Here is a 57,671-nt window from a genome sequence, read left to right on the forward strand (position 1 = left end):
GGTGGCCGCCCCGCTGGCAATGATGTGCTACGCGCTGCCGGGTACCGAGGCCATCGCTCGCTGGTGGTGGCGCAGCTTCACCGCCTGCCTGGCGATCCAGGTGGTGCAGTCTCTGGTGTTGATCACCGGGCTTCGGGTGTTCCTGTCCCCAGGCGGCTGGAGGTTCTTCGGCCCCTCCGAGTCCGGCCTGGTCAGCATGATCGTCGCCCTCGCGATGGCGCTGATCCTGGTCAAGATCCCGTTCTGGCTGCTGTCGGTGCTCAAGATCGGCCACGGCCGCGGGCTCGTGTCCTCGGTAATACGCGGGTTCGTTGCCTACAAGAGCTTCGGATTGCTCAAGGCCGCCGGTGCAGGATTGTCCTCGGCCGCGCGCGGAGGACCTGTCGGGCCGCCCGCAGGCCGACCGGCTCCGACGCCCGACCCATATGCGAAGGTCCGTGCCACCGCCAGCGGGCAGCTGATGTTGCCGCTGTCGGGTGTACGCCGGGTCAAACGTCCGGCCTCGCCGCCGAGCACGCCCACGCCCGCACCCCAGCTCGCGAGTCGCCAGACAGCGGACGAGCAGTTGATGTTGCCGTGGCCACCGTTCCACGGCGGAGTCGACCTCGGGCCCAAGCCCCGGTTGGGGCGTGACGGGCAGTACCGGCTGCCGATCACCGTGCCCCGAATCCCGCGCCCCGCTCCCACCCCACCCTCGCCGGTGGCCAAGCCGAAACCGGCGACCGGTGCCTCCAGTCGGCAACTGACGTTCGACTTCACCCCGACCGCCGCAACCGACCCGTATGCCGGGCTGCGTCCGCTGCGCGGTGGCCAGTACCCGCTACCGCTGGAGGTGCGCCGCGTCCCGGCACCGCCCCGCGCCCCGGTCACACCGCCGCCGCAACCACCGCCCTCACCGACGGTCGGCCGCCAATTGCACCTGCCGATGCCCGATCTGCCCGTCCGCCGCCGCCGCCGTCGTCGCCCCAGCTCTGGAGGTTCCCAATGAACGCCACTCGCATTCCCGCCGATGTCGATCGCCCCGATCGGTTGATCGGTGTGTTCACCGCCCGCCAGGTCGCGATCCTGGCCATCACCGGCCTCGCCGTCTACCTGGGATGGATGCTGACCCGGGCCTGGGTGTCCGCGCCGCTGTTCGTGGCGTGTGCGGTACCGATCGGCACCGCCGTGGCCGCCGGAGCACTCACCACCCGCGACGGCCTCTCCGGCGACCGATTGCTCTTCGCCGCGATCAGCCACCGGCTCCGTCCCAGCCGACTCGTGAATGCCGATGCCCTGAACCCTGCGCCGCGGTGGCTCACAGCCCGCGCCGCGAGCCACCGCGATTGTGGTGGCGCACAACCGTTGTCGGCGGCCGATCTTCGGTTGCCCGAGGCGGTCACCGGCAACGGTGAGGTCGGGGTGATCGACCTCGGCGCCGATGGCCTCGCGGTGATCGCGCTCGCCGGGACAGTCAACCTGAGCCTGCGCACCCCGGCCGAGCAGGACGCTTTGGTCGCGCAGCTCGGCGGCTGGCTGCACACGCTGCGCCAGCCAGTGCAGATCCTGATCCGCGCGACCCGCCTGGATCTGACCGGCCGCATCACCGCACTACGCAGCGGGGCCGCGCAGATGTCGCCCGAGCTCGCCGAAGCCGCCTACAGCCACGCTGCCCATCTGGCCGAGCTCGCCGCGACCGAGGATCTGCTGCACCGTCAGGTGCTGCTGGTGTGGCGCGAACCCCTCGACACGGCCACCGCCGCGACCGGCGGCCTCGCCGGACCGTCAGCGCGAGCGATCCTGGGTGGGTTGATCGCGGGTCGCCGCCGCAGCGCCCGTGCCGCCTCGGCTGCCGCGCGCCGCGCCGCCGAGGCTCGGCTTGTACGCCGACTCACCGAGGCCGGCGAGCTCCTCGCCCCGATGGGGGTCACAGTCACCGCACTCGATGACACCCAAGCCACCACGGTCCTGGCCAGCGCCACCAATCCCGGCAGCCTCGTGCCGTACTCGGCCGACATCGCCACCCCGGACGGAATCATCACCACCGCCACCAGCGCCGACCTCGGTGACGACGACACCGACAGCCAGCCCGCCGCCGACACCGCCCCGGCCCGGTCTCGGCAGGTCCGACGCGCCCTGCGGGGACCGGGGGCGGCGTTCGCGCCACAATCGTTGACCATCGGGGCCCGTCACCTCGAGGTCGGCACGGACTGGGTGGCCACACTCGCGGTGACCGGCTACCCCCGCGAGGTCACGCCCGGCTGGCTCGCGCCACTGCTGGCCCACCCCGGCCGCGTCGATGTCGCAGTGCACATTGACCCGATCGACCCGGCCACCGCCGCCACCCGGCTGCGTCGCCAGCTCGCCCGCCTGGAATCCTCGCGCTGGCACGCCGCCAGCCACGGCCGCCTGCCCGACCCGCAGATCGACGTCGCGGCCGAGGACGCCGCCGAGCTCTCAGCGCGGGTGGCCCGCGGTGAGGGCCGCTTGTTCCGGGTTGGGCTCTACCTGAGCGTGCACGCGGCCAGCGAAACCGAACTCGCCGAGGAAGTCGCCGCAGTGCGCACCCTGGCCGCGAGCCTGCTGGTCGACACCTGCCATCTCACCTACCGGGCGGTGCAGGGGTGGGCGGCGACGCTACCGCTAGGACTGGATCTCGTTCGGGCGCACCGTACCTTCGACACCGCCGCGTTGGGGGCGGCGTTCCCGTTCACCTCGCCACAGCTCCCGGTCGCCGATCCGGTGCAGGCGCATCGCCCCGACGGGGTTCTCTACGGCCGTGACGCTGCCGGTGGGCTGCTGTTTTTCGACCGTTTCAGCCAAGACATGCACAACCACAACGCGGTGATCCTCGGCCGCTCCGGTTCGGGCAAGTCCTATTTCGTGAAATCGGAGCTGTTGCGGTCGTTGCATCGCGGCATCGAGGCCACCGTGATCGACCCCGAGGACGAATACCGGGCACTTGCCGACGCGGTCGGTGGCACCTATCTGGCGCTGGGCGCATCCGGGGTACGACTCAATCCCTTCGATATCGAGGTCCACGTGCGGCCCGACGGCCGCCGGTGCGCGCCCGCCGACGCGCTCACCCGCCGGAAACTGTTCGGCCACACCGTGATCCGGGTGCTACTCGGGGAGCAGTCGCCAGCCCAGCGGGCGGTGCTCGACACCGCGATGACCGCCGCATACGCCGCCGCGGCGATCACCGAGGACCCGGCGAGCTGGACTCGTCCTGCCCCGACGATGAGCACCCTGGTCGAGCAGTTGCGGGCGTGCGGCTCCAGCGTAGGTACCGAACTCGCGGCGGCGTTGGGACCGTTCGTCGGCCATGGTGCCTTCGCCGGGCTGATCGATGGCCCCACCACGACCGCCCCCGAAGGTGGGCTCATCGTGTTCTCGCTGCGCGGGTTGCCAGATGAGCTGAAAACCCTGGGTACTCTGCTCGCTCTCGATGCCACCTGGCGTCGGGTGGCCAACCCCGCGACCCGGCGGCCCCGCCTGGTCGTGGTCGATGAGGCGTGGCTGGTGATGCGCCAAACCGCCGGGGCGGAGTTCCTGTTCAAGGCAGCGAAATCGTTCCGCAAGCACTGGACCGGACTCACCGTGGCAACTCAAGACGTCGGTGATGTGCTCTCGACCGAGCTGGGCAAGGCCATCGTTGCCAACGCCGCCACCCAGATCCTGTTGCGCCAGGCCACCCAAGCCATCGACGAGGTCAGCGCCGCGTTCGCGCTTTCGGACGGCGAGCGGGCATTCCTGCTCACCGCCGCGCGGGGGCAGGGCCTGCTCGCCACCGGCCAGCACCATGCGGTCTTCGCTTCGCTGGCCTCGGCGGCCGAAGACGCTCTGATCACCACCAGCCCGCAATTCGGAACGACCCTCACCGAGGGCTCTGAGGCCGATATCGAGCTCGGCGAAGCCACGTCACCGCTGACCGAGCGACCCGACCTCGGCGACGACGTCGATGACAACGTCGACGAGATCGTCCTCGACGATCGGAAAGCCGCATGAGATCGGCCCTGACGGATACGCCTCAGGATCGGCTGGGCCGTCTGCTACTCGATCCGGGCGCGGTGCTGGAGCGGATCGCCGAGCTCGCCGGATGGCCGCTCACCCCTGCCCGTGGGATCGCGGCCGGGGTGGTAGTGGCAGGTGTGCTCGCCGCGGGCGCCATGGTACGACGAGTACGCCGCGCCAGGCTGGCCACTGGTGCCCGCCACGTCACGATCCTGTGCCCGCCGACGGTCGACCCGGGCGCGGCCCAGGCGCTGTGGGCGCACCTGATCGGGCTGTTGTGCCCAGCATGGAAACGCCTGGTGTGCGGGCAGCCGCACCTGGCGTTCGAATACCGCGTCGTCGGCGGCCACGGGGTCACCCTCGGCCTGTGGGTGCCGCAGGTGATCCCGCCCGGCCTGATCGAACGCGCGGTCGCCTCGGCCTGGCCCGGAGCCCGCACCCGAACCCTCGACCTCGCCGACCCGCCGTTACCGAGCCCCACCGCCGGATGCCGCCGGATACTGACCGGCGGGGAGCTGCGGTTGGGCCGAGCCGAAGGCTTTCCCATTCGCATCGACTACGGCGACGGCGATATCGCCCGAGACCTGCTCACCGCCGCCGCCGATCTCGACCTCGCCCAGGCCGCGTGCGTGCAGGTTCTCGCCCGCCCGGTCACCGGCCGTCGCGTGCACCAGAGGACACCCAGCGGCCTGCGCGGCACGCTGGGCGGCGCGTTGAACGGTGCACTCGCGGCCGTGCAAGCTCTGCTGGTCGAACTGGCCAGCGTCCTGATACCCCGACCGGTGTCACGGTCACAGGCACGCGGTATGCCCGCCGACCGGTTCGCGCGCCTGGAAGACTCCACCGCGACCCGGGCAGCAGTCACCAAAGCACGCGGCCCGCGCTACGAGACAATCATCCGCTACGCCGTCACCGTCGCGGTCCCCGCCAACGCCGACCGAGAGACGATCGCGGTCGCACGCGCGGTCGCCCGAGGCCGCGCCAACGCCCTGGCCACGGTGTTCGGGTCGTGCGCCGACCTCAACTACTACCGTCACCACCGCCGGTTGCGGCTCGCCACCGCACTGACAGCGCGGCGACTCGGGCGTGGGGATCTGCTGTCGACTCCCGAGCTCGCCGGTATCGCGCACCTGCCCTATGACTCCTCGGTACCCGGGCTGACGCGCGCGGGATCGCGAGCGGTGGCCCCGGCGAGCCTGATCCCGCTCGGCGGCGCGCACACCAAACCCCTCGGGCTCGCCGACGCCGGAACCGGGCAGCGGCCGGTGGCGATGCCGGTCGCCGACACCCGCCACCACACGCACGTGATCGGCGCGACCGGTGTCGGCAAATCCACCCTGCTCGCCAACCTGATCCTCGATGACGCCGACGCCGGGCGCGGCGTCGTGGTGATCGACCCCAAAGGCGACCTCATCAGCGACGTCCTGTCCCGGCTGCCGCGCCGCGTCGCGGACAAGGTCGTGCTCTTCGATGCCGATGCCACCCACCGCCCGCCGTGTCTGAATCCACTCGACACCACCTCGGCGGGGCTGGACCTGGCGGTGGAGAACCTCGTCAACATCTTCTCCCGCATCTACGCGCGCTGGTGGGGACCGCGCACCGACGACGTGCTGCGCGCGAGTCTGCGTACCCTGTGCGCCCGCCCCGGCACCCCCACCCTGATCGACCTGGTCAAACTGCTGACCGGGCAAGCCAATCTTGAACGGATCACCCGCGAGATCACCGACCCGGTACTGCGCGGATTCTGGGCCTCATATACCGAGCTGTCCGACGCCGCTCGCGCCCAGGTCGTCGCCCCGCTGCTGAACAAGACGAGGCAGTTCCTGCTGCGCCCATTCGTACGCGACGCGCTAGCGGCCGGGCCCTGCACCGTCGACCTGGGCGAGATCCTCGACCACGGCGGCATCTGCCTGGCCCGGCTACCCAAGGGCACGCTCACCGAGGACACCACCCGTCTATTCGGTTCGCTGCTGGTGGCACGCACTTGGCAAGCCATCACCGCACGCGCCGCCACCGAGCCCGCCCGCCGAGCCGACGCCAGCCTGGTCCTCGATGAGGCACACAACTTCTTGAACCTGGCCACCCCGGTCGAGGACATGCTCGCCGAAGCCCGCAGCTTACGTCTCGGGCTGGTCCTGGCCCATCAAAACCTCAGCCAACTGCCTCGCGAACTACGCGACGGTATCTCCGCCAACGCCCGAAACAAGATCATCTTCTCCGCGAGTCCCGAAGACGCCCGCGACCTGGCCCGCCACACCGCCCCCGCACTCAGCGAACACGACCTCACCCACCTCGACGCCCATCACGCCGCCGCACGCCTGCTCATCGGCGGACAGCAGAGCGACCCGTTCACCTTCACCACCCGGGCTTTGCCTCACCCCATCCCCGGGCGCGCCCGCGAGATCATCTGCGCCGCCGCCCGCGCCGCCGGGCACCGTGTCCCCACGCCACCGGCACCCGCTGACGCCGGGGCCCAGACCGAGCCCGGCCGGGCAGACCCGCGACTGTCGTGACGCGCGTGCCGCGTGTCGGTATCCACCCCCGGGAAGGAAACCACCGATGATCACTCGCCCGACCCGACAAGCCGGACTGCGTGCCCCGGCCCGGGTGAACACTGCCCGGCTGGCGCTGTGCCTGACCGAGCGTGACCGCTGGATCCTGCGCATGTGCCACGAGCATCGGGTACTGACCACCGGCCAACTCGCTACGCTCGCGTTTCCGAGTGAGAACGTCGCGCGCCGCAGGCTGGCACTGTTGTACCGCTACGGCGTGCTCGATCGGTTCCGGCCACTGCGCGCCACTGGCAGCTCCCCCGCCCATTGGGTCCTCGCTCCCGCTGGGGCCACCGTGCTCGCGGCCGAGGCCGGCATCGAGGTCCGCGAGCTCGGTTACCGCCCCGACCGTGCCCTCGGTATCGCACACAGCCTGCACCTGGCCCACACCCTCGGCGTCAACGAATGGTTCACCGCCCTCACCGCCTCCAGTGCCCCGGCCGACACGCTGCTGGCGTGGTGGTCGGAGTCTCGTTGCCGTGCCCTGTGGGGCGATCTGGCTCGCCCCGACGGCTACGGCCGCTACAGCCACGACCACGCGAGCCTGGATTTCTTCCTGGAGTTCGACCTGGGCTCGATGACGCTGGGCACGGTCGCGGCGAAACTGAGCGGTTACGCCGAGCTCGCCCGCACCACCACCGTGATCACCCCGGTCCTGTTGTGGCTGCCCACCACAGCACGCGAGGCCGCCGCACGAAAAGTGTTGCACGACAACTGGGCCGGACTCGAGGACCCCGCTACGGTACCGGTCGCCACCGCCGCCGCCGAGCTACTCGACCCCAGCGCGGCCACGCCCTCCGCACGGGTGTGGCTGCCCCTGGAGTCCACCGGCGCGAGCCGGGTCACCCTGCGCGAGTTGCCCGCCGCCTGGCCGCAGGTTCCTGCCCCGCCCGCGACCACCCCTATCCCGCCCGCCAGCCGCCACGCGATCCTCACCCCACCGCCACCGCGTCCGCCCGAGACCAGGGCACAGTGATGTTGGGTCGTGTGCTCGCCGCGGGCGGGGTTACGGCGGTGTTCTGTTCGGTCGTGATCGCGGCCGTGGTCACCACCGTCGCGGTTTTCGACCAGCCCGGGCCCAGTACCTCCTCGGCAGGCGGTGGGAGCGCGCCGAGCCCGGAGGCGGTCTCCGACGTTCCGGCGAACATGCTGGTGCTCTATCAAGGAGCGGCTCGGGTGTGCCCGGGGCTGGACTGGTCGGTGCTCGCGGCCATCGGCAAGGTCGAAACCGACCACGCCCGTTCGACTTTGCCGGGGGTCCACGCGGGAGAGAACTCGGCTGGGGCCGCCGGGCCGATGCAATTCCTGCGCGACACCTTCGACGCCGTAGTCGCGCGGCACCAGCTGCCCGGCGGCGGGGCAAGCCCGCCGTCACGCTACGACCCGTACGACGCCGTCTACGCCGCCAGCTACTACCTGTGCGACTCCGGCGCGCCCGCCGACCTGCACGCCGCGATCTACGCCTACAACCATGCCGAGTGGTACGTCGAAGGTGTCCTCGACCAGGCCCGGCGCTACCGCACGCTGGCCCCTGACGGGACCGGCAACTGCGCCAACCCTCGAGGCACCGGCCGCGCGGCGCTCGTGCTCGCGTTCGCCTGCGGGCAGTTGGGGCAACCGTATGTGTGGGGCGGCGACGGGCCCGAGGCCAGCGGCGGCTGGGACTGCTCCGGACTCACCCGCGCCGCCTACCTCGCCGCCGGAATCACCCTGCCCCGCGTCGCTCAAGACCAGTACTACGCGAGCCCGCCGGTGCCCGAGAACGAGCTTCAGCCCGGCGACCTCGTCTTCTACGGCACCGCCGACAACATTCACCACGTCGGGATCTATCTCGGCGCGGGAAAAATGATCAACGCACCGACATTCGACCAACCTGTCCAAATCGCGGACTATCGGCTCGGCGATTATTTCGGGGCCACCCGGCCGACAATTCAGGATTCGCCATCGGAAAATCGTCACAGCGCCGAGTGAGGCTTCCGACTCTTTCGGAGTGTTTTCTCTTCATCGAAGCAAACGGTAAAGCCTCGAAAGGCGGAAATGGCATGAGAAAAAAGGATCGGACTGTGAGCGCGCTCGCGCAGTTCCCCTATCAGCCCTCGGACACCAGCCAGACAGTCCATTACATCGATGAGGTTCAGATACGGATCGCCACCGCCGCCGCCTGCGATCACGAGGCCACCATCTGCCCCGAGTGCGCCCGCTCCTGGCAGCGTGAGCACCTGTTCACCGAGCGACTGCCCTGGGATCATCCCGACACGGACACCTGAAACCAACCCGTCGGAAATTATCGCGCGGGGTCCCGCGCGATAAATTCACGCACACATGTGCACCCCGATTACCTGCCTACTCGTTGGGGTGGTAATCGGAAATCCGCTGACGACCACCGGATGTAAAAGTTTTTTGACGAGCTGCTTGACATCATCGGAATTAGGAGCGTTCATGGTATTGGGAATCCCCGCACACGCCGGTAACGCACCGGCCGGGGACCACCGTCCCGGCCGGGACATGACAAACCAACACATTTCGAAATCCCGAACCATTCCACGAGGAGAATCGTCATGTCCACCACAACATCGCAATCCGCCACCAACAACAGCGCCGCCGCCGAAGCCCTCTGGTCGGCACTGACCGCCCAACCCGACAGCACCACCGCCGAACTGGCGACCAACGCCGCCGTCAACCCATCCACCGCCCGCAAGATCCTCAACACCTGGGCGACCGAAGGCACCGTCACCCGCACGCCCGACCCCGACAACCCACGCGCCGCCGACCGCTGGGAAATCATCACACCCGATACCCCCCAGAACCCCGAGCCGACCGTCGAACCTGCGGCACTGGTAGCGACCCCCACACCGGCCCCGACGGCAGCGACCGCGCCAGCACCGGCCGCACCCCCAGCAGCAATCGCACCGGCACCGGCCGCGTCTCCGGCGACGCCTGTCGCGGTCGCACCAGTGGCGGGCATTGACCCGGCTGCGGTGTGCCCGACCTGTGGGCGCAGCGGCAATATGACCCTGCCTCCCGGAAGTCTGCGCGGACTCGTCGAGGACTACCTGCGTGAGCACCCCGGCCAGGAGTTCACCCCCGTCCAGATCGCTAAGGAGCTCAACCGTTCGAGCGGAGCTGTCAGCAACGCCCTGTACGCGTTGGTGGGCCGATTCGTCGCCCAAATTACCTGCGAACGTCCCCTGCGATTCATGCTTCACCCCAACCAGCAGCAGTAGACCTCACCCCTACAGCGCCGCCCGGTGGCCGAGATCGCCATCCGGGCGGCGCTGTGCTGTGTCCTCCCCGAGGTTGCGATCCCTGTTGTGAAAGTGCCTTTCGGATTTTTTGGGGCTCGATGTCGAAAAACACACCCGGAACAAGCAACTGCCAGTTGCGGACCCAGACCGCCCGCACCGGCCATGTAGCTCGACATCTTCCGGGAGGATCCCCATGCACACCCACCGCTCATGCTCACCACGGCCCGGCATGCCGGGCCGCCGCGACGGGCGCGCACCGGTCCGACTGACCGTCTGCGCTGCCGTCACGTCCCTGCTGGCTGTCACTACGGCGGCCACCATCGCCGCTGCTGATCCGCCCGCCCCCGGCTGTGCGCCGTTCACGGCGGTTCTGGTGCCCGGCACCACCGAAACCAGTCCTGCCGCCAGCCCGGGTGCACCGGTGGGGCTGCTACGCCCGATCGGGGACGGCCTGACCGCCCGCTACGGCCCCGGCATCGACGTACGGTATCTGCCCTACACCGCTGCGGCAGCCCCCTACGCGGCCTCGGAAAGCAATGGCACGCAAGCACTGTCGACGCTGCTGAGCCAGCTGTGCCCGACCACGCGGGTCGTCCTGGCCGGGTATTCCCAAGGCGCGGACGTCGCCGGTGACACCGCCACCGCGATCGGACACGGCTCGGGCGCGATCGACGCCTCGCGAGTCAGCGCTGTCGCGTTGATCTCCGACCCCCACCGAGCTCCTACCACCCCGCAACTGGGGCCCGCCGTCGGCGGGCAAGGCATCGCCGGGCCACGAAGCCAGGATTTCGGCGCGCTCACCAACCGCGTACGCACCACGTGCGTTTCCGGCGATCTCTACTGCTCGACCTCCCCGGACACCTCACCGGCCTGGTCGGCGCTCGGCCACGTGTTCACAGGCAGCCCTGACACCGTCGCCGACTCCAGTGAGCTGACTGCGAGCACGCCGGCCGAGGCAACCTCAGGGTTGGACGCGCCCGCAGTGACTCGGCAGGTAGTGCTCGTCGCAGGCGGGCTCGCCCAGTTCGCGGCAGGCATACCCCGATTGCTCGATGACCTCGGCCGTCTGCCCGGTGCGGTGCTCGCCGCGGACATCCCCGGCGCGCACCAACTCTGCGGCGAGATCAACACACTGGTCTCGCCGCTGGTCCAGCTCGCTGACAAGGTCGACCTGCACCTGGTCGCCCAAGCACTCGAACTGGCCGCGCCCCTCGACTCCTCTGGCGCCACAGCCATCGCGGCGCAGATCGTCACTATCCTGGCGCGCGCCGACATCGCCCGGATCGCCGCCGACATCGGCCGCGCGCAGGAGATCGCCTGGCGCGCGGGCGAGAAGCTGAGCCTCGGTGACCCGCTCGGGGCAGGCATAGAACTGGTCGGCGGGATCTCCGTCGCCACCGACCTCGCCGCAGCAGCCGGAGCGGCTCTGCTCGGAACCACCTCATCAGGCACCTCGCTTACCTCGGCATTGACCAGTGACCCCGACACCAGCGACATGCTCGGTGATCTGGCGAGCCAAGGCCGCGACGCCGCAGCGTTCTACACCTCCGGCGTCCACCAAACCGGCTACGACACCACCCTGCCCATCGTGCTCGACTGGATTACCGCCGAGATCGACCAGGCCCGATAACCCCGGCAGGGCATTGCCGCGTCGTCCATGCCCGGTAACCGGCCCGGTGGATCAGCGAACAAACAACGAACGCCCCCAACCGGGGGCGTTCGTTGTCGATCCGGCCCCTGCCACGTTGTTGCAGAGCTCACCGGTAGGGCGGACAGTGAACCTCCACCCGCCAACGTCCCGGTGTTGATTCGGCGATAGCAGTAGCAGCCCAACCAGCAAGATCGTCCTCGAAGTCGTGGGCGAGCCAGGTCAAGATGCGCCGCTCGGCCTCGTCGACAGTGGCAGCGTCGACGCCACAGGCAAGGACCGTTGTCATATATCCGAGGTCGGCCATCTCCGGATCGGATACCACCTGATTGTCGCTACTGATCAGCGTGGCGGCCCAACGATCCCGGGGCACAACCGGATACAGATCATCTGTCGGGTAGGTGGTAGTCATCGGTTTCCGACCTCACTGGTTGCGAAGTGTCTTCGGACATTTCTTGTTACCTTGCATGCGTTTTCGGGTGAACCTGATTGGCCCGCCCTGGTTCGAGTCGGTTTCACTGTCATAGGCCCGCAGCAGCGCTGCCAGATCCCCGCCGTTTGCGGCGGGCCATCAAATAGCAAGCCTCGCTGCGATATTCGGGCTATGCGCACTCGGCGGAAGGAATTTCGGATGAAAGGCGCGCGCTTACTCAACAGGCACGGCGGTGTGGTCGGCTGTCTCGGCGAGCAGTCCGACGCTGCTGATCAGGTTGCGGAATTCACCGAGGTCGGCCAGCGAATGCTCGAGGCAGTTGGCCAGCGAGTCGTCAGGCACGACGGAAGGTGATCTCCCGCCCACGAGGTCGTCGATCACCGTCGCGACTTGTCCGGCGAGCTCGCGAGCATGAGACAGCGCCTCCTGCTGCTTGCGGTCGAGTACCCATGCGGCGGTGGCCTTCTGGGCGGAGACCAAGTCCGCCATCTGTTCGGCGAAGACGAACTCGTCACCACCGACCCGCCGCAGAAACCACGGCGGGACAGCCACAGCATGCGGATTGCCCGGCTCCTCAACCAGGCACATGGCGACACCGTCTTCGGAGTACAGGAACACCACGCGCCCACCGACGGACTCGTCCTGGAAGTGAGTTACCTCGTCGCCGACCGCGATCGGGCACGGGGCACCGAACCGCTCCGGTGGATCGTCGGCCGTCGAAGGGGGCAAGGGGGCGCAGTCGCTGCCGGTCGCGGCTGCCGGTGCTGCGCGGGGGGTGTGCTCGGTCATAGCGTTACCTCCGTGGGGTTGAGCCACTGACGGGGTTCTTCACTTCGTAGATCGGCCATTTCGGTTGTCTCCCATCTATTCCGGGGGAAGCAGCGCCGCCGGATCGAAGCCGAGTTGAAGCAGGCCGAGTCGGCTGCTGAGAACAATGTCGAAGTCCTCGACGAGACCGTCGCCTTCGTAGGCGCGGGCATGGACCAGCGCCCAATCCGCGAGCAGACTTTCCCGTTCAGCGCGGGGGATCTGTTCGACCTCGCTGGCCTTGAGTCGCCCGGTGGCTATCGCCTCATCGATCGCACGCGAGCAGAGGCCCAGTACTTCGGTGGCGTAGGCAGCGATCCGCAATGCCTGCGGAGCCCGTTGCACGAACCGGTCCCTAGCGCATTGGTCGGGGAGCTTGTCTGCGTTGAGAACACGATCGGCGATGAGGTCGGCCGCTGTTCGGAAAGATTCATCGGCATTGCTGCGCTGGGGAGTATTATTGGCGCTCATTTCCATTGTCTCCTAACGGTTTTCGATTCCCTAGTGCCGGGTGGCAATAAGTGCGTGGCCGGTATGCCCCCGGCCTGGGAAGGCCGAGGCGACGGTGTGTTATGCGGTGCGGACTGCGGTGACGGCGGCGCGTGCGATGGCGGCAGCTGTCGCCGTGGGGTCGGTTAACGGGTGCACGATCGCCCCGGCCAACGGGTCGGCCCACGTACTGTCGGGAGCCAGCCACAGCACAGCGCATCCGCTGGTGCGTAACCGGTTCAATCGTTGTTGGGCGGCGGCGCGTACCACGGGGCGGAAGCAGCCGTCGGAGATGATCACCAACAGTCGGGTGTTTTCCGGGTGGGACAGCCCCACGGCTCCGTCGAGGGCATCGATGGCGATGTCAGCGGCCTCCCACCCATCGGGGGCCTCGAACTCGGTCACCTTCGCCGGGGCGGTGCCGGGGTACGTGACCGGAAGGACCCGGCGTCCAAAAGTGACGGTCGCAGTCTGGGCAGGCATCGATGCCAGATCGGTGGCAGTGGCCAGAATCCAGGCGGCAGAGGCCACATCGGCGACATAGTCCGTCATCGACCCCGACACATCACAGGCGATACCGACTCGCAACGGTGGTACGGGGACCGGTTTGCGGATCGTGCGGGTGAACGGTTGCGCGGTCGGCACCACCCCGGCAGCGCGTTGGGCTTGGCGCGCCATCACCTCGCGCATGCGCACCCTGCCCGGCGGCACCGCCGATGTGATCTTGGTGATCGCGCGTTCCCGCTGGCTTGCGGTGCTCAGTGCCCGCCCCAGTACCCGTGCGGCGGTGCGTTCGTCAGTGCGCGGCATGCGGGTGGTGCGCCCGGTGTTCTTGCCGGTGCGAGGGCGTTTGCTGAAGACCTCGCCAGCTGTCGATGCTGCACGTTCGCTGTCCAGGGCCTCGTCATGGTCGCGCTGGTCGGACCGGTCAGCCGGATCAGATGGAACAGGTTGCGCGGCAACGGATTGCGCGACAGCATCCAGGGTTCCCGATACCGCCGAACCCAGGATCGAGCCCGGTTGCGGGGTGGTGTGCGGTTCGGGGCCGATCAGTGCCACCCAGCGCCGCCCGAGTTCGAGCATGCCGGTGCGGTTGGTGTCGGACAATCGGTGCGCGATGCGCCACAGTGTCCGCAGCTGCCTGAGGGTGTCGCGCCCGAGCACCGATTCGATTGCGGCAGCGGCGAGAGCGCATTCGTCTGTGCTCAGCACACCGGCATCGATACGAGCGAGCATGAGGGCGGCAGCGTGGGCGGCGGTGTAGCGGTTGGGGACCAGCACCGCTGCGGCCTCGGCCCCGCCGAACTCGGCGAAAACCAGTTCACGGGTGCACGCGCGCAGCCAATGCCGGTCGCCAGGGCGGCGGCGCAGCTGCGCTGCCTCGATACGTGACTCTTCCAACAGCATGGCCGCATCGATGCTTTCCGGGGCCGCCGCCACATCAGGGGTCCAGCCGGTGTGGGCTGCATGCGCGCATTCGTGGGTCAACGCGCCCCAGGTAGAGGCGTAGCGGTGGCGATCGGAGACCCGCCATGGGCGCGCGGTGGCGGGATCGATACCCAGGTTGGTGCCCTCGATGGCGATCGCGGCCCACGCGGGTGTGAACATCGCCAGTTCCCCCAGGGCCGCGCCGGGGGCGATGGTAACGGTCAGATCAGACCGATCGGCGATCGCGGCAGCCTCGACGGTCATCGCGTCGGACAGCCTCTCCCATCCGCTACGTGCGGGCGGTGCGGGCCGGGCGGTGGGGGTGGTGGTGACGCGTGCGGTGGTCATGGCGTGGTGTCCTTTCGATGCGTAGCGGTGGCGGGCTGGCCGTGGCGGCAGCGGGGGTCAGCGTTTGATGCGGGCACCCAGCGCTAGTGCCGCGTAGCGCGTGCCGAACTCGGCGCGCACGACTTCGGCGACGATTTCGCGATCTTCCGGCGGCGCGGTGCCGACCAGGTTCGCGGCGGCGGTGGCCACATCAACGGCGGTGGTAATCCGGGCGAAAGCGATCAACTCGCGTAGTTGCGGGGCCCACCCGATTTCGCCTTTGGTGACGCGGCCCGCCAATGTTCGCGCCGCGCGCACCGCACGCGGTTCGACCCCGAGCGTGGTAGCCAGGTCGTAGTCCGAGGACACTTCCACCTGAAATGCGAACCGGCTCGACAGGGCATCGGACAGAATGGCCCCGTGCACGCCCGGGTTGTGTCCAGCGACAACGAAGAACCCGGGGGCTGCGGTGACGATCTCGCCGTGGTTGGCTTTGATCGCGATCTCACGGCGGCCGTCCATCGCCGGATACACAACGGCTAGCACGCTGGGCGGAATCAGGGTGGCGTCGTCTATGAACAGCACCATGCCCGCGCGCATGGCATGTACCAGCGGCCCGTGGGCGAACTCGAACCGCCCGTCGGGCAATTGGGTGTGATCACCCACAAAGTCGGCCACCGTGGTATCGCAATCGCCCTGAACGGTGATCAGGTCACCGAAGGCGGCCTCGATCAGACTGGTCTTGCCGGTGCCGGGCGGCCCGTACAACAGCACGGGCACCCCCGCCGTGCGCATGCGCCCCAGCACGTCCACATCGGGCAACCCCGCCAGCGCACGCGGGTGATAGGTTTCCCCGTTCGGGCGGACCACTGCCGCACCCGACCCGGCAACAGGGGCCACCGGCCTAGCGACCGGTGCCGGGGCAGGTGCCGCCGGTGCCGGTGCCGGTGCCGGTGCTGCCGGTAGCGGTGCGGGTGTCGCTGCGGCGGGTGCGCCAGCGGCGGCGCTGGCCGTGGTAGCAGTGGCGCGGTAGCGGCGGGGCGTGGCCTGGCTGAGTTCGGCGTTACCTTCCCGTACCAGGGTTGTCAGGGCGTTGCCGACCGCCCCGGACGACCGGCCCAGATGCAGCGCGATCTGCCGGGGGCTGTATTCGGTGCCCGGATCATCCGCCAACGTTTTCGCCACCATACGCCGCAGTTCGCCATTACCCAGTCGCGCGGCAGTGGGTGTGGTCATTGCCTACTCCTTATCAGAACGAACGAATTCCGTGTGCGTCGCCATGCGGAATAGTTCCACATATTCAGCACTGTCGTCATTCGAATCGAATGTGATTGTTGGATTTCCCCGATGCCGTTCCAACATAACTCGACTCGTCACGGGAATGCAACCGTTCACGCAAACTATTTTCAGCAATTTCCGCAGGTCAACGCATCATTTTCGACAAGCAAGGCAGACAATTCTCAATGCCTTACAGATGCTTGGCTGCGACAACGAATGTCGAAACACTGGAGAAGAATGTGGAAGCCGATATAGAAAGAAGAAACAACAACGATCACCCAACACGATCATCAGCTAGGCCCAGCAAGCCCCAAACCGCCACCCACCGCCTGCCTCATGTATCCACCGTCCCCTGTCGGGGTAGGACCCTGGGCAGAGTAGAGGCTGAAAATATGGCTGCCACCTGCTAATTAGTCGCCGCTCCGGTGGTGCGACTTGACCACCGCACCGATCGTGACACCGAACACCACACCGATTACGCCACCGATTGGACCGCACATCCTGCTCACCCCCCGCTACACCTCGACTATCGCCAGTCGAGCATTCAGAGAACTCTCCGAGCATGTCTGGCACGAGGGCCGCCAATATCTATTCTCGGATGTGAAGCATTTCATTCGTGTGCGCCATGCGAATTTCTATCATTCCATCGATTCTATGCGTTGTGGCGTGATTTTTGCTATCGTCTTCGGCCCGATCTCAAGTCTGGTCATTTCATACGGATAGCTGGTAACGCAATACTAGTGAAGCATTTTCGGTGCGCCTCTGATCGTCTATCTCATGATGCGTTGCGGTGGAGGTGGCGTACCAGCGCGATTGTTTCCCGGCTCGGTTTTTCGCCGATTTCGGCGAGGCGGCGGACGAGCAATTCGGCGGTGTGATCGATGGCGTGGAATTCACCGAGGCGAGCATGCAGGCGCATGACATCGCAGTACACCTGCTCATTGGCCGGATCAACGTCCAGGACTGTTTCGAGCAGGTGCAAGGTGGCCCGGGGGTCCTCGGCGACCAGGGATTGTGCGAGGGCACCGAGCGCGGTGGCGGCGTCGCGGCGCACAGCTTGGCGGATCGGGTCGATCCAGTCGGCGTCGAGGTCGGCGGCGAAGGTTCCGGCCGCGGTGAGCTCGACGATGCGCCTGCATGTGTCGCGGCGCTCGGTGTCGGTCCCGGCTCGCCGCCGCTGAGCGACGGCTACTGCGAAGTCGGCGTAGTCGGTACTCACCGACGCGTCAAGACGGTAGCGCGCCGAATCGCGCGCCAGGATGTGGTCTACGGTGCCGCCGGTCGCTTCGGCGATCGCCGTGCGCAGGCGGCTCAGGGTGGTGTGCAGGGTGTTGGTCGGGCGGTTAGGGCTTCGTCGGCCCCACAGGGCTTCGATCAGCTGGGCTCGGGTCAGCCCCTGCGGATGCACCGCCAGCAAAGCCAATACCTCCCGGCTGCGGTGCTGCAACCGTGCGGTGATCTCGACGGGGGGCTGCTCGGGCTCTGCCGTTCCAGGCAGCCACAGCACTCGCAGTGGCCCGAATACCCGAACTGCGAGAACCAGTGCCCGATCACCGGGATCACTCGTCCGTGTGGCGAGCGGAGCGTGCTCGGCCGCGGTGATGGGCGCGGCGGCGTGAAGCGGTTGGTCCTCGATCCTCGTGGCAGCCGCCACGTAGGGTGGCTGGGTAGCAGGGCGGTCGATGGTGGTGTCGAGAAGGTGGTGCCCGAGCCGGTAGACCAAGGGGACCGAACGCTGCGACCGATGCTGGACACCGCGCCGCCACGGGATACGCGGGTGGGAACGGCTGGGCGCTGTCACGGCGTCGACACCCACGCCTTCGTGGATTCTCATGGCGAGGGCTCGCGTCGCAACACCGAGATCGCTGTGGTAGGCGCGAGGCCGACCTCGGACAATGGCGGTCGCCGTCGTTTCCTGGTGCGGGAGCCATCCCAGCACCGGCACGTCCAGGTCACTGGCAACCTCGCGCGGACCGGGGCTACCGACGATGACCACCTGCAGGCGAGGGCACCAGGCCGCCAGCTCGCGCAGCTTCGCGAGGAGTTCGGTGGTGTCAGCAGCGGGTGTGCGCACCACCACCAACGCCAGATCGGCACCGCGCAGCAGCGGGGCGGCGGCCGAATCCGGCGCGGCGAGGCCGCTGTCGGCAACTACCACCAGTTCCCCCCAGCAACCGGAGCCCAGCTTCGGGCTCAGCGGGATCGGGTGGGCCAGCGCGGCAACAGTGTCGGCAGGACGCGGGGGCGCGGCCAGGTATGCGACGCCGACGGGATGCCATTGCAAGTGCTCGCGCAACTCGGCCAGCCCCAACACAGCGCCCTCTCCGGCCGCCGCGGTGAGGCTGGCCAGTCCCCGACGCGGGTCGCCGCCGCACGCATCGGCGAGGGTACCGCCGTGCGGGTCGGCCTCCACGACGATCACCGGTTCGGGACCAGGCCAGGCAGCGGCCAGCGCCAATGCTGTCGTACTCACTCCCGCTCCCAGTTGAACACCTGCCACTGCGATAAGCATCGCCATCACCTCGTTTTCCAAGAGTTCCGTTGTTACTCAAACCTTTTCCGGTCGCGAGCGCGTCAGAGTCCGACGATGGACGTGATCACCGTGCGCCCGCCGCTCTCGTAGGTCGAAATCTGTTGCCGCCACACGTTTTCCGGCTCATCGGGGCGCTGCTCGTGCACCTCGACCCCGTACAAGCCGCCAGCCAGCTTGCTGATATGCGCGCAATAGGTTGTCCCTGAAGGGATCGAGTCGATACCGGCCTGTATCACTGCCGCGTCTGGAAGCGCCGCTGCCGTCGAGACGACCTCTCGCGCCGCTCTGGCGCTGCGGGCCAGGTAGTAAGCCGCCTCGAACTGCGCGATAACCAACGCACCCGGCTCGGTTATCGCCGCGGCGGGGCCGTCCTCGCCGCGGCGCGCACAACCAGAGGAGTTGCCGCTCATGACAGCTGAGGGGCTCGCCGGCCTCGGGTTGACCGAGGGCGAAGGCGCCGGTTCTGCTCTGCTGCTTTCAGGCTCACTGCCGTCGCGCCACGGTGTCGCGGTCAGGACCGCGACGGCACACACGAACACCGCGATCCCGGCGAGCACACCCCGTGTGGGGCGCGGAGCGCCCACGCGGGCGCGGGCTGGCCGGGCATCTGCGTCGCCGTTGCCGATTCCTTTGGCGTGGGCGGCGAACCAGTGTGCTAGTCCCGCCGTCGGCAGCGGCACATCCTCGACAACGATCTCGATCTGCTCAAGGTCGCCATCGTGCTCGGGGGCGGTGATCACCTGCTCCATCTCGGTCACCGCCCGTCGCTGGGCAACTGCGCCAAGATCGTCCCGACGAGGTCGGCGGCCTGCGGGTCGATTTCTGCCACCGGCTCGGCCACCTCGTCAGTCAGCGACCCCATCGCCTGCGGATCGGCGGCCACCGTCTGCGCCCACACCAACTCCTGCGGAACAACGGCCGACTCCGCATCGCTGGTGCCAAGCAGGGCCTCGGCGTCGGCAGTGGGCAGCCCGGCCTGCGTCACGGCCGCCGACGCCTGCCCGGACAAGAACGCATTCCAGACACACTCACGGACAGTGACCGCTAAAGGCACCACGTCCGGACGCGCCACCACCACCGCACCGAACCGCAACGTATCTTCGACGGTCTCAGGCGGGCCGGGCTCGATCCCGGCCTGCGCTGATCCGAGCGCACCTGACCACGCCCGCGTCCCCGACCCAATCGGCGGCACAGCGCTGATCCGCTCCGACACCATCACCGAGTCCGTATCCGGGCGCTCGGCACTCGTTTGAGGGCCAGCAGCTACGCGCGGAGGTGCGGTTACTCCGGCTTGGCCCGTACCGGGCCGGTGCGGAGCGATACCCGGCTGTCCCGTGGGCGCGGCGTGTACGACCGGCAGCGCGAACACCAACGCGGCCAGTGGAACCATCGCGGCAACGGTCCACCGATGCGGTCCCCACCCCAGGAACTGCAGCCGCCGAGGGCGGCGCAACGGGACTGGTTTCGTCGCGCCCAAGGGAACAATTCCGTCCATCGCGCTTCCTCGCAGCGAGGACCACATGCCACCGGGCACCAGCGCGGGCATGTAAACCGCACGCACATCCAACCCGTGAACGCACAAAAAGTCGTGCACGACATCGACCCGGGTGATCACCGGGTCCGAGACCCGGCACGGTGCGACCGCGACGAGCACGACTCCAGTGGACTCCGCGGGAACAAACGTCACGGGGTCGATATCCAATCGGGCCACGAACTGACAGGCCATTGCCTGCCGCGCTCGCATAGACACCACCCAGATACCCACAGCATGGGTGTGCTCACCCGCCGCCTGAACAGCAGCAATCAAAGCCGTCTCGATCATGTGATCACGGCCATCAACCACGAGTTCATTCATCACAGACACCTTCTTTCACACAAGAACAGAAACGGGATCTATTGCCATACAAGATCGACCTATCGCAGACGGTCGGCGTTCTGGCGCGAGGTCTTACCCGAAGACGAGCCAGCCAGGGAGCACGGCAGCGATTGCAGCTGCCCGAATCGGCGCGCTCCTGCGGCAAGTGACGACCGTTCGAAGGCAGGCGATGGAGGTCACCGCGTCGGGAATCGCAGACGGCGGAACGGGTGATCTGCGAGAGCACCCCCGAATGCGCGAATCTCCCATTGCCACTAAGGACGGGCGAGGTGATTGACCGACGAATAGCTGCCATGGCGTCCTCCGTGAGGTGTTGTCCACGCGCGCAGGGCTTGCACAGCCAGCGCATCGTGTGGAGTTGGACCTCACGGCCGGGGATCAGCCACCCAGCACGTGTGAAGTGAATCACACTCGTCGGTTTGTTTCAAGTGGCAGGACAAACCCAAAGGCCTGATGGGCGGTCACCTCTAGCTATCAGCTGTGAGAGCCTAGAGGCATGACAGTGATGTCCAGCACTCTGCCGATCGACCGGCTTCCCCATGCTCCGGGCCGCCTCCCGCTGCTGGGCGACGTGTCGAGCGTGGACCGTGTCCGCCCGACGCAGCACGAGACCAGGCTGGCTGCCGAGCTCGGGCCGATCTTCCAGCGCAAGATTCTCGGCGCCCGACTGGTAGTGGTGGCCGGTGCCCGGCTCGCTGCGCAATGCTGCGACGAAAGTAATTGGGGCAGAGCGCTTGTCGGACCGACCGCGAACCTCAGGATGCTCGCTCCCGACGGACTTTTCTCCGCGCGCAGCAGCGACCCGTTGTGGGGGCAGGCGCACCGCATCCTGACCCCGGGTTTCACTCAGCAGGCCATGCGCGCCTATCACGACGCAATGAGTTCGGTCGCCGACGATCTCCTCGCCGAATGGTCGACCGCAGGGGGCTCGGTCGACGCGCACTCGGCCATGGCCCGAGCGACCGTGGAAGTCATCGGCCGGGCTGGATTCGGCCAAGACCTCGGCCTGTTCCACCCCACCCCCGACAGCACCGACGCGCAGCGATTCGTCCGCGAACTCGACTTCGTCTTGCGCTGGGCGGGTGAGGCCACCAACGACCTGCCGATCGTCGGCAACCTGCGAGCGCTCTGGCGCACCCCGGGGGTAAAACGCAGGCACGCCGCGATGTGTGACTACGTCGACCGCATCGTCGCCGAACGCCGGGCCCACCCCAAGGACACCGGGGACCTGCTCAACCTGATGCTCACTACAGTCGATCCCGACACTGGGCAGGCGTTGCCGCTCGACAACGTGCGCAACCAAGTCATCACGTTCCTGGTCGCTGGTCATCTCACCACGGCCGCGCTATTGCAGATCGCTTTGCACTACCTCGCTTCCGACGCCGCCCTTCAGCACAAACTCGCCGACGAGATCCGTGCTCGGGGCCATGACTACGACGGCGTCGCCGGTATGAGGTTGACCCGCCAGATGCTCAACGAGGTCCTCCGGATGTGGCCCATCGCCCCCGGCTTCTTCCGCGTCGCCCGCACAGACCAAAACGTCGGCGGATACGAAATCCCCGCCGGTCGTGCGGTTTTCGTGCTCAGCCTCGCCGCCCAGCGCGACACCGACGTCTGGGGACCCACCGCCAGCAGTTTCGACCCCGACCGGTTCGATCCGGCAGCGCTGCGTCGCTACCCCGACCGGTTCTTCAAACCTTGGGGAGCTGGGCCGCGATCCTGTATCGGTCGCGTCTTCGCTATCCACGAGGCCACGGTGCTGCTGGCCCGCATCCTCGACGCATTCGTTCTGTCGACCTCCGATGAGCTGCGGATCCGCGAACGTGCTGCCCTCAGCCCCGAGCCGGTCACCCTGCACCTGACGCCCCGACCGTAAGCAGTCCGAAAAGAGGCCCCGATGACGTGGTACCTCGTCGAATGCCTTGGCCTGTCCTCGATGAGCATCGTCGCCAAAGACGGAGTGCGAAAAGAGTGGGTTTCGATCTTCCGCATCGAACGCGACGAAGGCGTCGACGCGGTGGGCGCGCTGAACTGGGCACGGAGCAGCGGCTCACACCTGGACCAGCGAATGTCGGGCCGCTTCGGCGACCGTCGAATAGAGATCGTGCCAATCCTGGGACCCGAAGACGACGTCTATGCCATGCACCTGTGGATCGGAGACCCCAGCACCGACGCTCCCAAGCCCAGACCCGCCGCCGGCCTCCGATGGAACCTCGGCGAACTCCAAGTCCAGCAACGCCTTGAATCCTGGCTGATGAGCACCAACGACGCCTCAGCCTGGAAAGGCATCAGATCCCCCGGCGAGATATTCCGGAAAGTCTTGCGTTTCGACGACATACCCCAACTCATCGAAATAGCAAACAGCCCTACTCCCGACGCGCAGTTCGAGTCGAGCCTGTGCATCCTCCACGACGACGGCCACCTGATGAACTGGCAGATCATGGCGCGCGGACGCAACGACGAACGCCACGTCGGAGTCCGCGCCCTCACCCACGACGTCACCGACATCGAACCCCCGGTCGTCGGCCCGTTCGAAACACTGCGCCTTACCAACGAAGACATCACCGACGGACCCGCCGCGGCGCTGCTCGCCTTCGGCGCACGCTCGAGCCCACCGACCATCTCATCCTGGATCGGCAAGGTGCCCACCTGGATCGACTGGCAGCGCGACGGCGACCCCGCCCTCATCCACCCCGACTCCTGGCCCGCACTCAGGCGAACCCAAGCCCTGCTCGAACCAGCCTGCCCCACAATCGAAATGACCACCCGAGCCCGCATCCGAGCCAACACCGACACCGGATGGCAAACAGTCGACATCACCTCCCGCCGATACCCCGGAGAAGTCGGCCGCATCCTCCACATCATCCGCATCACCAAAGCCGACGACAACAGCAACCCACAACAGCCATAGACCTATCAGGCGGGCCTCTCAGGGAAGCCGACGTTCCCAGTCCTTATGCGTCCCGCCGAACCTCGCCCGCTTTCGGCCGCAATGCGCGCGTTTGCGCCTGGCTTTGTGCGCGCTGAGCGAAGCGGCCACGACGCGATGGCTGGCGGGCCAGAGCGGTTGCGGCGCATAACACGGGTTCAATGGCGGCCAGTCGAACCATCGCGCGACTTCGCGGTGCCTACGATCGCGAGGTGAGTGCGCCCGAGATGTTCTTGGAGTACGTCAACGCCCTGAAATGGCTCGTCCTGGCGGGCGGGATCATCTGGCTTTTCCGCGATCCCCTCGACGGCCTCATCCGCCGAATTGAGAAGCTCGTCGTTAAGGGGCCAGGCGAGACGCAGATGTCACTGGAAGCGAGCGTCGGAGAAGACCTCGCGCGAGCGACCGATCCCGTTGTCCCGCCGCCGACGACGATCAAACGATTAGCGGCGCAAGAGAACAACAGTGTCGACGCCAACGAGTCACGGGCGACTACAAGGCGGGTTGAGGTGTGGGCAAGCCCCGATGTCTACGCCTTGACCAAATGTTCTCCGGTCCAGGTCGATACGTTCAGACGGAAGATCGCCAGTCTCGCCAACCTGGACTATGACGAAGCGCTGATGATGTTTGTGCCTGCCGACTCGGTACGGAACATCTTCGACAACGTCGGCTGGATTCTAGAATCGGCTACCCCAGCGATCTGGGGGACGACCCTGTGGCCAGGGTGTTCGCCTGACCTTCGAGACACTTATGCCTCGATGATTCGGACCGCTGGGTTCGCGTTGATCATGCGGAACACAGTCACAGGAACGACAGCTAAGGAGTTCCTGAATCTTGTGCAGGTCTGGGGTCGTAACTACAACAATTTCGTCCAGAGCGCGATTCGGACGCTTGAGATGTTGCCCGAGAACGCCCACGTCATGCTTCTGACAGAGGACTCGAGACGTTCCGAAAGCTAGGCAAATAGGACGGCGGGTTTCGTGATCCTCGGAACAGCGGATGCCGGTGTTGAGTCTGATGTGTCCAGTTCGAACGTTGCCAAATTTCGCCATTGAGGATCGACAGCGGCGGTGTGCGCCGCCCACGCGGTTACCGCCGCGCTGCGAACCAGGAACATCGCTGTCGAGGATGCTCGTGTGTCTTGCGTCAACCCGGTGACAGGCTGCGATGGTGAGATCGGTTGTCCCGGCCGGGGTACCGACAACGCGCGGTAATGCCGATTATGTTGCGTCGCCCGGGACCACTGCCAGCTAGCCACTCTGAGGTTCAGCTCTGTCAGCCGCTGCTGGTTCAACCATGTAGAGGACGCTCCGATCGTGATCCACGTTGGCTGTGGCTTCGAATACAAAAGGACGTGCCTGAGCCGACTGGCCGGTACACCTCTACAGATGGAGCCGCAATGTCATTTGCTCGTGCTCGAATGAACACCGGCGCTGCGACACCAGCGCGTGTGATGGCTGTGGCGTGCGCGGCTACTGGGATGTGGATATCCGGAAGCGGGCAGGCAGTCGCCGAGGATCTCCTCCCCGCAGGGCCGTTCACCATGACCAGCGGTGCGACGGATACCGACAAGTGCTTCGGTTCACTGCCGGAGGACGACGGGTCACAACCCTACCGGGTGACACAGGGCGACTGCGATACCAGCGATAAGCAGTACCGGTGGACAGCGGAAGAGCTCAGCGACGGCCGATTCAAACTTCATAACGGGTCGGGGGGTTGTCTACAGTGGGTCCCAAAAACCACCTCATACATCTCGAGGAGTGCGTACGAGCTTCATGACTGCGCAAAAGCCGCGCAGTTCAAGGTGGAAGCCGCCTCAGACGGGACTTTGCTGTTCAAGGACGGGACGGACCTGATGGAAGGCACGAGCGGCAGTCACCTCGATCGCATAGAACTCTCGTTCGCCGATCGGAAGGCATATCGATGGGTGATCAAGTCCATTAACTGACCTGCCGAACCGTCATACACACTGGCTACAGTCGGCGCGAGTGAGCTGTATTGGCTCCCCAACAAGACCCCGCGGAGCGGGCGTTCTGCACGACGAGATCGACTGCGGTGCAGAACGTCCGCTCTTGCCGCGGAGCGCGCGTTTCGAACGGACGGTGGCCGGCCTCGAACTGGTCGGCCACCAACGCATCTGGAACGTCCGCCTCTGCCGATTTCCGGATACTGGAACGACCAATCACGTTGGGGTGCAACTTCAGTCAAGAATCTCTACGCCGAAGAGCGTCATTGGACACAGAGGAGAAGCGGCGATAAGCGTTCTGCTGACGCCGAGGTCAATACATGATGCGTCAACATCAAATCGGAGACGCGTCGAACTACCTGAGCTTCTGCAGCGCGACCACACGAGGAGCCAGGGGCGACCCGTTGATGATTTCCACTTCGATACGGCACTCGAACGCATCACTGTGGACTCGATGTACAACGGCCGCAAACTCATCCGACATGACGAAGCGCGCTCCGGCCAGCGTGCCAAGGCCATAGCTTCCGGCGATTATGATGACCCATGCTGCTTTATTCCAGGGATTCGGCGCCCTCACGATCAAGCAGTCATCCCACTCGTCAAGGCGCGAGTGCCGCGGACCGTCGTAATGAATCGTGACGTGCAGCCGCTCTGCAAGTTTCTCCGTAAGACGGTTGACGTCTGCGCTGCCAAGCGTGATTTGGTTCGCTTTGAACTCATTGCCCCGAGGCTCATCATCGCCAACATCGAACTCTGGCAGCTGCAAGGCGGTGAAGAACGATGAGAATTCGCGCAGGGCAAGCGCGTCGCCCACCCCGACCAGACCGCCGCTCTCGAAGTCCGTGAACTCGTCAAAGCGCCCGAGCGCGACGCGCGTCGGCTGCCGTGCCATCCGCGCCCAAAGACGGCGGGTACGAAGCGATAGGTCAAGAGTCTTCGGCGTGCTGACGGCATCCCTTCTTACCCGAATAACTAGCTGCCACACGAGCACAAACACCGAAAGGAGGCCGACGGCAATTGTCAGAACCCCGAACCTAACGTTCCCAGTACCTGCACCTAGCGCACCCACGAGCAATATGACCGCTATCGCTACGACGAACAGGTACTCCTCGCTGCGCAGCTTGACCACGACGGCCTTTAGAACCTCCGAGTACAGCGAGCCGCCCCCAGCCTGCTTAGCGTCATGCGGCTCCGCCGGAGAATCCCCGTCTTCCGTCATCCCACACACCTCATCCAGCCGACGCTGAGCCGAATCATTGTCGCATCGCGAATCGGTTTCGGCAGCCACTTGCCTTGAAACACTGCACATACTCGGCGGTGATGCGATCCGACCAGTCTTTCGCATTTGCAGTTCGCGTCCTTGCTGAGCGAGCTGCCTGCGCTGTTTGGCCTGCGACGAACTGTTGGTCAGACTCGCTTTGGTGCGGATAGCCTCAACGCGAACCCAACCGCCCGATGGAGCTGGCTCTAGCTCACTCAAGTATGCGCTCATGCCGCATATCACGCGATCCGAGCGCGTATGGTGGCCGGCCTCAGAGGGTCGGCCACCAACGCCTCTGGAACATCCGGGGCTGTGCGCGGGCACGGACGTTATCGGGCTGGCTGGCTGTTGCAGGCGAGAATGTTGCAGGTGTTGTTGGGGAACAGGTCTGTCAGTAGAACCGAGGGGTCGCCGAAGTTGAGCGGGTTGAAGCTGGGATTCATCGGTGGGGGTTGATAGGGGCCGGGGTCTGGGATGTGGGTGTCGGTGACTGCGCGCGTGAGGATGCGGAAGAAGTTGTAGTAGAGGTCGGAGGTGCCGGGGTCGGCGCTGAGCAGGGTGGCGATGTCGGGGGCGGTGTCGCCGAGGGCGCCGATCCAGGTGACGGTCATATGCAGGCTGGGGACGATGAAGTTGTTCTGGTGCAGGAAACCCACCATGGCGAACAGGTCGGCGGGCGCGCTCGGGATCATGCTGTGCGCCACCGTCATTGGAGAGGGAAAGGCGGCGCTGGTGCACGACTGGCCGCGGTTGGTCCAGAACAGGTAGCCGTAGCAGCCGTTGGTGAGGGTGGGTTCGGCTGCCTGGCGCAGATAGTGCTCCGACAGCACCCGGTGCCCGTTCCAGACACCGCCGTTCTGGACCATGAGGCCGAGTTTGGCGTACTGGGGCGCGGTCATCATCAGGTTCGAGGATCCATAACTGTTACCGGCGCGGTCCCGCAACCAGATGTAGGTGTCTGCGGGGATTCCGATAGGTCCGAATAGGTTGTCCTGCGCGAAAGTTTGCAGGTCTTGACCGACTGCCTGCCCCACGATGAAGGCGAGCAGGTCCACTGGGCGCTGGCCGTAGACGAAATGCGTGCCGGGCGGGTGGTCCAGTGGCTGAGCGAGTGCTTCCTGGGCGATGTCGGGGTCCGATAGCACCGACGCGGCCTCACTGATGATCGACTGCCGCAGTCCCGACGTCTGAGTCAGCAGATCACCAATCGTGATGGCGCGATGGGCTTCGTCTCCCCAGGCGGGTCCGGCGGGCAGGTACTTTCCGATCGGATCATCGATGGCGAGCAGACCGCGCTCGGCGGCGATGCCGGTCAGCAAGGACACGATCGACTTCGCCGAGCTCCATACCGGTAAAGGAATCGCCTCGATCGCCTGCTCGAGCGATCCGGCCCCGACCCGGCAATTGTTGCGGAAAATCTGCACCGACACCCGCAGGTGGGAGGTCGCATAGTCGATCGCTTGCTGGACCACGCTCGGATCCAAGGATTGCTCTTGCGGTGGTACGGACTGGAATTGGCTGCCCGAGCTGGGCAACGCACAGACCGGGGCGAGCGGCCCAGCGTAAGAAGTCGGGAACGTCACGAAGGGCACACACCCGGTCAGCGCGGCAATGACGATCAGATGCCGGGCCGAGTTGAGCAGACGTACCACCTCGTCACCTCGTCGTGATCGCAGTCGGGTCGTTCGCACGTAATGAGTGCACAGGATGTGACTCACGTTTGACTTTAACTCCGAACACAGCCCGGCTCTAGGAACCGCCTTCCACCTCCGAGAGGTTCATCACGATCCGCTATTTCGACTGCGACGGCGAGTCATCTCCATATCGTCGGAATCTAGTCCGGGCTGCAATGTCGGAAACGGGGGTGCTCGCTGCAACTCCTAAGTGCCCCGAACTCTGAACTCCGAGCACCTAGGAGGCAACCCCATGCAGGAGCGCAACATCAAGCAGGCCAAGGACGAGAGCGCGCACATCAACGGCCGCGACGATCGGTTGACCGTGCGCGAGGTCGCCGAGCAATACGAGCCCCCCTCGGCGCGCTGCGCTACCGGCTGCGCATCGGCGATGTGCACGCGTTCTTCAGGCTGGGACGCAAGGTCTACTCCCGCCGCAGTGATCGAGAACTCGCCTGTGATCAGCTCGCGGTCCCTCGGGAGTCACTTATGAGCACAGGCGAAGCGTCGACGCCGCCCCCTGCCCGTCTCTGCGGCACCGATAACAGCGAAAATGAGGAAGACGGTGATCGGAGGTGCTGCTCGAATGAAGCTCCTGATGGCGGCCGTGACGGTATCGCGCGAAAATCGGATTATGGTCCGGTATGGATATACGATCAGAAATTGAACAACCATCGGCACCATTGTCAGTTCGCTGGTCGAATTATCACTATTCATGGATCCGAAGCAGACCGATTGCGCAATCAATTTGCCGAGATTATCGACGAATTACTTGCATGGGCTGCCAGGGAACAAGAGGGCGGACAATTCCAGGATGAGGGGAAAGCGGCATGAACGAGAACGACATTACGGTCAATCCACCGGCACCGGCGCTGACATATCGATCGCTGCCATCGGGTGCGGCACCGGCGTCAGGGCCATCGGGATTGTCGGACTACGCCGTTTCTCCACTTGGTATGCCGGTAGCGCTGCTGCGGGATGAAGTACGGGTAGCTTTCCTGGCCCGAACCTCTACCGAGGATCAACAGGACCCGCGGCAATCGATCCTTCGCCAACTCGGCAACTCCAAGACAGCGCTTCCAGAGTCCTGGGTGATCGTGGCGCACTACTACGATGTCGAGTCCGGCCGCATGGAGTTGGAGGAACGCGGAAAAGGAACTGACTACGAGCGGTTCGATATCCCGATTGCACGCGACGGCGGCATCGCAGATCTGCTCGATGAAGCCAGGCACCCCAATCGCAGGTTCGACGTCGTGATCTGCGAGGCCGTCTCGCGTGTTGCTCGTCGCACGTATGAAGGTCTGTCGATCGAGCGGGAACTCGAAAGGGCCGAGGTGCCGCTGTTCGCGGCCAACGAACCGATTACGATCAGCGGCAGTCGCGCGCAGCGGATCCTGCAGCGTCGCATCAATCAGTCGGTCGCTGAGTACGAAGTCCTCAATACGCTGGAGCAGTCCTGGGGCGGGTCGTGCACCCATGTGCGGGAGGGCTGGAACATCGGCAAACCGCCCTACGGGTACAAGGCGAAGTCATTCCGGCATCCGAACCCGATGAAAGCCGCTCGCGGACTGACCAAGACACGACTCGAACCCGACGGAACTCGCGGTGAGACCGTGACACGGATAGCCGAGTGGCGCTACTACGAGGGCCTGGGCTACGACACCATCGCCGAGCGGCTCAACGCGGACCCGATCAGATACCCGCCTCCGCAGCCGACTGTCGCGAGCCGGGCACGCCATGCATGGGGCAAGACCAGCGTGTACGAGATCTTGTCGAATCCGAAGTACACCGGCTATCAGGTATTCAACCGCCGAGCATCCCGCTCCCGGCGCGGTAAAGTCAACGATCCTGTGAAGTGGGTGTGGTCCACCGAACCCGCGCATGAACCCCTGATCCCCAAGTGGATGTACGACGACCTAATCGGCCGCCGCCAAGCTCGACGCGGATCCCGAGACCGTAGCGGCAAGAATTCGCACCCGCTGACCACTCATGGCTATCGATTCCGAGGCAGACTTCACTGCGAATGCTCAAGGCGTATGGACGGTACCGAGCGTGGCGCGAACATCTACTACCGATGCTGGCCGCGCGGAAACAACCGGGGACGACCCGACAAATACGCCGGTCACCCCAAGACGATCTACCTCCGTGAAGACGCCGTTCTCGACGCGGTGTCGCAGTTCTACGCCGATCGCGTCTTCGGCACACACCGCCAGGACCTGCTCGCCGCAGACATCGCCGGGATCGACGACCGAACCGCAAGACAGCGACGAGCCGACCACGAACGGCTCCAACGAACCGTGGAGGACCTGACTCGCCGTCAGAACTCGGTTCTGCGCCAAGCACAAGACGGCGACCAGGATGACCCGTTCACCAAGGCCCTCCGCGACACCTACAACGAACTGGAGGCTGCGAAGTTGACCGCAGTCAGCGGCATCGCTCAACTCGACGCTGCCGATCGGGCCGAGCCCGGTCGACCCGCCGATGCAGACATCGCATTACTGGACGCCCTCCCCTATCTCAGGCTCAACCTCGCAACCGCACCGCAGAAATTGCTGCAGCGCCTGTTCGAGATCACCCAGCTCTCGATTCAGCTGCACGACAACGCCACCCGGGCCACCATCACCATCACACTGCCCGCCGACCACGTCCCCGCCATCGCCCACGCAGCCACGACCGTCGGCAACATGACATCCACAACAGGCCCGCCCGGCCATCGCCCTGACGTGCAGGTTGTGGATGCTGTACGTGCCCCCAGTCGGACTCGAACCGACACTCGATGGATTTTAAGTCCACTGCCTCTGCCAATTGGGCTATGGGGGCGTCCGGGACAGCGTACCGAGTCGTACGGGTGTACCGGAATTCCGACTGTTCAAGCTGTGCAACGTGTCGGCATCCTCCTGGAAAATGTCGGGCAGTTGACCAAAAGGTACACGGGGGATGGGGTGTTTCGGGGGTGGGTGTTATCGCCTGGGCGGCAGGGGGATTCGGGTCAGGTCGGTGGCTATGTGGATGGTGCCGGGGAAGTGCTGGCGGGCTTCGGCCAGGTGGTCGGAGAGATCGCGGTAGCGCTGGGAGAAGTGAGTGAGGACTAACGTGCGGGTGCCCGCGTCGGCTGCGATGCGGGCGGCTTGGCCTGCGGTGAGGTGGCCGTATTCGGCGGCCAGGCGGGCGTCGGCGTCGAGGAAGGTGGCCTCGATGACGAGCATGTCGGTGTCGGCGGCTAGTTCGTGGACGCCATCGCAGAGGCGGGTGTCCATGACGAAGGCGAAGCTCTGGCCTGGGCGCGGTTCGCTGACCTCGTCGAGAGTGATGGTGCGACCTGATATTTCGACGTGGCCCCGCTGCTGTAGCTGCGTGATGATCGGACCGCTCAGTCCGTAGGCGCGTAGGCGGTCCGGCAGGACGCGACGGCCGGGTGGTTCGGTGAGTCGGTAGCCGAAGGTATCGACGGGGTGGGACAGCGGAACCGCCGTAACGTCGAACGGCGCGCCGGGAAAGTCCACCGGGCCCGGCAAATCGATAGGACGCGGGCGCAATTCGGCCCGCCGATAGTACGAGGTGGCGTTGACGAGCCGGTCGTAATACTCGGCGCCCGAGGCGGGAAAGCACACGTCGACCGGGTGCGGCACCTGATCGAGATTGATCCGCTGGACCACGCCGGCCAACCCGAGGCTGTGATCGCCGTGGAAATGGGTGATCGCGATCCGGGTGATGTCGGTCGCCGACACCCCGGCGTAGGTCATCTGCCGCTGCGTCCCCTCCCCCGGATCGAACAGCACCCCCTCGTCCTCCCACCGCAGCAGATATCCATTGTGATTGCGCTGCTTGGTCGGCACCTGACTGGCAGTCCCGAGGACGACGAGCTCCCGCTGCGACACGTTCGTCACGCTACCCGCGCACCAACGCACGAAGCGTGCCCGCGACAGAGCGTCGAGGGCACGCTTCACCGGCGTGAGCCATGCACTTACTCCGCAGGCGTGTTGCGCAGCACCGAGTGACGGCGGCTGTAGGCGAAGTAGATGACGAAGCCGAGGGCCATCCAGATGATGAACCGCAGCCAGGTTTCCACCGACAGGTTCAGCATCAGCCAGAAGCAGGCGAGCACGCCGAGAATCGGCACGACGGGCACCAGCGGAACGCGGAACCCGCGCGGCAGGTCGGGGCGGGTGCGGCGCAGGATGAGCACGCCGACCGAGACCAGCACGAACGCGAACAGCGTGCCGATGTTGACCATTTCCTCGAGCGTGCCGAAGTCGACGAAGCCGGCCAGCACCGCGCAGACCACACCGACGATCGCGGTGATCCGCACCGGCGTGCCGAACTTGCTGGTGTGCGCCAGCTTCCGCGGCATCAGCCCGTCCCGCGACATCGCGAACAGCACCCGGGTCTGCCCGAGGAACATCACCATGACCACCGTGGTGAGCCCGGCGAGCGCACCGACCGAGATGATGTTCTTCACCCAGGTGTCGCCGTGAATCGCGAAAGCCGTTGCGAGCGTGGCGTTGTCACCGGACAGCTCGGTGTAGGGCACCATGCCGGTGAGCACCAGCGACACCGCGACGTACAGGATGGTGACGATCAGCAGCGAGCCGAGGATGCCGCGCGGCACCGCCTTCTGCGGGTTCTTGGTCTCCTCGGCGGTGGTCGCGACCACGTCGAAGCCGATGAACGCGAAGAACACCAGGCTGGCCGCGGCGAGCAGGCCGTACCAGCCGAAGCTGGTGTGCCCGGCGCCGGTCAGGAAGGAGAACAGCGATTGGCGCAGCCCGTCACTCGATTCGCTGGGCTGCGACGGTGGAATGTAGGGGGTCAGGTTCTCCGACTTGAAGTACCTGATGCCGACGATCAGCACGAGCGCGATCACGGCCAGCTTGATCGCGACCGCCACCGCCGACACCCGCGAGGACACCTTGGTCCCGGTCGCCAGCAGCACGGCGAGGATTGCGATCAGCAGCACCGCGCCCCAGTCGAAGGACACCGAGCCGATGTGCACGATCGGCGTCGTGCCCATCACCTCACCGAGGTACTGCGACCAGCCCTTGGCGACGACCGAGGTGGCCAGCGCGAATTCCAGGATCAGGTCCCAGCCGATGATCCACGCGACGAGCTCACCGAAGGTGGCGTAGGAGAACGTGTACGCGCTGCCCGCCACCGGAACCGTCGACGCGAACTCGGCGTAGCAGAGCGCGGTCAGCCCGCAGGCGATCGCGGCGAAGACGAACGCGAGCGAGACCGACGGCCCGGCCACATTGCCCGCGGTGCGTGCGGTGAGCGTGAAGATGCCCGCGCCGATCACCACCGCGACGCCGAAGACCGTGAGGTCCCACGCGGTCAGATCCTTGCGGAGCTTGGAGTCCGGCTCGTCGGTGTCCTTGATCGATTGCTCGACGGATTTGGTGCGGAACAACCCGCCCCACCGAGCCGGGCCCTGTTCTGTCGCGTCGTCCGGCTTACGGATCGCCACACCTTCTCCTCTACCTCTGATCGTGCTGTCGAGCTGTCTATGGCCCGGGGGCAGGCTAATGCACGCCCTCCATGTACTTGCTGATCCGTGGTGCGATGGCGGCCACGACCAGTCCGGCACAGACCGCGACAGCGCCGGTGATACCGAAGTAGGCGATTTCGTGGTCTTGGTCATAGAACCGGGCCAAAGTACCCGACATCGAGGTGCCGATGCCAACCGAGAAAAAGTACAGCGCCATCATCTGTGCCCGGAAAGCTTCCGGTGCGAGCTGGGTGGTGACCGCAAGACCGATGGGTGAGAGCAGCAATTCCGAGACCGCGAAACCGGCCATGACGACGACGATGAGCAGGATCGGAACGTGCTGCCCGTTGATGAACGACAGCGGCACGAACAGCATGAACGCCAGTCCCATGCCGATCACGCCGAGCGCGAATTTGCGCGGCGTGCTCGGCGCGCGCGAGCCGAGCTTGGTCCACATGATCGCGAACAGCGGTGACAGCGTGATGATCCAGACCGGCTCGACCGAACTGATCCAGTTCGACGGCGCGGTCCAACCGAACAGGCTCCAGTTGATCCGGTTGTCCGAATAGCCGGAGAGCACGGTGAAGATCTGCTGGAACAGCGACCAGAACACCGCGTTGGCGATGAACAGCGGGATGAACGCGCGCACTCGGCTTCGCTCGATCGGCGTCACCTTGGCGCTGGTGAGCATGACGACGAAGTAGATTGCCGCGGCGACCGCGATGACTCCGGTGGTCACGTCGGGCAGGTTGTCCAGCGTCACCAGGCCGGTCAGGAAGGCCGCGGCGACCACCACCGCCACGACGGCGAGCAGGCCGACGATCGGGCCGATGGCGGTGCGCGGCAACGGGTTCGGTATCTCGCGGCCGTGCGTGCCGAGATTGCGCCGGAACACGGCGTACTGGATCAGGCCGAGTGCCATCCCGATCGCGGCGGCGCCGAACGCGTAGTGGAAGCCGAGGTGGTCGTGCAGCAGGCCGGTGAGCAGCGGGCCACTGAACGCGCCGAGGTTTATGCCGAGGTAGAAGAGGGTGAATCCGCCGTCCGCGCGCGCGTCGCCCTTGTCGTACAGCGTGCCGAGCAGCGAGGACGCGTTCGCCTTGAGCGCACCGCTGCCGAGCGCGACCAGCACCAGGCCGACGCCGACCCCGAGCATGCCCGGCAGCACGGCCAGCGCGATATGCCCGGCCATCACCACGACGCCGCCGTAGAACACGGTCCGTTCCATGCCGAGCAGCCGGTCGGCGATCCAGCCACCGAGCACCGTGGACAGATAGACCAGGCCACCGTAAGCGCCGACGATGCCGAACGCGGTGCTCTGGTCTTGCCCGAGCCCGCCGTCGGTCGCCGAGTAGTACAGGTAGTACCCGAGGATGCTGACCATTCCGTAGTAGGAAAACCGTTCCCAGAGCTCGACTCCGAAAAGGTTGGTCAGTCCGATGGGGTGACCGAAGATGGTCCGTCCGGCAATCGGTGAATCAGCCGTTTTTACTTCCGACATCCTCAGACCTTCCCATGTTTGCGACGATTCTTCGGCATCAACGCCCAAATCTCGAAGATCATCGCAGCGTCGCGCACGGTAGCGGATCGTGCCAGACTTCATATCGCAGCGTTTCTTCAGGCCCTGGATGGGCACCCGGAGAACGGTCCGCCACGCGCGGTCCCGGCCACGACAGTCCGGCAAGACGACGAAAGTGACGCACGGATGGATCCGGTAGAAATCACGGTGCCCGCCTCGGTCGCGGACACGTTCGCGGTGCTGGCCGACGGCTGGCTGTACCCGCTGTGGGTGGTCGGCGCCTCGCACATTCGCGACGTCGACCCCGGCTGGCCCGCCGTCGGCACCCGCATCCACCACAGCGTCGGCCCGTGGCCGCTGAACCTGTCCGACACCACCAGGGTCCGCGAGGTGGACCCGCCGCGGATGCTCGAACTGGAGGCGCGACTGTGGCCGGTCGGCTCGGCGTGGATTCGGTTGGAGCTGGCAGAGATCACGCCCGACCGCACCCGGATCCGCATGTTCGAACGCGCGATCAGCGGCCCGGCGGCGCTGGTCCCCGACCTGGTTCAGACGCAGGTGCTCGCACCGCGCAACAAGGAATCACTGTCCAGGCTGGCCGATTTGGTCACCGGTCGAGCACGTGAAGGCAAGTCCGACTAGACGAGCGTCACGCGATGGAGAGCGCGATGCCGTCGAGGATGTCGTGTTCGGAGACGACGATCTCGGAAATGCCTGCGCGACGGGACAATTCATCGGCAAGGACCTCCGCGATGACGCCACCGCCGCCGATCACGTCGACGCGGCCGGGATGCATCGGGCCGAGGGCGGCACGCTCGTCGTGCGTCATCGCGATCAGCCGATCGCACACGGCGCGAAGCTGATCCAGGGTCAGGCGGGTGAGATGAACCTTCTCCGAGTCGTATTCGGGGAGGTCGAGGGCGACGGCCGCCAGGGTGGTCATCGTGCCTGCGACACCGACCCAGGTGTGCGCGCCTTCGACAGGCACGCGAGCGAAGGCTTCGGCCAGTCGCTCGGCGGCGAATTCCCTTGCCGCGCTGATCTGTTCGGCGGTCGGCGGGTCGCCGGGCAGGCAGCGTTCGGTGATCCGGACGCAGCCGATGTCGGCGGAGAACGCGGCTTGCACGCCGTCGCTGTCACCGAAGACCAGCTCGGTCGAGCCGCCGCCGAGGTCGACCACCACGAAAGGCCCCGCCTCGCTGGACAGTTCGCCGATAGCACCGGCGAACGAGAGCCGCGCCTCCTCGTCGCCGGAGATGACCTCGGCCTCCGCACCGGGCACCACGGTGCCCAGCTCGGTGCGGGCCATGGCGAAGAAGTCCTCGCGGTTGGACGCGTCACGGGTGGCCGACGTGGCCGTCATGCGCACCCGGGTGACACCCGTCTTCCGCATCAGCGCAACATAATCGGCCAGCGCGACCCTGGTGCGTTCGATCGCCTCCGGCTGCAGTGAGCCGGTCGCGTCGACGCCCTTGCCGAGCCGCACGATCCGCATCTCGCGGTGCACGTCGGCCAACGTGCCGTCATCGAGCACGTCGGCGATCAATAGTCGGATGGAGTTGGTCCCGCAATCGACGGCGGCTACCCGATCAGTCATGCCTGTGCTCCGCTTTCCCGCACGTCGATCTGCTCGTACTTCGGCCAGTCGGCCGGAATCGCGGTGCCGCGCAACCCGTTGTCGGCGGCGAGCGCCACCGCCTCGTCGCCGAACGGGTTCACGCCCGGCCCCTTGGCCAGCGCGTGCGCGATGAGCACGTGCAGGCACTTCACTCGCTCCGGCATCCCGCCACCGGTGAAATCGGTACCCAGCGACTCGATCTCGTTGCGCTCGGCCAAGTAGCTCTCGTGCGCGGCAAGGTAGGCGGCGGCCAACTCCCGGTCGCTGCCGAGCCGTTCGGTCATCTCGCGCATCACGCCCGCGGATTCCTGCCTGCTGGCCTCGGCGGTGAGCCGCGGGTCGGTCAGGTAGTACAGGGTGGGGAACGGCGTGCCGTCGGGCAGGCGCGGCGCGGTTTTCACGACGGCCGGGATCCCGTCCGGGGTGCGATAGGCGACGGCGAGCACGCCGCGCGGTTCGCGGCCGAGCTGCGTGGCGATGATCGCGAGATCCTGGTCGTTCGGTGTCACCTGGGTCCTTCCGGTCCTGGCGGCGGCACGACGGGCGGTGCGGGTGGTGCTGCCTTGTCGGCCGCTGGGGCGGGTTGTGGTTCGGAAATGCTGCGCCACAGCTCGGTGTACCAGGGGTCGGGCTCCCGAGACCTGGTCACCGCGGTGGGCGGGGCGGCGGCCTCCATGCCGGGCACCTGCACGATGTAGGGGGTCTCGCCGGGCAGCACCAGCCGCAGCCGGTCGCGCGCCTCGGACCGGATGTAGGCCGGATCCTGTTGCTGCGCACGGCGATCGCGCAGCCGCGCCAGATCGGACTCCAGGTCCTTGCGCTGCTGGTGCAGCTGCGCGGCCTCGGCCCGCTGGGTGAAGTAGGTGCGCATCGGCACAGCCAAAGTGAGCGCCAGCGCGCACACCACGATGGCCAGGATCACCGCCTTGCCCGTCGACAGGCCAAGGATGGTGCGGTCGTGCTTGTCGTTGCCATGGCCGGCGCTGCGCAGGCCGACCTTCTGTGGCTCGGCTACCTTGGCGTCGGATCGCCTGCGCGCAGTGCGTTTTACCGCGGCGGGCCTGGCGGCCGTCTCCGTATCGGATCCGGCCTTGGGCCGCGAGCTCGCCGAACGCGACGTGCGGCGGTCCCCACGCCCGGCTGGACTGGTTCCACGCGCACGTCGCTCCGTCATAGCGATCCCTTGTTTACTAACCCTCGAATGCGAAGCGCGGGAACGCGACATCACCCGCGTACCGCGCGGAGTCACCGAGCGCGTCCTCGATGCGCAGCAGCTGGTTGTACTTGGCAACCCGCTCGCTGCGCGCAGGCGCACCGGTCTTGATCTGGCCGCTGCCCACCGCGACCGCGAGGTCGGCGATGGTGGTGTCCTCGGTCTCGCCGGACCGGTGGCTCATCATCGTCTTGTAGCCGTTGCGGTGCGCGAGCTCCACGGCGTCCAAAGTCTCGGTGAGCGTGCCGATCTGGTTGACCTTCACCAGCAGCGCGTTCGCGGCGCCCTTGGCGATGCCCTCTTCGAGGCGCTCCGGGTTGGTGACGAACAGGTCGTCGCCGACGATCTGGATCTTCTCGCCGATCTCGTCGGTGAGCGAGACCCAGCCGTCCCAGTCGTCCTCCGACAGCGGGTCCTCGATGGAGACCAGCGGGTAGGAACCGAGCAGGTCGGCGTAGAACTGGGTCATCTCGGCGGCGGTGCGGACACTGCCCTCGAACTTGTAGCCGCTGCCCGTGGTGTAGAACTCGGTGGCCGCGACGTCGAGCGCCAGCGCGACATCGCTGCCCAGCTTCAGGCCGGTCTTGCCGATGGCGACGCTGATCAGGTCGAGCGCCTCACGGGTGCCCGCCACGTCGGGCGCGAAGCCGCCCTCGTCGCCGAGACCGGTGGACAGGCCCTTGGCCTTCAGCTCCGCCTTCAGCGCGTGGTACACCTCGGCACCCCAGCGCAGCGCCTCCTTGAAGGTGGGCGCGCCGATCGGGGCGACCATGAATTCCTGCACGTCCACGCTGGTGTCGGCGTGCGCGCCACCGTTGAGGATGTTCATCATCGGCACCGGAAGCACGTGTGCGTTCGGGCCACCCAGGTAGCGGAACAGCTCGAGACCGGAGGACTCGGCGGCGGCGCGTGCCACCGCGAGCGAGACACCGAGCAGGGCGTTCGCGCCGAGACGGGACTTGTCCGGGGTGCCGTCCAGGTCGAGCAGCACCTGGTCGACGGTGCGCTGTTCGACCGCGTCCAGGCCGATGACGGCCGGCGCGATCTCGTCGAGCACGCCCTCGACGGCCTTCTGTACGCCCTTGCCGCCGTAGCGTTCGCCGCCGTCACGCAGCTCGACGGCCTCGTGCTCGCCGGTGCTCGCGCCGGAGGGCACGGCGGCCCGGGTCAGGGTGCCGTCGTCGAGGGCGATCTCGACCTCGACAGTGGGGTTGCCGCGAGAATCCAGGATCTCGCGAGCTCCGACCTGTTCGATGATGGCCACGAAAACGACACTCCTTAGGCTGCAGGCACGGTGGGTATTACGGAAATTGCCGTGCGCTGCGAGCCTAGCGTCCGCTGAGCTGGGCGGGTAACCGGCACTCCGGTGGAGCAGGTCATACCCGGCGGCCGACGCTGTACGCCGCGGCGCGGTCGCGCACGGTCAGCAGGTAACTGCTGGACTGGTTATAGGTGAGAAGCGCCTTCTGCCAGCCCTGCTCAGAGGTCAGGTCGCCGCCGCTGGCGCACAGGTAGCGGGCCGCGGTGAGGGCCGCGTCGTCGATGTTCTGCGGGTCGGCCACGCCGTCGCCGTTGGCGTCGACGCCCCAGCGCTTCCAGGTTTCCGGGATGAACTGCAGCGGGCCGATCGCGCGATCGAACTCCGGGTCGCCGTCCATCGCACCGCCGTCGGTGTCCTTGACCAGGGCAACGCCGGGTGCACCGTTGAGCGGGATGCCGATGATCGGCGGGCGCACCGTGCCGTCCTCGTCGATCCGCGAGCCGCCGTGCGAGCCGTGCTTGCTCTCCACGCTGCCGATGCCCGCAATGGTCGTCCATGCGATGCCGCATTCCGGCTTTGCCCTGGCCAGGACGGCCGCCGCGTAGCCGTAGGCCTCCAGGGCGACCGGCGGAATGGCCATCCGGTCTGCCTGTTCTTCGGCCCAGCCGCGTAACTGAATCGCTGTTCGCCCCGGACCGTCCAGGTCTATAACCGGCAGCGGGGTGCCGGGGCCGGGCGGGATGCCCTCGGGGATCGGTGGGAGATCGCGGTCGATCCCACAACCGGCGAGCGCGAGGGTCACCATGACGGCAGCCAAAGCGCCGGTCTTCTTGAGGAGCACCCCACCTATCATCCAGGTGCGGCGCAGTACCTCGCGGAATTCAGCCGAGCAGCGCGCGCGTCGCGGTGTGCGCCGGGTTTGCGAGTATGGCGCGCGTCTCACCGGATTCGACGATTCGGCCGTGCTCGAGGACGACCATGCGGGGACAGTGCGCGGCGACCAGGGACATGTCGTGGCTGATCACCAGCAGGGCCATGGCGCGGTCGGACTTGATGCGATCCAGCAGGGTCATGATCGATGTGGCGGTGGCGTGATCCAGGGCGGAGGTGATCTCGTCGCAGATGAGGACGGCGGGCTCGGCGGCGAGGGCGCGGGCCAGGGCGACTCGTTGGCGTTGGCCGCCGGACAGTTCGTGTGGGTATCGGCCTGCCAGTTCAGGAGTCAGCTCAACCGAGGCGAGTAGTTCGTTGACCCGCTGTGCGAGTTGGCGTCTCGGCACGCCGCCGATGCGGCGCAGCGGGCGGCCGAGGGTCTGTGCGACGGTCCGGCGCGGGTTGAGTGCGGATCGTGGATTCTGGGTGACCAGCTGAATGCCGTTGCTGCCATTGGCGGCTCGTCCACGGTTCGTGATCGGAATCGGTGCTCCGTGTAGCTCGAGTAGTCCCGTCGCCGAGCGGTGCAGGCCCGCGATCACTCGGGCAAGTGTCGTCTTACCCGCGCCGGAGACGCCGACGATCGCGAGCGCTGCGGACGGTGCGAGGTCGAGGTCTATTCCGGAGAGGACTGCACGATCATCGATCGAGGCACCGATACCTTTGGCACGCAACGAGAGTGGAACGGCGGTCCCGGCTGACGGGTCATCCTGGCGCGGATCGGCCGGCCCATAGACGCGCCCAGGTCGCGACTCGTCGCCGACCGATATTGCGTCTCCGGCGCTAACCGTGTCCGCGACCGGGAATTCCGCTGGCGACTCAGGTTCCGCTGAATTGTCGATCACCGGCACGGATTGCTCGCTGACCGGCGATCCGGCTGCGTCGCTCGCCGCTGCGGACCGGGTCGGAAAGCCCACTGGCGAATCGGATTTCGTCGAGTCGTCGATCAATGGCGGCGCGGCCGTAGGCGGACCTTTGCGGCGATCGACTCCGCGAGGCGCGACCGCAACTACAGTGCCGAGTTCGATCACGTTGTCCGCCATCGCGTGCACGGTGACCGTGTCGTGCCCGGACAGCAGGATCGCGGTGGAACGTTCGGCGGCGATCTCGGTCAGCAGACGAGCGATGTCGGTGCGCAGAGCGCCGTGTAGACCGGCGAGGGGTTCGTCGAGGATCAGCACACCGGTCCGGCGGATCAGGGCGCGGGCCAAGGCGACTCGGCGTTGCTGGCCGCCGGAGAGTTCGCCGGAGCGGCGGCGCAGATGCTCCGCCGCGAGGCCGACCAGTTCCAGGGTCTCGATGACTGTGTCACGAGAGACGTGCCGGGCGACCTCGTGCAGCAGTCCGTGTACTCGCATCAGCGGATTGAGGGCGGACCCAGGGTCTTGCCCGACGTAAGCGACATGCGTCCGCCGGAACCGCTGCCGGGCACCGAGATCGAGCTCGAACACATCGTGGCCCGCGACCGAGACCGAGCCGCTGTGGGAACCACCTGTCGGCAGCTGACCGAGTAGCGCACGCATCAGCGTTGTCTTGCCCGAGCCGGAAGGCCCGGTAAGCGCGGTGATCTGCCCCGCCGCGATCTGGAAGCTGGTTGGCCCGAACAACTCCAGACCCGTCGAAGCACGTATCGACAACTGGTCGACCACTACCGGCACGGACTGCCCCGCGCCACCATCACCGAGTCCCGCTGCCCTGCTGTCCGCGCCGGTCGGTGGGACATCCGCACCATGCTGTGGACTCGTCGTTGCGCCATCGATTTGTGTGTCGAGCTCGAGGGCCGGGTCGCTCACCGCAACTCCTCTCGATAGCAGGCCATCGTCTGACGTGCGTGGAGCCAGGGTGCCGCCTGTGCGCTCACGCCTCGACCTCGTCGACTTTGGGCACCGCGATGAGCGAAAGCGACGGCTGCGTGCGACATTCGCTCATGCTCGCTCCCCGCGTCCGAATGCGGTCACGGCCAGGTTCACGCTCACCGCGACGACTGCGATGGCCAGGCTCGGCGCGAGCACCGCCCAGGGGTTGAGCAGCATTCCGGAGGCGTTCTCCCGCACCATGACCGCCCAGTTGCTCGCGCCGAGGGTGGTCGGCAGTTGCAGGAACGAGGCGGTGCTGACCAGGTAGACCGCTTCGACGAAGCGGAGGCCGAGCTGGGCAGCGATCACTTCACGAAGGTTCGGAATCACCTCACGGAAAACCAAGTGCGGCAGCGTCTCACCGCTGGCTTGGGCGGCCTCGACATAGCCGGAGGCGGCGACACCTGCGGCGGCTGCAGCGAAAAGCCTTGCGCAGTATGGGATCCCGAAGAGCAGGGCGACGACGAACAGCCCGTAGACACCCGCATCCGGCCACGACGTCAGCACCAGCAGGATGCCGAGCACGGCGGGCAGCAGCATGACGAAGTCCGTGGCGAGCTCGATCGACCTACCGACCCGCGGTCGTAGCGCGGCGATCGTGCCGAGCACACACGACAGAGCGGTCACCGCCACCGCGATCACGGCGGCCAAGAGCAGCAGACCCCAACCGCCGTATAGCAATTGACTCAGCACGTCGCGACCCAGCCGATCGGTACCGAACCAGGCATCGGCACCGCCGTGGCCGAACGGGATCCCGACCGGGGTCTCGGCCGCGTGCGGCGCCAGCGCGGGACCGAGCACCGCGAGCAGGGTCACCAGCACGGCGGGCAGCACCGTCAACAGCCGAAGGCGTTGCACTCGAAGGCGATTCGCCCGTACCGCTGCCGAGGCCGCAGATAGCTGTGTCATCCACGCCCCCGCAACGACCAGGCGCGGATTCCATCGGCAACCGCGAGCATGCACATGATGACCGCACCGGACAGCGCGACCACCGAGGCGATCAACGACACGTCGCGATCTGCCACCGAACCGGCGAGCAGAGCGCCGAGACCCGGATAGTTGAAGATGGTCTCCACCACGAGCGATCCACCGAGCACCATCCCGACCGTGGTCGCGAAGCTCGCCACGATAGTGGGCAGCGCGAACGGCAGTACGTGCCGCAGCAACACGGCGCGGGTGGAAATGCCGTCCAGCACAGCACTTTCCACATGCGGCGCCTGTGCCGCATCCACCATTGCCGCGCGCACGACCCTGGTGTTCCACCCGATCTGCGGGATGGCCAGCGCAAGCACCGGCAGCACAAGCATGTCGGGACTCGCCGGAAAGCCGGAGCGATCGGTGATGGTGACGGCAGGCAACCAACCGGCGGCGAGGGCGAACACCAGGATCAAGAGCGTCGCAACCACGAATTCCGGGATCGCCGCGGCAATGGTCGTCGTGGGCTGTAGCAACCGAACCGCGCCCTGCCGAATCAACGACGTAATCGGCACCTCCGGTGCCACGCGCCGCCCTGCCCACCAGAGACCCAGCAGCAGTGATGCGACCACGGTCAGCGTCAACGCGAGCCCGCCGAGCAGCAGGGTCGGCGGGAACTTGTCGACAAGCAACTCATTGATCGAACGTCCGCGCGCCGTGTGACCGAAGTCGCCGGTCAGCACCGCGGAGATCCAGTCCCAGAAGCGTTGCGGAAGTGGATGATCCAGGCCGAGTTCGCGCTCTTTCGCCGCGATCTGATTCGGCGTCGCGTCCCGCCCGAGCACCGCCCGCGCCGTATTGCCGGGCAGCAGGTCGACGACCACGAACACCGTTGCCAGCAGGACGATCAGCAGGGCGAGGCGCCGGACGAGCAGGCGCGCGAACGGGATCACCCCGCCAACCAAGCTCGTTCCAGCTGCACTCTGGCGAAGCCGCCGAGCGTGGGCAGGTCGTGCACGCGGGCGGACGCGATGTCGATGCCGTCGGCCATGCCCCACACCAGGTAACCGCCGCGATCGTGCTCGATCTGCTGCACCTCACGGCAGGCTTGCGCGTAGTCCGAGTCGCTCTGCGCTGCCAAGGCTTTCGTGGTGGCGGCGTCGAATGCCGCGTCTTTGAAATCGGTTTCGTTGCGGTTGGAACCGCTGGACATCAGATTCTTCGCGTAGAACAGCGCCGAGTCATTGGTGCCCCACGAAACGGTGTACAGCGGCGCCTTCAACCAGGTCTGGTCGTAGAAGGCGTTCGACTCCTGGGTGACGACGTCGAGGCGGACCCCGATATCGGCCAGCTGAGTCGCGATGACCTTCGCCGATTCGACCTCGCCCGGCGCCTCCGCCTTGGTCACCAGCGGATACGTGCGACCGGTATCGAAATTGGCTTCGCGCAGCAGCGCTTTCGCGCGGTCGATATCGCGGGTGCGCTGCGCGATGGTCTTGTCGTACATCGGGTCGGCGGTGCCCAGAATGTCGTTGGCGATTTTGCCGTAGCCCGAATGCACCTGGTTCACCAATGCGTTTCGATCGACGCCGAGGCGGAGCGCGGTGCGCACCCTGGCATCGGCGAACGGCCCGTCCGAGGCGCGCATCGCGACGCCGAGCATGGTGTCGTCGGCGCGCCGTACCACCCGCAGGTCGCCGCGCCCCTCGGCGGTTCGGCCCGCGATCGCGCCGACGTTCGAGGCGAGGTCGATCTGCCCACCGAGTACGGCATTGCCCAGCGCGGTCACGCTCTCGAACATGGTGACCTCGATGGCATCGAGCAGCGGCGCGGTTGCGTGCCAGTGCTCGTTACGCACCAGCCTGGCATTGCCACCCTGGTAGGACTCGAGCCGAAACGGCCCGGTGCCAATGGCTTTGGTGAAGTCGGTGGTGTCTTTCTTGACGGTGAACGTCATCAGCCGGACCAGCAGCGGCAGCTGGGTATTCGGCTCCGGCACGGTGAGCACCACCCGATTCGGACCGTCGGCGGTGATGTCGTCCACCGCGACAGGCATTTTCGATGCGCCGCCGACCGTGCGCAGCCTGCGCAGCGACCACACCACGTCGTCGGAGCTGACCGGGCTGCCATCGTGGAAGGTCGCACCGTCGGCGAGGGTGAAGGTCCAGCGCTTACGTTCCGCGTCCGACTCCCACCGAGTTGCCAAGCGCGGCGCTACATTCGGGTCACCACCGGGGGTGGTGAGTGCGTCGTACACCAGCGAGGTGATCAGGAAGTCGCTGTCGTTGCTCAGGTTGGCGTGCGGATCGCGTTCGGCCCGCGCCGCCGTGCCGAGCGCGCCGACCCGCAAGGTGCCGCCGCGCTGCGCGGGCCCGGTCGACTCGGTGTCTTTCGAGCACGCGGCGACGAAGATCACCGCCCCGATCCCGAGTCCCGACTGCAGGAGCTGCCGCCGATTCAAAGTCATTACGCCGCCTTCTTCCTGGACAAACACCTTCGCGCGGTAGACGATCCGCTGACGCAACCGCCGATACGATCAGGACAGGCTAGCCTAAAAGATTGAGGACCACGCCACTGCGGATCGAGTGAGACTTCCTCGTATTTATTCGTTTCTGCTATTTTTGGCAGACTCGCTTAGGTAAGCCTTGCTTAACGCGGCCAGACCGGATAACTTCGCACATCGACGTCACTCCTGCTCTTTCGAACGATGCGAAGAAGGGACTCCCTCGGTGAAAGGCGTTCTCTCCGAACGTAAGACGCTTCACCCACTGGATATCGAACGCCGCGAACTGCCCGCCGCCGCCGGGCGTGCGGTGCGTGAGTTCGCGCGCGAGATATCTGCCGCACTGGATACGACCCGGCACGACGCCGCCGCGCTGGCCACCACGCTGACCGATCCGGCCCTGATCGCGCAGATCGACGCCAGAGTCACCGAACTGCCCGCTGACGTCAGCCGCACCATGCGACCGCCCGCCACCGCGGCGGGCGCGACCATCGTGAGCAGGCTCCCGCTCACCGATGACGAATTCGGCCCGACCCCGCCCAGCTGGCGCGAGGCCGCCGAATGGAGCGGCGCCGCCGCCCTGCGCGCCCACTCTTTCGAGCTCGACCTGGTCATGCTGCTACTCGCCCGTTCCGCCGGTGAGCCTTTCGGCTGGCAGGGCCAGCAGGGCGGACGGCTGGTCAACAACATCCTGCCCTCGCCCGGCCACGAGCACGAACAGTCCGGCGCGAGCAGCAAGACCTTGCTCAGCCCGCACTCCGAGGACGCCTTCCACCCCGAACGCGCCAATCTGCTGATGCTCGGCTGCCTGCGCAATCCGGACATGGTCGGCACCACGGTGTCCTCGGTGCGGCGGGTCGAACTAACCGCCGACCAGCGGCGGCTGCTCAGCACGCCGACCCTGCCGATCCTGCCCGACGTCTCGTACGGCGCTGGGCACGAACGGTTTTCGGCCGCGCCGCTCCCGACGCTGTGGAGCTCGGCGGGCCCGGACGAGACGACGCTGCGCTACGACCCGGCCTACACCCCACTCGACGACGCCGATGCCGATTTCCGCGCCGCCTACGCCAAGCTCACCACCGAACTCGAACGCGTCTGTGTCACCGCCGCACTGGCGCCCGGCGAGGTCTTGCTGGTAGACAACGACGTCGCGGTGCATGGTCGAGTACCGTTCATCGCGCGCTATGACGGCACCGATCGCTGGCTGAAGCGGGTGAACGTTCGCCTGCCTGATCGACCGCGGCGGGCCGAAGAGGCCGATGAGAATGGATACGGGCAACGGATCGTCGCCCCGTTCCGAGCAGCAGTGCATTCCGCATTCGGGTCCGGCGGCTGCGATCCAGCCCGTACGGAAGGACACCGGGCGAACCAGCCCGTGACGATAGAGCGGGAAGCAGCACATGATCGAGGATCCTTTGAACATCCGTGACCGAAGCACCCCGTTACGGGTGCTGAGCCGCAGCGATCTGGCGGGCGTGCCGATCACGCCCGGCGATGTCGTGCGCGCGGTGGAAGACGCGTATCTGGCGTTCGCCGCGGGCGATTCGGACAACCCACGCAAACTCAGCGTCGCCAATCCGGACGGCTCGTCGGTGTCCTACGCGATGCTGGGCCGCGACGGTCGCCGCCGCGTGGTCGCGATGAAGACGTCGTACAAGTTCGACCCCGGGCACGATCGCAGCACCAAGCGCTACTACACGACCATCACGCTCTACGACGACAGCACGGGCGCGCCGATCGCGATGATGGACTGCTCCAGGGTCGGCGCGCTGCGCACCCCGGCGGTGTCGGCGCTGCTGGTGCGCGAGACCGTCCGCCGCGGCGCGGAGAGCGTGCTGCTGATCGGCACCGGCACCCAGGGCCGAAACGCGTTGCCGCACTTGCTCGCCGCGAACCCGCAGCTGCGCAAGCTGATGCTGTACGGCACCCATCCGGAAGGGCTGGACGCGGTGCACCGGCAGCTCGCCGAGCACCACCCGCACGCGCTGCTCGAAACGGTCGAGGACCCGAAGGTCGCCGCGGCCACCGCGGACGTGGTGCTGGCCACCGCAGGCCCCGGCACCGAGGTGGCGCTCGAATCCAGTGATCTCGCACCGGGTTCGACGGTGGTGCTGGTCGGCTACGGCCTGGCTCCCTCGACCCTGATCGACGCGGATCGGGTGATCGCCACCAGCGCTGCGCAAATGGCGTTGACCGGTACCGATATGGTCGGGCCGGACGGAAAGCTGCGCGCGGTGGACGCCGAGTTGCCGCAGATCCTCACCCGTAGCGCGGTCGCGCGGCGCTCGGACGACGAGCGCATCTTCGTCTACAACAGCGGGCTCGTGCTGACCGACATCGCGGTCGCGCACGCGCTCGCCGAGCGAGCCATCGCGGAGGGCCGTGGCACGGAGGTGCCCCTGTGGGATTAGACGTCGGCGGGGCCGGGGTGACGCGCGATTCGATCAGCGCCGCCCCGGTCCCGGCGCACCTGGACGAGTGGGAAAGCCGCGCGCTCGACGACCCGAATCTGCTGGGCGACATCGGCTTTGCCGTGGGCGGGCCGTTCCACGTGATGTATCCGCCGCGGGTGGGCCGCAATATCCAGGGGTTCCGCGCGGTGTTCGAGCAGGCGGGGATCGACGGCGTCATCTACTACGGCAAGAAGGCCAACAAGTCCGCCGCCGTCGTGCGCGCCTGCGCGGAAAACGGCGCCGGCGTGGATGTTTCCAGTACCGGAGAGTTGACAGCCGCACTCGCACAAGGCGTTCGCGGCACCGAACTGATGGTGACCGGGCCCGCGAAGTCCGACGACCTGCTCTGGCTGGCCACCCGGCACGGTGCACTGATCGCCGTCGACGACCTCGGTGAACTCGAACGGCTTGCCGCCCTCGGCACCTCGGCCGCACCGGCCAGGATCATGCTCCGCGTGCTGCCCGCCGCGTCGGCCAGCCGGTTCGGGATGACCGACACCGAGGTCGACCACGCGTTGACCGCGTTGGCCGGCCGCGAATCGATCCGCCTGGAGGGCTTCAGCTTTCACCTGTCCGGCTACGACGCCGTGGCACGGGCCGAGTCGGCCCGCGAGCTGATCGCCCGCTGTCTGCACGCGCGGACCCTCGGCCATCCCGCCACCACGCTGTCGATCGGCGGCGGCTTCGGCGTCGACTACGTGCCGGCCGCGGCGTGGGCGCAGTTCACCGAACACGTCGACCGGCGATGGTTCCACTCGGGCAAGTCGTTCGACTCGTACTACCCCTATCACTTTCCGGCCCCCGGCCCAGCCATGCTCGCCACGATCCTCGCGCACGACGGACTCGCACAACGGCTGCGTGACCACACCGTCCGGCTGGCGATCGAGCCGGGCCGCGCGCTGCTCGCGCACGCCGGGTTCACCGTCTTCCGGGTACAGGGCAGCAAGATCCGGCACACGGACGGTGCGCCGTACTGCCTGCTCACCGTCGACGGCACGAGTTTGAGCCTGTCCGAGCAGTGGTTCGACAGCGAATACCTACCCGACCCGCTGCTGTGGCCCGCGCGCCCCGGCACCCCGACCCCGACCACCGTCGGCGCCGCCACCTGCCTGGATTCCGACATGCTCAGCTGGCGACGCGTCCCGCTGCCCCGCGCCGCCGCGGTGGGCGACCTGCTGATCTACCCCAATACCGCCGGTTACCAAATGGATTCGAACGAATCCGCCTTCCATGACCTACCGATCCCGCCGAAGGTCGTGCTGCACGACGCGACGGGCAATCGGTTCCGCTGGACGCTCGACGGCTGACACCCCACCCCACCTGAACGAGGAGAAACTCCATGCCGCTCGTCACGCGCGTGACGGATCTGATCGGCCGCACGCCGCTGTTCGAACTGGCGGCAACCGCCACCGGCACCCGGTTACTGCTCAAGCTCGAGCAGTTCAATCCGACCGGCGCGGCCAAGATCCGGATGGCCCGCGAGATGGTACTCGATGCGGAGCGTCGCGGTTTGCTGCGAAGTGGCGGGCATATCATCGAGTCCACCTCCGGGAATACCGGGCTCGGTCTCGCGGTAGTGGCTGCCGAACGTGGGTACCGCTTTACCGCAGTGGTCGATCATCACGCATGTAAGGACAAGCTGCGCGCTATGCGAGCAATGGGTGCGGAATTGGTGTTCGTCGCCGATGACGGCGACGACAACCTGGCGACCTCGGCCAGGGAGGACCTGGCCGAGGCGATGGCGGCCGCCCGGCCGGACGCGTACTTCACCGAGCAGCACAACAACGACGCCAACGCGGTCGGCTACTACGCGGTCGCCGAAGAATTGCTGGAGGACGTGGAGCGGGTCGATATCCTGCTCTCCTCGGTCGGCACCGGCGGTTCGCTGTTCGGCACCGCGACTCGGCTGCGCCAACTCGGTTGCCCGGCACGGGTAATCGGCGTCGAGCCGGTCGGCTCGATCGCGTTCGGCGGCGAGGGCGGCCCGTACTGGCAGTCCGGCACCGGCACCCCGCCCGGCGCCACCATCGGCACCGCGGTGGACTACTCGCTGCTGGACGAGGGCGTGAAGGTGACCGACGTGGACGCCTTCGCCACCGCCCGCGCGATCGCCGCCGAGCTCGGCCTGATGATCGGCGGTTCGGCGGGCGGCTCGGTGCACGCCGCGCTCCGCCGTCTCGACGAATTCCCGCCCGGCTCAACGATTGTCACCCTGGTCTGCGACGGCGGCGAAAAGTACCTGGACACAGTCTTCGACGACACCTGGATGGCCGAACGCGACCTACTCGCCCCCGCCGCCGAAGCCGAGGTACGAACAATGCTGCACACCTACGCCCCCGCCGCCCGCCGCCCCGCCGAACTCGTCGAGGCGCGATGAATCGCCCGCACACCCCCCACGCGCTCCAACCCCGCGCACCAATCAGCCCGCCGCGCACAGAATCGCCAGCAATGTCATGCGCAGCGAGCAAAGACGTGCGCGCGACACAGCCGCGCCGACCACAGTCGACGCTGCCCGCGCCGGTAGCCGGTGATCCGCGCCGCGCACGAATCGGTCTGCCGCGCACGGAATTGCTGGTCGTTTCGTGCGCGGGGCGCGAGAATGTGCGCGGCGTCGTGGTCGAGCGGATGGAGGTGGCCCGGTGAATCTGTCGGGCTATCGGGCCGACAGTGGTCGGCTGACCGCGCTTGCGACGCCGATCGCGATGACGCAGTTGGCGCAGATCGCGGTGTCCACCACCAATGTGGTGCTGATGGGCACGCTCGGCGTGCAGCAGGTCGCTGCGGGTGGGTTGGCGATCGCGTTGTTCAATCAGATTCGCACCATGTGCGTCGGGCTGATCACCGCGAGCGGCAATCAGATTGCCACCGCGGTGAGTTCGGCCGGTAAGCGTGGCGAATCCCCCGATGACGAGATCAAAGATGTGCTGCGGTCGAGCTTTCTGATCGCCACGCTCGCCGGCCTCGTGGGTGGCGCACTGCTCATCGGACTCGGCTGGGCGCTGCAATGGCTCGGCCAGGACGCCGGGGTGCTCGCCGACGCGCGGCCGCTGATGGTCGCGCTGGCACCGGGTCTACTGCCGTGCCTGTGGTTCCAGGTGTTGCGGCAATACACCGTCGGCATGCAACGCCCGCAGGCGTTGCTGCTGGTCACGCTCGGCTCGGTCGCGCTGAATCTGGTGCTCGCGCTTGCCTTCATCCATGGCCGCGGCGGACTGCCCGAGCTCGGCCTCACCGGTATCGGCGTGGCGACCTCGCTGGTCTTCCTGATCACCTTCGCGGTGTTCTGGGCGATGGTGCGACGCGACGCCCGACTAGGCGCGACGCTGCCGGTGCGACCATGGCCGGTGCGGCGATCCACCGTCCGCGCCGAACTGCGCCTCGGCGCACCGATCGCGCTCACCTATGGCTCTGAGGCAGGCATGTTTTCGGTGCTCGCCCTCGTCATGGGCAGCATCGGCCCGGCGGCGCTGGCCGCGCACAACATCGTCTACCAGATCATCTACATCGTCTTCCAGGTCGCCATCGGCCTGTCGCACGGGGCGTCGATCCTGGTCAGCCATGCCGTCACCCGCGACGAGTACCAGCACGCCAGGGCACTGGCCTGGCTCGCGCTGCGCCACGTCGCCGTCGTCGCCGTGATCACCGGCGCGGTGTACGTGATCGCGCCCGATCTCGTGCTGCGCCCGTTCTTGAATTCGAGCGACACCAACACCATTCAGATCGCGCACACCCTGCTGCTGATCGGCATCGTGCTGCAGTTCTTCGATGCCGCACAGAACATCGGCACCGGACTGTTGCGTGGATTGAAGGAGACCAACGCGGGCTTCCGCCTGTCGGTCATCGGCTATTGGTGTGTCGGCCTGCCGGTCGCGCTGCTGCTGGCCTTCCCGGCCGGCCTCGGCGCGGCGGGCGTCTGGTGGGGTCTCACCGCAGGCTTGGCCACCACGGCCTGCCTCATGCTCCGCCGCTACTTCGCGCTGCTCGACAGCAGGGAACGCGACCGTCCGCAGGCGATCACGGAGGCGCCGGAAAGCCTGAGCAGCCCGAGCTGATTGCGGCGCGGATCTTCCGAATGGCCTGCGGACAGGCAGGTTCCGGAAGATCCGCGCCGCGATCGAGCGCCCGATCGGTCAGATATGCACGCCGTAATCGCGGGCGATACCCGCGAGCCCGGAGGCGTACCCCTGGCCGATGGCGCGGAACTTCCACTCGTTGTTGTGCCGGTACAGCTCGCCGAACACCATCGCGGTTTCGGTCGAGGCATCCTCGGTGAGGTCGTAGCGGGCCAGCTCCACGCCGGTCGTCGCGTCGGTGACCCGGATGAACGCGTTGCGGATCTGCCCGAACGACTGGCTGCGCGCGTCGGCGTCGTGGATGGACACCGGGAAGAAGATGTTGGTGATGGTCGGCGGAGTGGCATTGAGGTCGACGTTGATCACCTCGTCGTCGCCTTCGCCCTCGCCGGTCAGGTTGTCGCCGGTGTGCTCGATCGAGCCCTCCGGCGAACGCAGGTTGTTGTAGAAGACGAAATGCTGATCCGACAGCACCTTCAGGTCCGGCCCGGTGGCCAGCGCGCTGGCGTCCAGGTCGTAGTCGGCGCCCGTGGTGGTGCGCACGTCCCAGCCGAGTCCCACCGCGACCTTGCTCAGGTTGGCTGCCTGCTTAGACAGCGAAACATTTCCGCCCTTGGCCAATGTGACGCTCATGAATCCCTTTCGTGCGGCCCGTTCGCGCCGCCTTCATTCCCGATTATCATCGTGAGTCCCGAAACCGTTATGCAGGTTCAGTTTTGGTCGTTCGCCCAGGAGCGCAGCGTGCGCACACGACCTTCCAGCGCGTGCAGTTCGGTCGGGTCCAGCACGGTGCGCTGAATGCCGTTGGCGACCGCGAAGGCCGACTGCCGATGATCATCGATCGCCTCGACATCGATCCGGACCGCCACATAGTCGGCGGCGTCGGGCATCTCCTCCGCGATGACCCGCGCGGTACCCCGTGCGCACAGCGCGACGTTGCCGCCACCGAGGATCAGCAGCGCCACCTGCGGACGTTCACGTAATCGGGCCAGCGACCCGCGATCGAACTTGAGGCTGAGCAGAATATGCCGATCGCCGGCCCGCACCGGCCAGGACACCGGGATCGCGTGCGGTCCGGGGTCGGTGGTCACCAGCACCGCGATCGTTTCCTGCGGCCATTCCGGAAGCACGTCCAGCTCGGGATGATCTTCGTGATCTGTCGAGTGATCTTGACGTTGCACGTGGCTCGCTCCGGCTACCATCTTCGTCACCTCATGGATCGTCGAGCGCGACGGGCTGTGCCGCGCTTGATAGCAGTCTAAAGTGCTGGGCCGCTTGTCCGCTGGCGCTGCACCCTATGTCCGGACTGCTCTCAGGCGACTATCAGGCCGAGGCCAGCGCGGGGATGGGTAGCGTCGCCGCCCAGTCGCGGGCCATGTCCTTGGCTCGGATTTCGGTCGACGCGTCGTGTCGCGCGTGCTCGCCGATCTGAGTGGCGCCGTACTCGATGAGCCGCTCGGCCGCGATCTCGCCGCCGCGGTTGAAGGTATCGCCGTAGATGCTGTCGCCGAGGCCGAAGACGGCGAAGTTCAGGCCGGTCAGATCGGGCGCGGCCGCGGTGAGCTCGTCGAAGAACGGTTCCGCACCGGTCGGCAGGTCGCCGTCGCCGTAGGTGGAGCACACGATGACGTGGAAGTCGTGCACGTCGAGGTCGTCGACGGCGAAATCGCCCAGGTCGTAGACCGAGACGTCATGCGCCGAGAGCGCGTCGGCGACGCTGTCTGCGACGGACTCGGCCGTGCCCATCTCGGATCCGAACAGAATGACGACGCGCACAGCGGTGCACTCCCTTCTCCACATATCCTTACAATGTTGGTGAGGCTAGCCTAATTAACTCGACGGTCGGTCGCCACCCCTTCGCCGTCCCGCCGCAGGCCGGACATGATGCCTGTCACGACAACTGACCAGCTGAACCGGTGCGCGACAGCCCGAATCCGGCCCTCAACTGGCTATTACCAGGCCAAGCGGGCACGTTGCGGCACACCGGGGGCGCCAGAGGCAGCGGAACGGCAGCGGGTGAGACGGAGTGTCCCGATTGACGAAATGTCACCGTCGATGCATCATTCGTACAGTCCCCATTGTTGTCTGGGACATCTTCTCTTTGCCGGCCGATGATTGTCCGGCCCAGCGTGCTGTTTCCCGTGCGCACGCTCGGTCGTTCTCGCCCGCGCGCACGGATGCAGCACACCCATTTGACGCTTGTGCGTTCTGCCGTGAGTGAGGTGAAAACGAATGGTTTACCTGTCGTCTACATGCCGTGTGATCACTTCGTTCCTGCGCTACGGCATCGTGCCCCACTTCTGAATGCGACCGCGCCGGGCGCGGCACTGCACGGCCGACATCACGACGTCGGCGGTGCGGCCGCTCGGCTCCGGCGCGGTGCCTCGGTAGTCGGCCCCAACGGAGCACGAACGAATGTGGAGAACAAGCTGATGATGGACATGGGGGCGGTAAATCCCGCAACAGTAGAAATGATCACCCGGCCGATGGCGGGCAACCTCGTCGTATCGGCCTCGATGATCGAGGATTTGGGCTACCTGCGTTCCGAACTGGCAGCGGCGGAAGTGCCGTTCCTGCTGGTACGCGACCGCGGGCAGCGACTGGTGCTGGCCACCGACGCGGCGCATCACCTGATGGTGCGCCGGGTGACGGCCGGTGCGATCGCGGTCGGTTTCGCGTGTGAAGAGGTGCAGCACAACGTCTTCCGGATCGGCCGCGACAGCGACCCGGCCCACCGGGTCGACCTGGAGCTGTGGCAATACCACGGCGACACGGTCGAGTGCCCGCGTCCGAACGCGTTGACCCGCACCATGTTCGACCTGGCCGATGTCGAGCAGACGCAGGTGCTGCTGTTCGATCGGGCCTGGCCGACCCTGGTGGACATGTTCGCGCCGCAGCCGAGCGACGTGAGCTTCGATATCGACCTGGTGTTCTCCTGGGTGGACGGTTCGGACCCGGAGTTCCGGGCCCGCCGCGCGGGCATGCTCGCGCAGGTGGTGGTCGGCGAGGGTGACGACGCGGACGCCCGCATCCGGCAGATCGACGAGCTGAAATACGCACTGCGGTCGGTGGACAAGAACGCGCCGTGGATCCGGCGGATCTTCATCGCCACCGACTCCACCATGCCCGCCTGGCTCGCCGATCATCCGCGGGTGACGGTTGTCCGTGCGCTGGACCACTTTTCGGACACCAGCGGGCTGCCGACCTTCAATTCCCATGCGGTGGAATCACAGTTGCAGCACATCGAGGGGCTCAGCGAGCACTTCCTGTACTCCAACGACGACATGTTCTTCGCCCGGCCGGTGCGGCCGTCGATGTTCTTCACCTCGGCGGGCATCAGCCGGTTCATCGAAGCGGACACCAGGATCGGGCCGGGCCGTAACAACGAGCGGCGCAGCGGATTCGAGAACGCCGCACGGGTGAACCGGGAACTGCTCGCGGAACGGTTCGGGCACATCATCTCCCGGCATCTCGAGCACACGCCGGTTCCGTTGCGCCGCAGCGTGCTACTGGAGATGGAAGAGCAGTTCGCCGCCGACTTCGCGCGGACGAGGACCAGCCGGTTCCGTTCGGCCACCGACATTTCCGTCACCAACTCGCTGTATCACTACTACGCGATGCTGACCGGACGTGCGGTACCGCAGGAGACGGCGAAGGTGCGTTACGTCGATACGACGAGCCGTAAGGGCCTGTCGCTACTGGACGGGATCGCGCGGAAGCGCAACGTCGACTTCTTCTGCCTGAACGACGGAAGTTTCCCCGAGATCTCCGAAAGCGATCGGGTGCTTGCGGTTTCGGAGTTCCTGTCGCGCTACTTCCCCGATCCGGCACCGTGGGAACAGCTCAGCGCACCGACTCGTCATCTGTTTCCGGAGTCGTCGCCCGGCGCCGCATGACATGCGGGATGCGCGCGGCGGGCGGGATGACAATCCCCTCCGCCGCGAGCGTCCGGGCGGTCTCCTCGGCGGTCGACGGCGTACCGACCGTCGCCCCGCGGTCGATCGGGACCACCGAGTGCACCACGGTGTCCGGGTAGATGTGCACGTAGTTGAAGGCCTGCGCGCCGTCACGGCCGCGCTGGCCGCCCTGCTCGACGCCGAGATCCTGGCTGTAGCAGGTCGCCGAGGCCACCGAGACGGGGATGCCCGCGAAGGTCGCGTTGGTGGAGAAGTGCAGGTGGCCGGCCAGGATGGCGCGGACGTCGCTGCCGTCGAGCACATCGGCCAGCTTGCGCTGGTCGCGTAGCTCCACGGTGACCGCGAGGTCGAGCACGCAGGGCACGGGCGGATGGTGCATGGCCAGGATGGTGCCGAACGGGGCCGGTTCGGCGAGGACGGAACGCAGCCAATCCAGCTGTTCGTCGGAGATCTCGCCGTAATGGTGGCCGGGGACCGAGGTGTCCAGGGCGATGATGCGCAGGCCGTCGATCAGGTGGACCCGGTCCAACGGGGCGGTCGAGGCGCGCTCACCGAGTAGCTTTCGGCGGAGCAGACTGCGGTCGTCGTGGTTTCCGGCGACCCACACGATGGGCGCTGGCAAACTTCTCGCGAATGGCTCGATCAGGGCCTTGAGCTTGTCGTACGCCGCGGGCTCACCCTTGTCGGTGAGGTCGCCGGTGAACACGATCGCGGTCGGCTTGATCCGACTGGCCGCGGCCTGCTCTAGTAGCTGGCGTAATCGCTGGTCCGCGTCGACGTCACCGTATAGATCGCCGTCGCCGGCAATCACGTGGGTGTCGCTGAAGTGGAACAACACATGATCCGGTCGCGGGTGCTCCGCGACTCTGCTGATGTGCACCGGACCGAACGTCCTCCCCGGCGGATTGCCCGCCATTGGCTTCGGGTTCCACCGCCACAATAGCGAAGGACTACCGACAGGATTCCCGACGGACGGTGACGACATGCTTGCGGGAAGGTGAGGTTTCTATGTCGAAATCCCGCCGAAGTGCTCGGACGTTAACCGGGCTGCGGTTCGGTAGTGACGCGGTTCACGGCCGTTGGTGGGCGCGACCGACGGCGTCGGCGGCGCGGAGGGCGTCGAGGGTCATGGCGGCGTCGACGGTGAATGGTTCGTTGTGCATCGACTCGGTCGGTGCGGTGGCGCGGGTGGCGACCGCAGCCAACGTCGCCTCGGTGGCGTCGGCCAGGCCGATCGCGGCGAGGGTGGTGGGCAGGCCGACCTCGCGGCAGAAGTCGAGGACCGTGTCGATCTCCGACGCCGGGGCGCCTTCCAAGACCAACTGGGTGATGACGCCGAAGGCGACCTTCTCGCCGTGCAGGAACTGATGGGTTTGCGGTGCGGCGGTCAGCCCGTTGTGGACGGCATGGGCGGCGGCCAGGCCCGAGGATTCGAAGCCGAGACCGGACAGGAGGGTGTTGGCCTCGACGATCCGCTCGAGCGCCGG

51 protein-coding genes, 1 tRNA gene and 1 pseudogene (2 of these 53 only partly in view) are annotated in these 57,671 nt (G+C 66.7%); 24 read left to right on the top strand and 29 right to left on the bottom strand.

The window, feature by feature from the left end:
• The 8 genes from ABZ942_RS13315 to ABZ942_RS13350 form a co-directional block, all read left to right on the top strand.
• Positions 1 to 988, top strand: partial view of a hypothetical protein gene (locus tag ABZ942_RS13315; RefSeq protein WP_357381453.1) — the 3' portion only. Its footprint begins 851 nt before the window's first position; 988 of the gene's 1,839 nt are visible here — the last part of the coding sequence; its start codon lies beyond the left edge, outside the window; it ends in the stop codon at positions 986 to 988.
• A complete protein-coding gene (locus ABZ942_RS13320) occupies positions 985 to 3,987 on the top strand; it encodes a PrgI family mobile element protein (RefSeq protein WP_357381455.1) in 3,003 nt (1,000 codons plus the stop codon). The genes ABZ942_RS13315 and ABZ942_RS13320 overlap by 4 nt, the downstream gene beginning before the upstream one ends.
• On the top strand, positions 3,984 to 6,506 hold the full coding sequence (locus ABZ942_RS13325) for a type IV secretion system DNA-binding domain-containing protein (RefSeq protein ID WP_357381457.1): 2,523 nt from the start codon (positions 3,984 to 3,986) through the stop codon (positions 6,504 to 6,506). The genes ABZ942_RS13320 and ABZ942_RS13325 overlap by 4 nt, the downstream gene beginning before the upstream one ends.
• Before the next feature lie 46 nt (positions 6,507 to 6,552).
• Positions 6,553 to 7,521: a replication-relaxation family protein gene (locus ABZ942_RS13330; protein WP_357381459.1), complete on the top strand. Its 969-nt coding sequence runs from the start codon at positions 6,553 to 6,555 to the stop codon at positions 7,519 to 7,521.
• On the top strand, positions 7,521 to 8,516 hold the full coding sequence (locus ABZ942_RS13335; protein WP_357381461.1) for a bifunctional lytic transglycosylase/C40 family peptidase: 996 nt from the start codon (positions 7,521 to 7,523) through the stop codon (positions 8,514 to 8,516). The genes ABZ942_RS13330 and ABZ942_RS13335 overlap by 1 nt, the downstream gene beginning before the upstream one ends.
• Positions 8,517 to 8,608: 92 nt before the next feature.
• The gene (locus ABZ942_RS13340) at positions 8,609 to 8,812 is read left to right on the top strand and encodes a hypothetical protein (RefSeq protein ID WP_357381463.1); all 204 of its coding nucleotides are present in this window, start codon (positions 8,609 to 8,611) and stop codon (positions 8,810 to 8,812) included.
• A gap of 291 nt (positions 8,813 to 9,103) precedes the next feature.
• A complete protein-coding gene (locus ABZ942_RS13345) occupies positions 9,104 to 9,769 on the top strand; it encodes a hypothetical protein (protein WP_357381465.1) in 666 nt (221 codons plus the stop codon).
• A gap of 214 nt (positions 9,770 to 9,983) precedes the next feature.
• The gene (locus ABZ942_RS13350; RefSeq protein ID WP_357381467.1) at positions 9,984 to 11,420 is read left to right on the top strand and encodes a cutinase family protein; all 1,437 of its coding nucleotides are present in this window, start codon (positions 9,984 to 9,986) and stop codon (positions 11,418 to 11,420) included.
• Positions 11,421 to 11,547: 127 nt separating this feature from the next.
• On the opposite strand, the gene ABZ942_RS13355 is transcribed toward ABZ942_RS13350, so the two are convergent.
• From ABZ942_RS13355 to ABZ942_RS13375, 5 genes are all read right to left on the bottom strand, one after another.
• Entirely contained in the window at positions 11,548 to 11,850 is a 303-nt protein-coding gene (locus ABZ942_RS13355) for a hypothetical protein (protein WP_357381469.1), read from the bottom strand.
• Between the two features lie 234 nt (positions 11,851 to 12,084).
• On the bottom strand, positions 12,085 to 12,660 hold the full coding sequence (locus ABZ942_RS13360) for a hypothetical protein (protein WP_357381471.1): 576 nt from the start codon (positions 12,658 to 12,660) through the stop codon (positions 12,085 to 12,087).
• 75 nt (positions 12,661 to 12,735) lie between these two features.
• Positions 12,736 to 13,149 carry a hypothetical protein gene (locus tag ABZ942_RS13365; protein WP_357381473.1) on the bottom strand — a complete coding sequence of 138 codons (414 nt, stop codon included), beginning with the start codon at positions 13,147 to 13,149 and terminating at the stop codon, positions 12,736 to 12,738.
• A gap of 99 nt (positions 13,150 to 13,248) precedes the next feature.
• Complete coding sequence (locus ABZ942_RS13370; RefSeq protein ID WP_357381475.1) at positions 13,249 to 14,943, bottom strand: VWA domain-containing protein; 1,695 nt, start codon at positions 14,941 to 14,943, stop codon at positions 13,249 to 13,251.
• Positions 14,944 to 15,000: 57 nt separating this feature from the next.
• The gene (locus tag ABZ942_RS13375; RefSeq protein ID WP_357381477.1) at positions 15,001 to 16,158 is read right to left on the bottom strand and encodes an AAA family ATPase; all 1,158 of its coding nucleotides are present in this window, start codon (positions 16,156 to 16,158) and stop codon (positions 15,001 to 15,003) included.
• A gap of 477 nt (positions 16,159 to 16,635) precedes the next feature.
• Here ABZ942_RS13375 and ABZ942_RS13380 point away from each other — a divergent pair, with 477 nt between their 5' ends.
• Complete coding sequence (locus tag ABZ942_RS13380) at positions 16,636 to 16,923, top strand: hypothetical protein (RefSeq protein ID WP_357381479.1); 288 nt, start codon at positions 16,636 to 16,638, stop codon at positions 16,921 to 16,923.
• 52 nt (positions 16,924 to 16,975) lie between these two features.
• Here ABZ942_RS13380 and ABZ942_RS13385 read toward each other — a convergent pair whose 3' ends face one another.
• The 3 genes from ABZ942_RS13385 to ABZ942_RS13395 all read right to left on the bottom strand — a co-directional run bounded on the left by ABZ942_RS13385 (position 16,976) and on the right by ABZ942_RS13395 (position 20,588).
• Positions 16,976 to 18,673, bottom strand: a complete 1,698-nt coding sequence (locus tag ABZ942_RS13385) for a winged helix-turn-helix domain-containing protein (protein ID WP_357381481.1) — start codon at positions 18,671 to 18,673, stop codon at positions 16,976 to 16,978.
• Positions 18,674 to 18,774: 101 nt separating this feature from the next.
• Positions 18,775 to 19,491, bottom strand: coding sequence for a hypothetical protein (locus ABZ942_RS13390; protein WP_357381483.1), 717 nt, complete (start codon positions 19,489 to 19,491; stop codon positions 18,775 to 18,777).
• Positions 19,488 to 20,588 carry a hypothetical protein gene (locus tag ABZ942_RS13395; protein WP_357381485.1) on the bottom strand — a complete coding sequence of 367 codons (1,101 nt, stop codon included), beginning with the start codon at positions 20,586 to 20,588 and terminating at the stop codon, positions 19,488 to 19,490. Before ABZ942_RS13395 ends, ABZ942_RS13390 begins: the two co-directional genes overlap by 4 nt.
• 517 nt (positions 20,589 to 21,105) lie before the next feature.
• Here ABZ942_RS13395 and ABZ942_RS13400 point away from each other — a divergent pair.
• From ABZ942_RS13400 to ABZ942_RS13415, 4 genes are all read left to right on the top strand, one after another.
• Positions 21,106 to 22,485: a cytochrome P450 gene (locus ABZ942_RS13400; RefSeq protein ID WP_357381487.1), complete on the top strand. Its 1,380-nt coding sequence runs from the start codon at positions 21,106 to 21,108 to the stop codon at positions 22,483 to 22,485.
• Positions 22,486 to 22,506: 21 nt separating this feature from the next.
• A complete protein-coding gene (locus ABZ942_RS13405; protein WP_357381489.1) occupies positions 22,507 to 23,520 on the top strand; it encodes a GAF domain-containing protein in 1,014 nt (337 codons plus the stop codon).
• A gap of 230 nt (positions 23,521 to 23,750) precedes the next feature.
• A complete protein-coding gene (locus tag ABZ942_RS13410) occupies positions 23,751 to 24,497 on the top strand; it encodes a hypothetical protein (RefSeq protein ID WP_357381491.1) in 747 nt (248 codons plus the stop codon).
• 440 nt (positions 24,498 to 24,937) lie between these two features.
• Positions 24,938 to 25,486, top strand: coding sequence for a hypothetical protein (locus ABZ942_RS13415; protein ID WP_357381493.1), 549 nt, complete (start codon positions 24,938 to 24,940; stop codon positions 25,484 to 25,486).
• A gap of 373 nt (positions 25,487 to 25,859) precedes the next feature.
• On the opposite strand, the gene ABZ942_RS13420 is transcribed toward ABZ942_RS13415, so the two are convergent.
• Positions 25,860 to 26,723, bottom strand: coding sequence for a hypothetical protein (locus ABZ942_RS13420; RefSeq protein WP_357381495.1), 864 nt, complete (start codon positions 26,721 to 26,723; stop codon positions 25,860 to 25,862).
• Between the two features lie 371 nt (positions 26,724 to 27,094).
• Positions 27,095 to 28,417, bottom strand: a complete 1,323-nt coding sequence (locus ABZ942_RS13425; RefSeq protein WP_357381497.1) for a serine hydrolase — start codon at positions 28,415 to 28,417, stop codon at positions 27,095 to 27,097.
• A 274-nt stretch (positions 28,418 to 28,691) separates the two neighbouring features.
• On the opposite strand from ABZ942_RS13425, the gene ABZ942_RS13430 reads away from it, so the two are divergent.
• The 3 genes and pseudogenes from ABZ942_RS13430 to ABZ942_RS13440 all read left to right on the top strand — a co-directional run.
• Positions 28,692 to 28,931 carry a hypothetical protein gene (locus ABZ942_RS13430; protein WP_357381499.1) on the top strand — a complete coding sequence of 80 codons (240 nt, stop codon included), beginning with the start codon at positions 28,692 to 28,694 and terminating at the stop codon, positions 28,929 to 28,931.
• Positions 28,928 to 29,272 carry a hypothetical protein gene (locus tag ABZ942_RS13435; RefSeq protein ID WP_357381501.1) on the top strand — a complete coding sequence of 115 codons (345 nt, stop codon included), beginning with the start codon at positions 28,928 to 28,930 and terminating at the stop codon, positions 29,270 to 29,272. Before ABZ942_RS13430 ends, ABZ942_RS13435 begins: the two co-directional genes overlap by 4 nt.
• Before the next feature lie 296 nt (positions 29,273 to 29,568).
• Positions 29,569 to 30,345, top strand: a pseudogene (locus ABZ942_RS13440) (recombinase family protein); the annotation flags it as partial.
• A gap of 120 nt (positions 30,346 to 30,465) precedes the next feature.
• Here ABZ942_RS13440 and ABZ942_RS13445 read toward each other — a convergent pair.
• The 5 genes from ABZ942_RS13445 to ABZ942_RS13465 form a co-directional block, all read right to left on the bottom strand.
• The gene (locus tag ABZ942_RS13445; RefSeq protein WP_357381503.1) at positions 30,466 to 30,717 is read right to left on the bottom strand and encodes a hypothetical protein; all 252 of its coding nucleotides are present in this window, start codon (positions 30,715 to 30,717) and stop codon (positions 30,466 to 30,468) included.
• A gap of 467 nt (positions 30,718 to 31,184) precedes the next feature.
• A tRNA-Leu gene (locus tag ABZ942_RS13450) sits at positions 31,185 to 31,258 on the bottom strand.
• A 140-nt stretch (positions 31,259 to 31,398) separates the two neighbouring features.
• Positions 31,399 to 32,316: a ribonuclease Z gene (locus ABZ942_RS13455; protein WP_357381504.1), complete on the bottom strand. Its 918-nt coding sequence runs from the start codon at positions 32,314 to 32,316 to the stop codon at positions 31,399 to 31,401.
• An 86-nt stretch (positions 32,317 to 32,402) separates the two neighbouring features.
• On the bottom strand, positions 32,403 to 33,902 hold the full coding sequence (locus tag ABZ942_RS13460) for an amino acid permease (RefSeq protein WP_357381506.1): 1,500 nt from the start codon (positions 33,900 to 33,902) through the stop codon (positions 32,403 to 32,405).
• A gap of 55 nt (positions 33,903 to 33,957) precedes the next feature.
• The gene (locus ABZ942_RS13465; protein WP_357381508.1) at positions 33,958 to 35,424 is read right to left on the bottom strand and encodes an oligopeptide:H+ symporter; all 1,467 of its coding nucleotides are present in this window, start codon (positions 35,422 to 35,424) and stop codon (positions 33,958 to 33,960) included.
• 204 nt (positions 35,425 to 35,628) lie between these two features.
• Between ABZ942_RS13465 and ABZ942_RS13470 the strand changes: the two genes are divergently transcribed.
• A complete protein-coding gene (locus tag ABZ942_RS13470) occupies positions 35,629 to 36,084 on the top strand; it encodes an SRPBCC family protein (RefSeq protein WP_357381510.1) in 456 nt (151 codons plus the stop codon).
• A 7-nt stretch (positions 36,085 to 36,091) separates the two neighbouring features.
• Here the strand turns inward: ABZ942_RS13470 and ABZ942_RS13475 are convergent, their stop codons facing one another.
• The 9 genes from ABZ942_RS13475 to ABZ942_RS13515 all read right to left on the bottom strand — a co-directional run bounded on the left by ABZ942_RS13475 (position 36,092) and on the right by ABZ942_RS13515 (position 45,705).
• Positions 36,092 to 37,039: a Ppx/GppA phosphatase family protein gene (locus ABZ942_RS13475; protein ID WP_357381512.1), complete on the bottom strand. Its 948-nt coding sequence runs from the start codon at positions 37,037 to 37,039 to the stop codon at positions 36,092 to 36,094.
• Complete coding sequence (locus ABZ942_RS13480; RefSeq protein WP_357381514.1) at positions 37,036 to 37,569, bottom strand: DUF501 domain-containing protein; 534 nt, start codon at positions 37,567 to 37,569, stop codon at positions 37,036 to 37,038. Before ABZ942_RS13480 ends, ABZ942_RS13475 begins: the two co-directional genes overlap by 4 nt.
• Complete coding sequence (locus tag ABZ942_RS13485) at positions 37,566 to 38,234, bottom strand: septum formation initiator family protein (RefSeq protein ID WP_357381515.1); 669 nt, start codon at positions 38,232 to 38,234, stop codon at positions 37,566 to 37,568. The genes ABZ942_RS13480 and ABZ942_RS13485 overlap by 4 nt, the downstream gene beginning before the upstream one ends.
• A 16-nt stretch (positions 38,235 to 38,250) precedes the next feature.
• On the bottom strand, positions 38,251 to 39,537 hold the full coding sequence (gene eno, locus ABZ942_RS13490) for a phosphopyruvate hydratase (protein WP_357381517.1): 1,287 nt from the start codon (positions 39,535 to 39,537) through the stop codon (positions 38,251 to 38,253).
• Between the two features lie 112 nt (positions 39,538 to 39,649).
• Complete coding sequence (locus ABZ942_RS13495) at positions 39,650 to 40,339, bottom strand: lytic murein transglycosylase (protein ID WP_357381897.1); 690 nt, start codon at positions 40,337 to 40,339, stop codon at positions 39,650 to 39,652.
• A gap of 76 nt (positions 40,340 to 40,415) precedes the next feature.
• Entirely contained in the window at positions 40,416 to 42,260 is a 1,845-nt protein-coding gene (locus ABZ942_RS13500; protein ID WP_357381519.1) for an ATP-binding cassette domain-containing protein, read from the bottom strand.
• Between the two features lie 132 nt (positions 42,261 to 42,392).
• The gene (locus ABZ942_RS13505) at positions 42,393 to 43,232 is read right to left on the bottom strand and encodes an ABC transporter permease subunit (protein WP_357381521.1); all 840 of its coding nucleotides are present in this window, start codon (positions 43,230 to 43,232) and stop codon (positions 42,393 to 42,395) included.
• Positions 43,229 to 44,191 carry an ABC transporter permease gene (locus ABZ942_RS13510; protein ID WP_357381523.1) on the bottom strand — a complete coding sequence of 321 codons (963 nt, stop codon included), beginning with the start codon at positions 44,189 to 44,191 and terminating at the stop codon, positions 43,229 to 43,231. The genes ABZ942_RS13505 and ABZ942_RS13510 overlap by 4 nt, the downstream gene beginning before the upstream one ends.
• The gene (locus ABZ942_RS13515) at positions 44,188 to 45,705 is read right to left on the bottom strand and encodes an ABC transporter substrate-binding protein (RefSeq protein ID WP_357381525.1); all 1,518 of its coding nucleotides are present in this window, start codon (positions 45,703 to 45,705) and stop codon (positions 44,188 to 44,190) included. Before ABZ942_RS13515 ends, ABZ942_RS13510 begins: the two co-directional genes overlap by 4 nt.
• A 262-nt stretch (positions 45,706 to 45,967) precedes the next feature.
• Between ABZ942_RS13515 and ABZ942_RS13520 the strand changes: the two genes are divergently transcribed.
• From ABZ942_RS13520 to ABZ942_RS13545, 6 genes are all read left to right on the top strand, one after another.
• Entirely contained in the window at positions 45,968 to 47,170 is a 1,203-nt protein-coding gene (locus ABZ942_RS13520; RefSeq protein WP_357381527.1) for a TauD/TfdA family dioxygenase, read from the top strand.
• Positions 47,142 to 48,152: an ornithine cyclodeaminase family protein gene (locus ABZ942_RS13525; protein ID WP_357381529.1), complete on the top strand. Its 1,011-nt coding sequence runs from the start codon at positions 47,142 to 47,144 to the stop codon at positions 48,150 to 48,152. The genes ABZ942_RS13520 and ABZ942_RS13525 overlap by 29 nt, the downstream gene beginning before the upstream one ends.
• Complete coding sequence (locus ABZ942_RS13530) at positions 48,143 to 49,501, top strand: alanine racemase (protein WP_357381531.1); 1,359 nt, start codon at positions 48,143 to 48,145, stop codon at positions 49,499 to 49,501. Before ABZ942_RS13525 ends, ABZ942_RS13530 begins: the two co-directional genes overlap by 10 nt.
• Positions 49,502 to 49,533: 32 nt before the next feature.
• A complete protein-coding gene (locus ABZ942_RS13535) occupies positions 49,534 to 50,571 on the top strand; it encodes a cysteine synthase family protein (RefSeq protein ID WP_357381533.1) in 1,038 nt (345 codons plus the stop codon).
• Between the two features lie 71 nt (positions 50,572 to 50,642).
• The gene (locus ABZ942_RS13540) at positions 50,643 to 50,837 is read left to right on the top strand and encodes a hypothetical protein (protein WP_357381534.1); all 195 of its coding nucleotides are present in this window, start codon (positions 50,643 to 50,645) and stop codon (positions 50,835 to 50,837) included.
• Entirely contained in the window at positions 50,834 to 52,246 is a 1,413-nt protein-coding gene (locus tag ABZ942_RS13545; protein ID WP_357381536.1) for an MATE family efflux transporter, read from the top strand. Before ABZ942_RS13540 ends, ABZ942_RS13545 begins: the two co-directional genes overlap by 4 nt.
• 78 nt (positions 52,247 to 52,324) lie before the next feature.
• On the opposite strand, the gene ABZ942_RS13550 is transcribed toward ABZ942_RS13545, so the two are convergent.
• From ABZ942_RS13550 to ABZ942_RS13560, 3 genes are all read right to left on the bottom strand, one after another.
• Entirely contained in the window at positions 52,325 to 52,900 is a 576-nt protein-coding gene (locus ABZ942_RS13550) for a TerD family protein (RefSeq protein WP_357381538.1), read from the bottom strand.
• A 77-nt stretch (positions 52,901 to 52,977) separates the two neighbouring features.
• Positions 52,978 to 53,469: a pyridoxamine 5'-phosphate oxidase family protein gene (locus tag ABZ942_RS13555; protein WP_357381899.1), complete on the bottom strand. Its 492-nt coding sequence runs from the start codon at positions 53,467 to 53,469 to the stop codon at positions 52,978 to 52,980.
• Positions 53,470 to 53,590: 121 nt separating this feature from the next.
• Complete coding sequence (locus tag ABZ942_RS13560) at positions 53,591 to 54,043, bottom strand: flavodoxin domain-containing protein (RefSeq protein WP_357381540.1); 453 nt, start codon at positions 54,041 to 54,043, stop codon at positions 53,591 to 53,593.
• 695 nt (positions 54,044 to 54,738) lie between these two features.
• Here ABZ942_RS13560 and ABZ942_RS13565 point away from each other — a divergent pair.
• A complete protein-coding gene (locus ABZ942_RS13565; RefSeq protein WP_357381900.1) occupies positions 54,739 to 56,163 on the top strand; it encodes a stealth family protein in 1,425 nt (474 codons plus the stop codon).
• Here the strand turns inward: ABZ942_RS13565 and ABZ942_RS13570 are convergent.
• Both ABZ942_RS13570 and ABZ942_RS13575 read right to left on the bottom strand, forming a co-directional pair.
• Complete coding sequence (locus ABZ942_RS13570) at positions 56,111 to 57,064, bottom strand: metallophosphoesterase (protein WP_357381542.1); 954 nt, start codon at positions 57,062 to 57,064, stop codon at positions 56,111 to 56,113. The two genes, ABZ942_RS13565 and ABZ942_RS13570, sit on opposite strands and share 53 nt — an antisense overlap.
• A gap of 190 nt (positions 57,065 to 57,254) precedes the next feature.
• A protein-coding gene (locus ABZ942_RS13575) for a glycerol dehydrogenase (protein ID WP_357381544.1) crosses the window boundary here: on the bottom strand, positions 57,255 to 57,671 show its final stretch. It continues 687 nt past the right edge of the window; only the last 417 of its 1,104 coding nucleotides appear in the window; the start codon falls outside the window, past its right edge; its stop codon occupies positions 57,255 to 57,257.

Origin of the sequence: Nocardia sp. NPDC046473 (assembly GCF_040645995.1) — a bacterium.
Classification (GTDB): domain Bacteria; phylum Actinomycetota; class Actinomycetes; order Mycobacteriales; family Mycobacteriaceae; genus Nocardia.

Coding starts and splice junctions, on each gene's coding strand:
- ABZ942_RS13465 (WP_357381508.1), bottom strand. CDS start 35,424: ATGTCGGAAGTAAAAACGGCTGATTCACCGATTGCCGGACGGACCATC.
- ABZ942_RS13360 (WP_357381471.1), bottom strand. CDS start 12,660: ATGACCGAGCACACCCCCCGCGCAGCACCGGCAGCCGCGACCGGCAGC.
- ABZ942_RS13325 (WP_357381457.1), top strand. CDS start 3,984: ATGAGATCGGCCCTGACGGATACGCCTCAGGATCGGCTGGGCCGTCTG.
- ABZ942_RS13525 (WP_357381529.1), top strand. CDS start 47,142: ATGATCGAGGATCCTTTGAACATCCGTGACCGAAGCACCCCGTTACGG.
- ABZ942_RS13540 (WP_357381534.1), top strand. CDS start 50,643: ATGTCATGCGCAGCGAGCAAAGACGTGCGCGCGACACAGCCGCGCCGA.
- ABZ942_RS13495 (WP_357381897.1), bottom strand. CDS start 40,339: ATGGTGACCCTCGCGCTCGCCGGTTGTGGGATCGACCGCGATCTCCCA.
- ABZ942_RS13415 (WP_357381493.1), top strand. CDS start 24,938: ATGTCATTTGCTCGTGCTCGAATGAACACCGGCGCTGCGACACCAGCG.
- ABZ942_RS13405 (WP_357381489.1), top strand. CDS start 22,507: ATGACGTGGTACCTCGTCGAATGCCTTGGCCTGTCCTCGATGAGCATC.
- ABZ942_RS13370 (WP_357381475.1), bottom strand. CDS start 14,943: ATGACCACCGCACGCGTCACCACCACCCCCACCGCCCGGCCCGCACCG.
- ABZ942_RS13365 (WP_357381473.1), bottom strand. CDS start 13,149: ATGAGCGCCAATAATACTCCCCAGCGCAGCAATGCCGATGAATCTTTC.
- ABZ942_RS13420 (WP_357381495.1), bottom strand. CDS start 26,723: ATGACGGAAGACGGGGATTCTCCGGCGGAGCCGCATGACGCTAAGCAG.
- ABZ942_RS13505 (WP_357381521.1), bottom strand. CDS start 43,232: ATGACACAGCTATCTGCGGCCTCGGCAGCGGTACGGGCGAATCGCCTT.
- ABZ942_RS13395 (WP_357381485.1), bottom strand. CDS start 20,588: ATGAATGAACTCGTGGTTGATGGCCGTGATCACATGATCGAGACGGCT.
- ABZ942_RS13555 (WP_357381899.1), bottom strand. CDS start 53,469: ATGGTAGCCGGAGCGAGCCACGTGCAACGTCAAGATCACTCGACAGAT.
- ABZ942_RS13430 (WP_357381499.1), top strand. CDS start 28,692: ATGCAGGAGCGCAACATCAAGCAGGCCAAGGACGAGAGCGCGCACATC.
- ABZ942_RS13535 (WP_357381533.1), top strand. CDS start 49,534: ATGCCGCTCGTCACGCGCGTGACGGATCTGATCGGCCGCACGCCGCTG.
- ABZ942_RS13485 (WP_357381515.1), bottom strand. CDS start 38,234: ATGACGGAGCGACGTGCGCGTGGAACCAGTCCAGCCGGGCGTGGGGAC.
- ABZ942_RS13400 (WP_357381487.1), top strand. CDS start 21,106: ATGACAGTGATGTCCAGCACTCTGCCGATCGACCGGCTTCCCCATGCT.
- ABZ942_RS13475 (WP_357381512.1), bottom strand. CDS start 37,039: ATGACTGATCGGGTAGCCGCCGTCGATTGCGGGACCAACTCCATCCGA.
- ABZ942_RS13375 (WP_357381477.1), bottom strand. CDS start 16,158: ATGACCACACCCACTGCCGCGCGACTGGGTAATGGCGAACTGCGGCGT.
- ABZ942_RS13330 (WP_357381459.1), top strand. CDS start 6,553: ATGATCACTCGCCCGACCCGACAAGCCGGACTGCGTGCCCCGGCCCGG.
- ABZ942_RS13345 (WP_357381465.1), top strand. CDS start 9,104: ATGTCCACCACAACATCGCAATCCGCCACCAACAACAGCGCCGCCGCC.
- ABZ942_RS13320 (WP_357381455.1), top strand. CDS start 985: ATGAACGCCACTCGCATTCCCGCCGATGTCGATCGCCCCGATCGGTTG.
- ABZ942_RS13335 (WP_357381461.1), top strand. CDS start 7,521: ATGTTGGGTCGTGTGCTCGCCGCGGGCGGGGTTACGGCGGTGTTCTGT.
- ABZ942_RS13565 (WP_357381900.1), top strand. CDS start 54,739: ATGATCACCCGGCCGATGGCGGGCAACCTCGTCGTATCGGCCTCGATG.
- ABZ942_RS13350 (WP_357381467.1), top strand. CDS start 9,984: ATGCACACCCACCGCTCATGCTCACCACGGCCCGGCATGCCGGGCCGC.
- ABZ942_RS13355 (WP_357381469.1), bottom strand. CDS start 11,850: ATGACTACCACCTACCCGACAGATGATCTGTATCCGGTTGTGCCCCGG.
- ABZ942_RS13515 (WP_357381525.1), bottom strand. CDS start 45,705: ATGACTTTGAATCGGCGGCAGCTCCTGCAGTCGGGACTCGGGATCGGG.
- ABZ942_RS13470 (WP_357381510.1), top strand. CDS start 35,629: ATGGATCCGGTAGAAATCACGGTGCCCGCCTCGGTCGCGGACACGTTC.
- ABZ942_RS13435 (WP_357381501.1), top strand. CDS start 28,928: ATGAGCACAGGCGAAGCGTCGACGCCGCCCCCTGCCCGTCTCTGCGGC.
- ABZ942_RS13550 (WP_357381538.1), bottom strand. CDS start 52,900: ATGAGCGTCACATTGGCCAAGGGCGGAAATGTTTCGCTGTCTAAGCAG.